This is a genomic window from Pontibacter ramchanderi, from assembly GCF_002846395.1.
GTDB classification, from domain to species: Bacteria; Bacteroidota; Bacteroidia; order Cytophagales; family Hymenobacteraceae; genus Pontibacter; species Pontibacter ramchanderi.
Window position 1 is genome coordinate 1095759 of sequence record NZ_PJMU01000001.1, and the last position, 57671, is coordinate 1153429.

General features: G+C 54.6%; 50 protein-coding genes (2 of these 50 cut by a window edge). 20 read left to right on the forward strand and 30 right to left on the reverse strand.

The genetic code is table 11. The annotated features are described in order from the left end of the window. The 4 genes from BD749_RS04670 to BD749_RS04685 all read right to left on the reverse strand — a co-directional run. A protein-coding gene (locus BD749_RS04670) for a hypothetical protein (RefSeq protein ID WP_101443189.1) crosses the window boundary here: on the reverse strand, positions 1-397 show its 5' portion. Its footprint begins 221 nt before the window's first position; 397 of the gene's 618 nt are visible here — the first part of the coding sequence; the start codon lies at positions 395-397; its stop codon lies beyond the left edge, outside the window. Positions 398-502: 105 nt separating this feature from the next. Then, positions 503-703, reverse strand: a complete 201-nt coding sequence (locus BD749_RS04675) for a hypothetical protein (protein WP_101443190.1) — start codon at positions 701-703, stop codon at positions 503-505. 12 nt (positions 704-715) lie between these two features. Further along, the gene (locus tag BD749_RS04680; RefSeq protein ID WP_101443617.1) at positions 716-2170 is read right to left on the reverse strand and encodes a S41 family peptidase; all 1455 of its coding nucleotides are present in this window, start codon (positions 2168-2170) and stop codon (positions 716-718) included. Between the two features lie 32 nt (positions 2171-2202). Then, positions 2203-2571 carry a hypothetical protein gene (locus BD749_RS04685; protein ID WP_101443191.1) on the reverse strand — a complete coding sequence of 123 codons (369 nt, stop codon included), beginning with the start codon at positions 2569-2571 and terminating at the stop codon, positions 2203-2205. Positions 2572-2870: 299 nt separating this feature from the next. Here BD749_RS04685 and BD749_RS04690 point away from each other — a divergent pair, with 299 nt between their 5' ends. Next, positions 2871-3068: a hypothetical protein gene (locus BD749_RS04690; RefSeq protein WP_101443192.1), complete on the forward strand. Its 198-nt coding sequence runs from the start codon at positions 2871-2873 to the stop codon at positions 3066-3068. 46 nt (positions 3069-3114) lie between these two features. On the opposite strand, the gene BD749_RS04695 is transcribed toward BD749_RS04690, so the two are convergent. The 3 genes from BD749_RS04695 to BD749_RS04705 form a co-directional block, all read right to left on the reverse strand. After that, positions 3115-3591, reverse strand: coding sequence for a DinB family protein (locus BD749_RS04695; RefSeq protein WP_101443193.1), 477 nt, complete (start codon positions 3589-3591; stop codon positions 3115-3117). A gap of 130 nt (positions 3592-3721) precedes the next feature. After that, positions 3722-4429 carry a hypothetical protein gene (locus tag BD749_RS04700; protein ID WP_101443194.1) on the reverse strand — a complete coding sequence of 236 codons (708 nt, stop codon included), beginning with the start codon at positions 4427-4429 and terminating at the stop codon, positions 3722-3724. A gap of 74 nt (positions 4430-4503) precedes the next feature. Continuing rightward, the gene (locus BD749_RS04705) at positions 4504-4995 is read right to left on the reverse strand and encodes a hypothetical protein (RefSeq protein WP_101443195.1); all 492 of its coding nucleotides are present in this window, start codon (positions 4993-4995) and stop codon (positions 4504-4506) included. Positions 4996-5183: 188 nt separating this feature from the next. Between BD749_RS04705 and BD749_RS04710 the strand changes: the two genes are divergently transcribed. After that, positions 5184-7745 (forward strand): PAS domain-containing sensor histidine kinase, encoded by a 2562-nt coding sequence (locus BD749_RS04710; RefSeq protein ID WP_101443196.1) that lies wholly within the window; start codon positions 5184-5186, stop codon positions 7743-7745. A gap of 81 nt (positions 7746-7826) precedes the next feature. Here BD749_RS04710 and BD749_RS04715 read toward each other — a convergent pair whose 3' ends face one another. The 4 genes from BD749_RS04715 to BD749_RS04730 form a co-directional block, all read right to left on the reverse strand. Then, the gene (locus BD749_RS04715; RefSeq protein WP_101443618.1) at positions 7827-9278 is read right to left on the reverse strand and encodes an efflux transporter outer membrane subunit; all 1452 of its coding nucleotides are present in this window, start codon (positions 9276-9278) and stop codon (positions 7827-7829) included. A gap of 35 nt (positions 9279-9313) precedes the next feature. Beyond that, the gene (locus tag BD749_RS04720) at positions 9314-12463 is read right to left on the reverse strand and encodes an efflux RND transporter permease subunit (protein WP_101443197.1); all 3150 of its coding nucleotides are present in this window, start codon (positions 12461-12463) and stop codon (positions 9314-9316) included. Between the two features lie 196 nt (positions 12464-12659). After that, the gene (locus BD749_RS04725) at positions 12660-13805 is read right to left on the reverse strand and encodes an efflux RND transporter periplasmic adaptor subunit (RefSeq protein ID WP_101443198.1); all 1146 of its coding nucleotides are present in this window, start codon (positions 13803-13805) and stop codon (positions 12660-12662) included. A gap of 135 nt (positions 13806-13940) precedes the next feature. Next, positions 13941-14357, reverse strand: a complete 417-nt coding sequence (locus tag BD749_RS04730; RefSeq protein WP_180336312.1) for a hypothetical protein — start codon at positions 14355-14357, stop codon at positions 13941-13943. A 252-nt stretch (positions 14358-14609) separates the two neighbouring features. Between BD749_RS04730 and BD749_RS04735 the strand changes: the two genes are divergently transcribed. Continuing rightward, a complete protein-coding gene (locus BD749_RS04735; protein WP_101443200.1) occupies positions 14610-15428 on the forward strand; it encodes a hypothetical protein in 819 nt (272 codons plus the stop codon). Between the two features lie 71 nt (positions 15429-15499). On the opposite strand, the gene BD749_RS04740 is transcribed toward BD749_RS04735, so the two are convergent. Further along, complete coding sequence (locus tag BD749_RS04740) at positions 15500-15988, reverse strand: hypothetical protein (protein WP_101443201.1); 489 nt, start codon at positions 15986-15988, stop codon at positions 15500-15502. A 14-nt stretch (positions 15989-16002) separates the two neighbouring features. Beyond that, positions 16003-17154 carry a zinc-dependent alcohol dehydrogenase gene (locus BD749_RS04745; protein ID WP_101443202.1) on the reverse strand — a complete coding sequence of 384 codons (1152 nt, stop codon included), beginning with the start codon at positions 17152-17154 and terminating at the stop codon, positions 16003-16005. A 314-nt stretch (positions 17155-17468) separates the two neighbouring features. On the opposite strand from BD749_RS04745, the gene uvrA reads away from it, so the two are divergent. Then, positions 17469-20006 carry an excinuclease ABC subunit UvrA gene (uvrA, locus tag BD749_RS04750; RefSeq protein ID WP_101443203.1) on the forward strand — a complete coding sequence of 846 codons (2538 nt, stop codon included), beginning with the start codon at positions 17469-17471 and terminating at the stop codon, positions 20004-20006. Between the two features lie 81 nt (positions 20007-20087). Here uvrA and BD749_RS04755 read toward each other — a convergent pair whose 3' ends face one another. Further along, positions 20088-20846, reverse strand: a complete 759-nt coding sequence (locus BD749_RS04755; RefSeq protein ID WP_101443204.1) for a hypothetical protein — start codon at positions 20844-20846, stop codon at positions 20088-20090. A gap of 214 nt (positions 20847-21060) precedes the next feature. Here BD749_RS04755 and BD749_RS04760 point away from each other — a divergent pair, with 214 nt between their 5' ends. Further along, positions 21061-21588 carry a hypothetical protein gene (locus BD749_RS04760; RefSeq protein WP_101443205.1) on the forward strand — a complete coding sequence of 176 codons (528 nt, stop codon included), beginning with the start codon at positions 21061-21063 and terminating at the stop codon, positions 21586-21588. A 95-nt stretch (positions 21589-21683) separates the two neighbouring features. On the opposite strand, the gene BD749_RS04765 is transcribed toward BD749_RS04760, so the two are convergent. From BD749_RS04765 to BD749_RS04790, 6 genes are all read right to left on the reverse strand, one after another. Next, positions 21684-23000 carry a RagB/SusD family nutrient uptake outer membrane protein gene (locus tag BD749_RS04765; protein ID WP_101443206.1) on the reverse strand — a complete coding sequence of 439 codons (1317 nt, stop codon included), beginning with the start codon at positions 22998-23000 and terminating at the stop codon, positions 21684-21686. A 28-nt stretch (positions 23001-23028) separates the two neighbouring features. Further along, the gene (locus tag BD749_RS04770; RefSeq protein ID WP_101443207.1) at positions 23029-26040 is read right to left on the reverse strand and encodes a SusC/RagA family TonB-linked outer membrane protein; all 3012 of its coding nucleotides are present in this window, start codon (positions 26038-26040) and stop codon (positions 23029-23031) included. Between the two features lie 53 nt (positions 26041-26093). After that, positions 26094-27293: an anhydro-N-acetylmuramic acid kinase gene (locus BD749_RS04775; RefSeq protein ID WP_101443208.1), complete on the reverse strand. Its 1200-nt coding sequence runs from the start codon at positions 27291-27293 to the stop codon at positions 26094-26096. A gap of 147 nt (positions 27294-27440) precedes the next feature. After that, complete coding sequence (locus BD749_RS04780) at positions 27441-28121, reverse strand: ABC transporter ATP-binding protein (protein WP_101443619.1); 681 nt, start codon at positions 28119-28121, stop codon at positions 27441-27443. A gap of 29 nt (positions 28122-28150) precedes the next feature. Then, a complete protein-coding gene (locus tag BD749_RS04785; protein WP_101443209.1) occupies positions 28151-29410 on the reverse strand; it encodes an ABC transporter permease in 1260 nt (419 codons plus the stop codon). A gap of 2 nt (positions 29411-29412) precedes the next feature. Next, on the reverse strand, positions 29413-30495 hold the full coding sequence (locus BD749_RS04790; protein WP_245868727.1) for an efflux RND transporter periplasmic adaptor subunit: 1083 nt from the start codon (positions 30493-30495) through the stop codon (positions 29413-29415). Between the two features lie 298 nt (positions 30496-30793). On the opposite strand from BD749_RS04790, the gene BD749_RS04795 reads away from it, so the two are divergent. From BD749_RS04795 to BD749_RS04810, 4 genes are all read left to right on the forward strand, one after another. After that, a complete protein-coding gene (locus BD749_RS04795) occupies positions 30794-31567 on the forward strand; it encodes an SDR family NAD(P)-dependent oxidoreductase (RefSeq protein ID WP_245868729.1) in 774 nt (257 codons plus the stop codon). 116 nt (positions 31568-31683) lie between these two features. Further along, a complete protein-coding gene (locus BD749_RS04800) occupies positions 31684-34461 on the forward strand; it encodes a cation-transporting P-type ATPase (protein ID WP_101443210.1) in 2778 nt (925 codons plus the stop codon). Positions 34462-34526: 65 nt separating this feature from the next. Continuing rightward, the gene (locus tag BD749_RS04805) at positions 34527-35288 is read left to right on the forward strand and encodes an alpha/beta hydrolase (RefSeq protein WP_101443211.1); all 762 of its coding nucleotides are present in this window, start codon (positions 34527-34529) and stop codon (positions 35286-35288) included. A 99-nt stretch (positions 35289-35387) separates the two neighbouring features. Beyond that, positions 35388-35843 (forward strand): tellurite resistance TerB family protein, encoded by a 456-nt coding sequence (locus BD749_RS04810; RefSeq protein ID WP_101443212.1) that lies wholly within the window; start codon positions 35388-35390, stop codon positions 35841-35843. A gap of 71 nt (positions 35844-35914) precedes the next feature. Here BD749_RS04810 and BD749_RS04815 read toward each other — a convergent pair whose 3' ends face one another. Beyond that, a complete protein-coding gene (locus BD749_RS04815) occupies positions 35915-36337 on the reverse strand; it encodes a DoxX family protein (RefSeq protein ID WP_101443213.1) in 423 nt (140 codons plus the stop codon). 155 nt (positions 36338-36492) lie between these two features. Next, complete coding sequence (locus BD749_RS04820; protein ID WP_101443214.1) at positions 36493-39675, reverse strand: AsmA family protein; 3183 nt, start codon at positions 39673-39675, stop codon at positions 36493-36495. A 289-nt stretch (positions 39676-39964) separates the two neighbouring features. On the opposite strand from BD749_RS04820, the gene BD749_RS04825 reads away from it, so the two are divergent. Then, positions 39965-40297 (forward strand): hypothetical protein, encoded by a 333-nt coding sequence (locus BD749_RS04825; RefSeq protein WP_101443215.1) that lies wholly within the window; start codon positions 39965-39967, stop codon positions 40295-40297. Positions 40298-40377: 80 nt separating this feature from the next. Here BD749_RS04825 and dacB read toward each other — a convergent pair whose 3' ends face one another. From dacB to tcmP, 4 genes are all read right to left on the reverse strand, one after another. Further along, on the reverse strand, positions 40378-41772 hold the full coding sequence (gene dacB, locus BD749_RS04830) for a D-alanyl-D-alanine carboxypeptidase/D-alanyl-D-alanine endopeptidase (protein ID WP_101443216.1): 1395 nt from the start codon (positions 41770-41772) through the stop codon (positions 40378-40380). A gap of 102 nt (positions 41773-41874) precedes the next feature. Then, positions 41875-42588, reverse strand: coding sequence for a hypothetical protein (locus BD749_RS04835; protein WP_101443217.1), 714 nt, complete (start codon positions 42586-42588; stop codon positions 41875-41877). Positions 42589-42754: 166 nt separating this feature from the next. Beyond that, entirely contained in the window at positions 42755-43318 is a 564-nt protein-coding gene (locus tag BD749_RS04840) for a DUF1543 domain-containing protein (RefSeq protein WP_101443218.1), read from the reverse strand. Between the two features lie 606 nt (positions 43319-43924). Then, entirely contained in the window at positions 43925-45049 is a 1125-nt protein-coding gene (gene tcmP / locus BD749_RS04845; protein ID WP_101443219.1) for a three-Cys-motif partner protein TcmP, read from the reverse strand. A 127-nt stretch (positions 45050-45176) separates the two neighbouring features. Between tcmP and BD749_RS04850 the strand changes: the two genes are divergently transcribed. After that, positions 45177-45611 carry a hypothetical protein gene (locus BD749_RS04850; RefSeq protein ID WP_101443220.1) on the forward strand — a complete coding sequence of 145 codons (435 nt, stop codon included), beginning with the start codon at positions 45177-45179 and terminating at the stop codon, positions 45609-45611. A 208-nt stretch (positions 45612-45819) separates the two neighbouring features. Here BD749_RS04850 and BD749_RS04855 read toward each other — a convergent pair whose 3' ends face one another. Next, complete coding sequence (locus tag BD749_RS04855; RefSeq protein ID WP_101443221.1) at positions 45820-46026, reverse strand: hypothetical protein; 207 nt, start codon at positions 46024-46026, stop codon at positions 45820-45822. 166 nt (positions 46027-46192) lie between these two features. Further along, on the reverse strand, positions 46193-48643 hold the full coding sequence (locus tag BD749_RS04860) for a TonB-dependent receptor (protein ID WP_101443222.1): 2451 nt from the start codon (positions 48641-48643) through the stop codon (positions 46193-46195). Positions 48644-48825: 182 nt separating this feature from the next. Here BD749_RS04860 and BD749_RS04865 point away from each other — a divergent pair, with 182 nt between their 5' ends. The 4 genes from BD749_RS04865 (at position 48826) to BD749_RS04875 (ending at position 51455) form a co-directional block, all read left to right on the forward strand. Further along, positions 48826-49461, forward strand: coding sequence for a phosphatase PAP2 family protein (locus BD749_RS04865; protein WP_180336313.1), 636 nt, complete (start codon positions 48826-48828; stop codon positions 49459-49461). Between the two features lie 485 nt (positions 49462-49946). Continuing rightward, positions 49947-50330, forward strand: a complete 384-nt coding sequence (locus BD749_RS04870) for a hypothetical protein (RefSeq protein WP_101443224.1) — start codon at positions 49947-49949, stop codon at positions 50328-50330. 80 nt (positions 50331-50410) lie between these two features. Next, the gene (locus BD749_RS19225) at positions 50411-50611 is read left to right on the forward strand and encodes a hypothetical protein (protein WP_143741231.1); all 201 of its coding nucleotides are present in this window, start codon (positions 50411-50413) and stop codon (positions 50609-50611) included. Beyond that, entirely contained in the window at positions 50568-51455 is an 888-nt protein-coding gene (locus BD749_RS04875) for a dienelactone hydrolase family protein (protein WP_101443225.1), read from the forward strand. The genes BD749_RS19225 and BD749_RS04875 overlap by 44 nt, the downstream gene beginning before the upstream one ends. Positions 51456-51535: 80 nt before the next feature. Here the strand turns inward: BD749_RS04875 and BD749_RS04880 are convergent, their stop codons facing one another. After that, positions 51536-51949, reverse strand: a complete 414-nt coding sequence (locus BD749_RS04880; protein WP_101443226.1) for a VOC family protein — start codon at positions 51947-51949, stop codon at positions 51536-51538. Next, positions 51950-52879, reverse strand: coding sequence for a 2-hydroxyacid dehydrogenase (locus BD749_RS04885; RefSeq protein ID WP_101443227.1), 930 nt, complete (start codon positions 52877-52879; stop codon positions 51950-51952). 186 nt (positions 52880-53065) lie between these two features. Between BD749_RS04885 and BD749_RS04890 the strand changes: the two genes are divergently transcribed. From BD749_RS04890 to BD749_RS04910, 5 genes are all read left to right on the forward strand, one after another. Further along, positions 53066-54622 (forward strand): protein adenylyltransferase SelO, encoded by a 1557-nt coding sequence (locus BD749_RS04890; protein ID WP_101443228.1) that lies wholly within the window; start codon positions 53066-53068, stop codon positions 54620-54622. 205 nt (positions 54623-54827) lie between these two features. Beyond that, positions 54828-55892: a hypothetical protein gene (locus BD749_RS04895; RefSeq protein WP_101443229.1), complete on the forward strand. Its 1065-nt coding sequence runs from the start codon at positions 54828-54830 to the stop codon at positions 55890-55892. A gap of 75 nt (positions 55893-55967) precedes the next feature. After that, complete coding sequence (locus BD749_RS04900) at positions 55968-56894, forward strand: hypothetical protein (RefSeq protein ID WP_101443230.1); 927 nt, start codon at positions 55968-55970, stop codon at positions 56892-56894. Positions 56895-56919: 25 nt separating this feature from the next. Further along, on the forward strand, positions 56920-57594 hold the full coding sequence (locus BD749_RS04905) for a response regulator transcription factor (RefSeq protein ID WP_101443231.1): 675 nt from the start codon (positions 56920-56922) through the stop codon (positions 57592-57594). A 1-nt stretch (position 57595) separates the two neighbouring features. After that, positions 57596-57671: the 5' portion of a sensor histidine kinase gene (locus tag BD749_RS04910; RefSeq protein ID WP_101443232.1), read on the forward strand. The gene runs 1256 nt beyond the window's last position; 76 of the gene's 1332 nt are visible here — the first part of the coding sequence; the start codon lies at positions 57596-57598; its stop codon lies off the right edge, out of view.

Genomic DNA, 57671 nt, shown 5'->3' on the forward strand with positions numbered 1-57671 from the left:
TCAGGTAGGCGTCGCGCTCGGCGTTGGCCCGCATCAGTATTTGCTGATGGATGATGCTGATGCTGCCCCGCACGGTAACAGTCGCCTGCTGGTGATCGAGCGCATAGTCCCGGATCGTGGCAGCCTGGTTGGTCTGCAGCCCCAGCATGGGCAGAATGTAGGAAAGCGTATGCCGGTCTTGTTTAGAAGTGGCAACCGTCTGGATGTTGAAGGCCTTGTCGTTACAGCCGTCGCGCAGCTGCGGTTTTGCCAGCGCTTCCAGATCCTCCAGTAAAAACTCAGATGATGAGAACGTGAGGTCAACCGACGGATCAGTACCGCTTTTGTCTTCGCAGGCAGACAAGCTCAGGAAGAAAACGAAGGCCAGCAGCCCCCGGATAAGTAAACTTACTCTCATAGCTTTTATATTAATAATCAATACCTTATGTATACGCAACAGGCATTAAGAAGAAGATCGCTTCGCTCGGGAAGCGGGTAGGTTCACCATATTTCGCAGCCCTGCTCAGAACCCCTCCCTGAACTCCCGCAGGTGCGCATAGCAAACCGGACTGCTGTAATCACCCGCTTCGCTTTCTCCTGATTGGCTGCGCAGCCCATTTGCAAGGCCTGCGTGGTAGCGCCGCACTAGTTGCCCGGGCTGCTGCAGGCGCAGGCAGGGGCTTGTCAGGCGCCGGTTCGGTTGTTTGTCTTGCCTTTGTATCATCAGCAGATGGGGTTATTTGTGAGCAGAGGACTCACGGTGGGGTTTGATGAGCTTTTCCAGGGTATAGCGCAGGATTTCGTCGTCTTCGTCGAGCAGGTGGTCGCGTACAAGGTGGTCCGGTATAAGTCCTGCTAGTTTCTCGTCGCCGTTCGGGCGCACAATGTAGCCCTTGGGCACCTTGAGCTCTACGCTCGTGCGGGGCAACAAAAAACTGAACTGCGCGGCATAGAGGGTAGGCGTGTCGCCGGTCTCTTCTCCCACGATCTCCCCAAAACCATAGTCCTGGATCAGGGCGCCGCTCACAGCCGCCATGGAGTAAGACTGCCGGTTGACGAGCACGTATACCTTGCCCTTGAAGCGCCGCTCATCCGGCACGGGCGGCTGCAGGGTCTGGGCATAAGCGAAGGTTTCACCATCGGGGTGCTCCAGAATCTGGCGGGTATAGTCGTCGGGTATCGCGTTGGGGTATTGCTTGCGTGTCTGAGCCTTGAGCACCTCACTGGTCCTGACGGTGAAATCCGAAAACCAGCGGAAAGGCCTGTCGGCAAAATAGGCGATGAGGTAGTCGCTGAAGGTGTTGTGCCCGCCGGCATTATTGCGCAGGTCCAGAATCAGGTAGCGGGCCTGGCGGATGTTGAAGTCGGCGAAGGCACTGTCCACGAAAGTTTTGAATCTCGCCTCTCCGTCTGGCTCCGCTGAGCTGAAAGGACCGGGATGCAGGTAAGCTACGTCATCGCTATACCTGAACGTGCGCTCGTTGTTGAGGATCTCCCCGCCCCGACTGGCCTCGTAGCCCATCACCGTGATCGGCTGCAGCGTATAGGTTCCGTGCTTCCCATTGGCATGCCTTACTTTCACCTGAAAGGACTCCTGCTGCCCGAAAACGGCCCAATAGTAACGGGGAAAAGACCAGAATTCGAGCTTAGCATCTTTAAAATACGGGCGTTCTGCCGACAGGTAAGGGTAGATGCCGGCCAATACTTTGCGGATGGGTTTGCCATTGATTTGCAGCAATTGGTCGCCTGCCCGGATGCCGGAATCGGGAACATAGCTTTTTCGTACGAAGGTCCTCCCCTCTTCAAAAGCCAGCTCGAGCGGAAAGACCGTTCCGTCCTGGGTGGCATAGGCGATATAGGAGGCGGCCGGAAAATCGACCTCGCAGTGCCCCACGTTCCCGATCGCCAGGAGCCGTTGCATCAGCAGGGTTGTTTCGAGCATGCTCAGCGAATCCTTCCGGATCGACTGCACCAGGTCGGTGTAGGCCGCATCGTAGTCGCGCTTGCTCACATAGGCGTAGAGGTTGTAGTGTGCTTTCTGGAGGGTCTCGTAGGCATAGGCCATGTCGGCCTTTACATCGGCTGCGGCAAATTTGATGGGTTTGTGCTGCGCAGGAGCACTGAAGGACACCGTCACCAACAGACATAACAGCAGCAGCTGCACGGGTATTCGGCACACATGTTTTTTCATGCTTTGTTTTCCTTTGGTGTTCGGCCTCCACATTAAGACAGCGCCAATCGGTACACTAAGATAAGCACACTGACGAGAACGATGGTGCTGTAGATCACTTTATTATACCTGGCCAGCCAGTTAGGCAGAAAAATATCGAAGTTATCACGGGTCGAATCTGAGTAACGCCGGGCCACAACCGTAATCGGGCACATCTTGTTGAACACAAGCAGCACAAGCCCTTCCAGCACAATCAGGCCCAGGCAGATCCATACCCACTTGTCTATCCGCCCGACGATGACGGCGTAGAGCAGGTAAAAGATCACGACATTGAAAAATACCCACACCAGCGTATGCACCGTTTTGATGAACAGCAGCTTGCGCTTTCTCGTCTCCAACTCCTCTTGCCGAATGTGCTCCATTCTCAAGTCCCTCCTCTTCTTTTACGTATATCACACACCCTCAGCGGGATGTTGCACAGCTATTGCCATCCCTTCCTTTCGGATTTGCGTATAGTTTTCTAACTTTCATTCCAGGCGTCAACGTCTTCGCACATGAGCACTTCCTTACTGCAACTCTACCTGTAATCCGGCGCTTCGGTAGCGCCATAGCCGGGCAGCCATTGTGCGTCGGCTGTTCTCTTATGCCCTATACCTTCGCTCCCATTCCACATCAGGTATAGGCAGCTTTACATTTCTTTTTACCGAGATAATTTAACAACATGAAGGAAGTACAAAACCCGACACATACAGTGGAGGAACTGGTTGCATTGGCTGGTCAGCATGGACTATGGCCCCGCATGCTGGAGCACGTGCAGCAACAGCAAGGTGCCTATGGCGTGAACATCGGCCTGTTTGTGCTGGAGTCGGGCACGGATGATTACCTGCCAATGGCCAGAGAAGCGCTCGGTTTGAGCTGAGCAGACAAGGATAGTCTGCCACAGGAAACGGCCGCTCTACCTGACCCTAGAAGGAGGCGCCCAGCAAACGCCGGAGCACCACAACCTGCTCCAGGTGGTAGGCATTGTGCTCGGCCACCAGCATGGCTTCGCGCAGCAGTGTCTGCCCATCGCCGTGCGGAATGGGTGTGAACAGGTCCTGCTTTGGATCCTGCACCAACTGTACCATCTCTTCCAGGTCTCGCCTGATCTGTTGTAGGGTATGGTCCAGTGCTTTCTGATCAGCGGGCGCTTCCTCGGGGGGCCAGTAGTCGTCGGGCCATGCGGGTTCCTGGTAGTCGGGGTTGCGGCAAAAGTCCAGGATGTCATACTGCGTGAAGCGCAGGTGCTCGAGCAGTTGCCAAATGGTATAGGGCAGCTGCTCGAGCACCTGCCCGGCCTCGTCCGCCTGCAAACCTTGCAGCAGTTCCGAAGCCGGCCGGTAGGCCTGCCCCATCCGCATCAGTTTTACCAGGTGTTCGCGCAATTCTTTGTCTGCTTTCATATCCTCGCTTTTATACCTGCATACTCCCTGCACTGCGAAAAGGTGAACCTCCATCATAAAAATTATAAAGTAAAGCAGCCGCTGCCCTTGGGCAGCGGCTGCTTTACCTGCTTTCTATGAGTTGCTCACATTAGTAGCGGTCGTCGCGGTTGCGGTTGTAGCCGCCGCGCTGTGACCCATAGCCGCCGTAGTTGCCCGACGAGATGCCGTAGCTGCGGTCGCGGTCAAAGTCGGTGCCGTAGTCATCCTCAAAGCTGCTGGTAATGCCCGCATTCGGGATACCTCTGCTGGAGTGGATGTCCTCGGTTGGGCGCATGCGGCCATAGTCTGAAATGCCGTAGCCTTCGCGCATGCGGTCCTGGTTCATGCGGTTGCTGCGCCCCTGGTCCATCCGGCTGCTGCGGTCCTGGCTGCTGAAGCGGTCGCGGCTGCGCATGTCGCGGTCGTAGTCATCTGAGCGCTGGCTATACCTGTCGGAGGTGCTGTAGCGGTCGGAGTCAGACCAGTTGGAGCGGCGGCTGTCGCCCCAGTTGCTGCTGCTGTCGCGGTCGCTCTGGCGCATGTTGTAGCTGTTGTCGCCATAGCCGCTTCCTCTTCTTGCGCGCATGCGCTCGTAGTCGTCGTCCCGGTTGCCCTCGTGGTAGCTGTGGCGTATGTTGCTGCGGTCGTAGCGGTCGTGCTTTGCTTCGGGGTGATGGCTGCGGTACCCCTGCTCAAACTCGTTGGTTAGGTTGCGGGCACTGTGGTAGTGCTCATCGTTACGGCTGTAGCCGGCGCCTCCGCTGTAGTCGCGGTCGTAGTTATCATGATCGTAGCGATCTCTGTCTCGTCTGTTCATAGTTTCTAATCAGGTTTAAAATGATACTTCCTTTTTAAACGAGCGCAACGGCTAACGGTTTTGCCGGCAAGGGCTCAGGTCTCTTTGATGCGTGAGGCCAGCACCCGGAACAGAATGTAGAGGAAGGCGAAAACAGCCATGGCGATCAGGGTCCAGAATTTCTGCTCGTTCTTGTCCTGCCAGTAGTCACGCTCGCCGGTTACCGAGTCGAGTCGCTTGCGGATGGCCTGGTTGGCCAGCTGTTCGACCTGCAACTCGCGGCTGAGCGAGTCCAGGGCGAGTGTGTCGCGCAGGTATACCGTGCGAATCTGCACGCTGGGCTGGGCAGGCGCGTAAGGTAGAGGCCGACTTGCCGGATGACGGGTGGAATAGATATCTTTTTCGACGCTGGTTTCAGGCTGCAGTGCCGACCTGGCGGGCGGGAGCGCAGGACTGGCATAAACGGCGGGAGCGTACAGTTTCGGCAGTTTGCTGCCGGCGCCAGGTATAGCCTCCTCATCAGTGCCTGCCCGACGCTGGGTGGCGCAGGCGCTGAGTAGCAGCAACAAAACGAGGGTCCATCTCATGCAAAAGGGGGCGTCTGGTTAGATAAGCTATACCTGTCGCCTATACGCAGGCGGCCGCCCGGTGGGTGCGAAAAGCGGTGGCGTCTGTTGTTATTTTTCAAAAGGCGCACATTAATCAAAATAAGACATCTTTTTGATTTTTCTTTATTTATAAAGAACTTTAAAAAAATCCGCCCCAACCCTCTCCCATGTCGACATCCCCATCTCTTTCTGCCGAAGTACTACGTGCATTCGAGGCTATACCTGACCTATACCTGATCCTGTCCACTGACTTCCATATTCTGGGCGCCAGCAGGGCTTATCTCCAGATGACCCAGTTGAAGCAGGACGAGATCAAAGGACGCTACTTGTTTGATGTGTTCCCCGACAACCCGGAGTTTGAGGCCGCGGATGGTTCCCATAACCTGCGCAATTCGCTGGAGTACGTTGTCCGGAATAAACAGCCCCACCAGATGGCGTTGCAGCGTTACGACATGCAGCTGCCCCCACTTACTGGCAAGTTCCTGGAAAAATACTGGCTGCCTTCCAACACGCCGGTACTCGACGAACAAGGCAACATCAGCTACATCCTGCATAAAGTAATGGATGTGACAGAGCAGGTACTGGCCCAGGAGCAGTTACAGCAAAGTGCGCAGGAGGTGAAGGACCTCCTGGTCGAGCAAAATATCACGAAAGCAGACCTGATCGCTGCGCGGGCCGAGGCAGAGCTGGAGCGCCGCAAGCTGCACAACACCTTCATGCAGGCACCTGCCATGATCTGCATACTCGAAGGCCCGGAGCATATCTTCCGGTTTGCCAACCCCACTTACCAGCAGCTGGTTGGCAACCGGCCTATACTGGACAAGCCTATTCTGGAGGCCATGCCGGAGCTGGAGGGGCAGGCTGTGATCGGATTGCTGAATAAGGTTTACCACACCGGCGAAAGCGCCTTCGCACACGAAATGCTGGTACGCCTGGACCATACAAACTCGGGCAAACTGGGCAATAACTACTATAATTTCACCTACCAGGCTATCCGTAACATCCAGGGCCGGATCGAAGGCATCATGGTGTTCGCCTTTGAAGTAACCGCCCAAGTAGAGGCCCGCCGCGAGATGGAGGCGACCAACGTGGAGTTGTACCATGCACAGGAGGCGCTTTTGCACCTGAACGAGGAACTGGAAAGGCGCATTGCCGCCCGCACCGAGGAATTGCAATTGTCCAAAGCCGCCATTGAAGCGCAGCGCAACCAGTTGCAAACCATCTTCATGAATTCACCCACTCCGTTTCTGGTGGTGGATGGACCCGAGTTCACGTTTCAAATGATCAACCCGGCCTTCAAGAAGGTATTCCCGGGCAAGAACATGCTCGGCAAAACCCTGCTCGAAGTGTTCCCGGAGCTACAGTCCACCCCCATTCCGGCTATTCTGCAGGCCGTATACCGCACGGGCGAAAACTTCGAAGCCGTGGAATTCCCTCTCATGCTTTCGCGCTCCGAGGGGGCCGAGCCAGAGCAGATCTACTTATCTTTTACTTACCAGGCCCGGCGCGATGATCAGGGCGTGATAGACGGTGTGCTGGTGTTTGCCCACGATGTAACGGAGCAGGTGAAGGCCCGGCAAGCGGTGGAGCAAAGCGCCGAACGGCTGCGCCTGATCACGGATGCACTGCCTGTACTGATCGGCTACCTGGACAAAGAGGAGAAATACCGTTTCACGAACAAGGCCTACGAAGCGTGGTTCCCGGGAAAGGCAAGCGACTTGCTGGGGAGAGCTGTGCGGGATATCGTGGGAGAAAAGGCCTACAGTGGTGTGAAGCAGTACATCGACCGGGCTCTGGCCGGCGAGCGCCTCGACTTTGAGAGCCGCATGCCCTACCGCGAGGACTTCGTGAAATACATCCAAACCAGCTACGTGCCCGACATCCGGGATGGCGAGGTGGCCGGGTTCTATACCTTGGTGCAAGACGTCACGGAACAAACCATCGCCCGCCTGAAGCTGGAAGAGAGCGGACACGAAGCCCGTGCCCTCAGTACCAAACTGGCCGAGACCAACCAGCAGCTCTCCGGAACGAACGCGCAGCTGACCCGCACCAACATCGACCTGGACAACTTCATCTATGCCGCCTCACACGACCTCAAGGCTCCGATCTACAACATCGAGCGACTGCTGGTTATCCTGATCGAATCCATCCCGAACGACGCTCAGGCCTCCCATGATCTCAAGCAGGTCATCGAGATGATCCACAGTTCCATCAGCCGGTTCAAGCGCACTATCGATCACCTGACGGATGTGACCAAACTGCAGAAGGAAAACAACCAGGAGGCCTCAGAGGTGAATCTTTCCGAACTGATCCATGACATCAGGCTTGACCTGAGCGACCAGATCGAGCGTATGGATGCCCACATTGAAGTGGATGTCGAAAAATGTGAATCGATCCGCTTCTCTGAAAAGAACATGCGCTCAGTGCTTTACAACCTGCTCTCAAACGCCCTTAAATACAGAGATCCGGAACGCAGGCCAGCCATCCGGATCAGTTGTGAGCCATCCGGTAACTATACCTTGCTGAAAGTGCAGGACAATGGGCTGGGCATGAAACCAAGTGGGGTGGCTAAAATATTCTCGATGTTCACCCGATTGCACGATCATGTGGAGGGCTCTGGCATTGGCCTGTACATGGTCAAAAAGATTGTGGAGAATGCTGAGGGGCGCATTGAAGTGGACAGTGAGATTGGTCAGGGCACAACCTTTAGCGTGTACTTCAAACGATAGTCTTTCAGGTTTGCAGGTATAGCAAACAGAAAGGCCGCAGCAAGTTGTCCCGCTACGGCCTTTCTGTTTGCTATACCTGGCTTACTCCTGCCAGCCGCCGCCCAGGGCGCGGTAGAGCCCCACCGTGGACTGTAGAATATTTTTGCGGGTGTTGGTCAGGTGCAGCTCTGCCTCGAGCACGCTGCGCTGGGCCGTGATGATCTCGAGGTAGCTGGCGTAACCAGCGGCGTAGAGGTCATTGGCTGTTCCTACAGCTTCCTGCAGCACCTCCACTTCCTCCTGTTTCAGCTCAGCCGCCTGCCTGAAGTTCTCGATGCCGCGCAGATTGGTCATCACCTCCTGCACCCCCGTCAGCACAGCGCTTTGGTAAGCCGCGAAAGCCTGTAGTCTGCTCGCGTCGGCACGGCGGAAGTCCGCCCGGATGTTGCTGCGGTTGAGCAGCGGTGCCGACAAGCCGCCCAGCACGCCGTAGGCCAGCGAGGCAGGTTTGAAGAGCAGCGAGGCGTCAAAGGCGTTGTAGCCCACGTAAGGATTGAGCGTGAGGGCAGGCAGGAAAGCGGCACGGGCCGCGGCCACATCGGCCTTCGTGGCCTGCAGCTCCAGTTCCGCCTGCTGAATGTCTGGCCTGCGGCGCAGCAGGTCGCTTGGCACACCGGTCTGCACCTGCTCCGGCAGCTCCTGCTCTACCAGCGCCGCACCCCGAGCGATCGGCTGCGGGTGGCGACCCAACAGACGGTTCAGCTGGTTCTCCGTCTCGGTGATTTCCTGCCTCTTCTCCGCTTTCAGGGCCTTTGTGTTCAGCAGCTGAGCGGCAAACTGCTTCACGGCCAACTCCGTCGCCCTGCCCCCTTCTTTCTGGATGCGCACCAGCTCCAGGGCTCTTTGCTGCAGCGCGATGTTGCGATCCAGAATGGTCAGTTCATTGTCGAGTGAGAGCAACTGGTAGTAGAGGCTGGCGACATCGGCCACCAGCGAGGTTGTCACCAGCTGCTTCCCTTTTTCAGAGGCCAGCAAGCGCGTAATGGCCGCTTTTCTGGACTGTCGCAGCTTGCCCCAAAGGTCCAGCTCCCAGGAACTGCGCAGGCCCACGAAATACTCCGGCACGTGCGGCTGGTTTACCTTTTGGTCTTCCGAAATATTCGGCGACAGGTTGGTGTCGAAGTTACCCACGCCGGTCATGGTATACTTGCCGAAGCGGTCAACCCCGGCGGCTCCGACTGCCGATACCTGCGGCAGCAGGGCGCCCCGTGTCTGCAGCACCCCGGCTCTTGCGAGCTCGATCCGCTGCGCCGCTGCCAGCATGTCCGGGTTGTTGTGCAGCGCCGTGTCGATCAGGCTGACCAGGTGCTCGTCTTTAAAGAAATCACGCCAGCGCATGTCGCCTAAACTGGCGGAGTCGGCGGTGTGGCCGAAGGAGGCAGGCAAAGGCGCTGCAGTTGGTAGCGGCGTAGGCTCAATCGCCTTACAGGCACCCAGCAGTAACAGCAGTGCCAGGCAGGGTATGGTTTTTAAAAATCTTCTATGTAAATGCATGGTTGCAGAATCAATTTGATAAAACATCCGAAGGCTTAGGCCATGGCCACGTCTTCTTCCTTCTTTTTCTTTTTGCCCTTCCCGATAGAGGCGAACAGTACATACAGCCCCGGAATGATGAGCACGCCGAAGATCGTACCGATGAGCATGCCACCTGCCGCCGCCGTACCGATGGAGCGGTTACCCATGGCACCTGCCCCGGTAGCGATTGTCAGTGGAATCAAACCGGCCACGAAAGCAAACGAAGTCATCAGGATCGGACGGAAACGCGACACGGCACCATCCACGGCGGCCTGCAGCACCGTGCGTCCCTCCTTTTGCCGCTGGATGGCGAATTCCACAATAAGGATGGCGTTTTTACCCAGCAAACCGATAAGCATCACGAGCGCTACCTGCGCGTAGATGTTGTTCTGGAGGCCCAGCAGTTGCAGCGACAGGAAAGCTCCGAATATACCGGTCGGCAGCGACAGGATTACCGGCAGCGGCAGCAGGAAGCTCTCGTACTGACCTGCCAGCAGCAGGTATACAAAAAGCAGGCAGACGATGAAGATAAACACGGTCTGGTTGCCCGAAAGGATCTCCTCACGCGTCATACCAGACCACTCGTAGGTATAGCCCCTCGGCAGGTTCTCCTCTGCCACACGCTCAATGGCCTTGATGGCGTCGCCGCTGCTATACCCTGGCGCGGCGCTTCCGTTGATCATGGCCGAGGTATACATGTTGTAACGGGTAAGCTGCTCCGGTCCGTACACGCGCTCCAGCGACACGAAAGCTGAGAACGGCACCATCTCGCCCCACTCGTTTTTCACGTACATTTTCAGCACATCCTCGGGCTTGCTGCGGTAGTCCGGCGAGGCCTGCACCATCACTTTGTACATCTGCCCGAAGCGGATGAAGTTGGAAGCATAGTAACTGCCCATCAGCGTCTGCAGGGTGCCCATGGCATTGTCCACGGTCACGCCGTTCTTGGCCGCCAGGTCCTGGTCCACGTGGATGAGGTACTGCGGGAAGCTGGCGTCGAAGTTGGTAAAGGCAGCGCTTACCTCCGGCGCCTGCTGCATGGCCTGCACAAACTGGTTCGTTACTTCGGCAGTTTCTGTGAGCGTAGCGGTTTTATCGCGGGCCAGCAGGCGCAGCTCAAAGCCGCTCGAGTTACCGAAGCCCGGCACGGTCGGCGGCGGGAAGTACTCGATGCTGGCGTCTTTCAGGTAGGCTGTTTTCTCGGTGAGTTGGGCGATGATGTCGTCCACCGACTCGGTGCGGTCGTCCCAGGACTTGAGGTTGATCATGCCCATGCCGTAAGAGGCACCGGCTGCATCCGTCAGCAAGCTGAAGCCCGCCAGGGTCGACACGTTCTCCACCGCCTCAATTTCCTCAGCGGCTTTCTGCACCTGGCCCAGCACATACTCGGTACGCTCCACGGTAGCGCCTGCCGGCGTGGTTACGTTCACGTAAATCATGCCCTGATCCTCGGTTGGGATAAAGCCCGTTGGCAGGATGCGCGTGATGCCCCAGGTGCCGAGCACGAACAGCAGCAGGATGCCCAGCGTAACGGAACGGCGGCCGGCCACGCGCAGGATCAGGCTCTTATAGCCATTCTCCACCTTGCCGTAGCCTGTGTTAAACTTGTTGAAGAAGCGCTGCAGCAGGCTTTTCTTCTCGTGCTGGTCGTGCGTTGGCTTCAGCATGATGGCACAAAGGGCCGGTGTGAGCGTGAGGGCGTTGATACCGGAGATCACGATCGAGATAGCCAGCGTGAGCGAGAACTGGCGGTAGAAAATACCCACGGGACCCGTCATCATCGCCACCGGCACAAACACCGCCGACATCACCAGCGTGATCGCCACGATCGCTCCGCTGATCTCGCCCATCGCTTCAAGCGTAGCTTCACGGGCATTCATCTTTTTCTCGTGCATCTTGCTGTGCACGGCCTCGACGACCACAATCGCGTTGTCGACGACAATACCAATGGCCAGCACCAGCGCAAACAGCGTGAGCAGGTTGATCGAGAAATCGAACATGTCCATGAAGAAGAAGGTACCTACCAGCGATACCGGCACCGCCAGGATAGGTATAAGTGTAGAGCGCCAGTCCTGCAGGAAGATGAACACCACGATCGACACGAGAAGGAAGGCCTCGAGCAGGGTAATCAGTACCGCCGACATGGAAGCGTCGAGGAAGCGGGACACGTCGTAAGCCAGGGTGTACTTCATGCTCGGCGGGAAGGAAGTCTCCTCCAGCTCGGCCATTTTCAGCTTTACGTTCTCGATCACTTCTTTGGCATTGGAGCCCGGGCGCTGCTTGATCATGATGGAAGCGGACGGACGGCCGTCGGTCTTCGATACCATGCCGTAGTCCACGGCGCCGAACTCTATCTCGGCCACGTCTTTGAGGCGCAGCACCGAGCCTGACCCGTCTTCCTTAGCACGGATGGCGATGTTCTCGTATTGTTCCGGCTCAAAAAGTTTACCGGTATAGCGGAGCACGTACTGCAACATATGCGCATTTCCGCCTGAGCTTTCACCTGTTTTACCCGGTGCCGCCTCCACGTTCTGGGCGCGGATGGCGTTGATCACCTCGTCGGGCGATACGTTGTAAGCCATCAGGCGGTCGGGCTTGAGCCACACCCGCATGGAGTAATCGCGGTTACCCATGATCTCGCAGAAGCCCACCCCGTCGATACGCTTGAGCTCCTGCAGGATGTTGATGTCGGCGAAGTTGTACACGAATTCCTCGTCGGCATTCGGGTCGTCGCTCATCAGGTTGAGGTATAGCAGCATACTGTTTACCTCTTTCTCGGTGGTCACACCAGCCTTGATCACCTCTTCCGGCAATTCGTCGAGCACGGTGGTCACGCGGTTCTGCACGTTCACAGCGGCCAGGTCGGGGTCAGTGCCCACTTCAAAGAAGATCTGGATCAGCGTCACGCCGTTGTTACTCGACACGGAAGTCATGTAGGTCATACCCGGCACTCCGTTGATGGCGCGCTCGAGCGGCGTGGCCACGGCTTTGGTACTCACTTCGGCATTGGCACCGGTATACTTGGCAGTAACCGTAACGGAGGGCGGCACAATATCGGGGAATTGTGTAATGGGCAGGTTCAGGATCGACAGAACCCCCAACAGGACTATAATCAGGGAAATGACCAGTGAGAGCACCGGCCTTTGTATAAATATCTTTAACATGATGATTTTCTATATACTTAGAGACTAAGTTATGAGACTGTCGCCAACACACACGCGGGCAGCCTGCCAGGTATAGCCAACAGGTAAAGCGCAGGGTGCCGCAGGCACGACTGGGCGTAGGTTCTCAGGCCAGAGCGACACGCGCCCGGCCAAAGCTTCCTGCACAGAATGCACGTCTGGAATAATCAGGGGAAACCTATCTTGGCGTAGCGGCCAGCAGGCTGTCCATCGGGATCAGTTCCGGCTTGATCATGGTGCCTTCGCGCAGCGTCTGAGCGCCTTCGTACACCACCTGCTCGCCCGGCTCCAGGCCAGACTCCACGATGTAGAAGTGGGTGAAGCGTGCTTTCGGCTCAAAACTTCTGGTCTGCACCTTGTTGTCCTTCCCGACCACGTAGACGAAGTTCTTGTCCTGAATCTCGAAGGCGGCTTTCTGCGGCACCAGCAGGGCACTATCCACCTCGTTGAAGAGGCGTACTTTGCCGGTCGCGTGGTGCTTCAGGATCTTGGACGGGTTAGGGAACGTGGCCCGGAAGGCGATAGAACCAGTGTTAGGAGCAAACACGCCTTCCATGGTCTCGATCTTACCCTCGTGTGGGTAGGTGCTGCCATCGGCCAGTATCAGTTGCACGGCATTGTCATTGGCATCGTCGCCTTTCTCACGGGCTCTGATGTAGCTCAGGTATTCTTTTTCCGATACCTCAAAGTAGGCGTAAACCGACTGCAGGTCGGAAAGCGAAGTAAGCAGGTCGCCTTCCGACACGATGCTGCCCACCTTAAGCGGGATGCGGTCTACTATACCTGAGAATGGTGCCCGGATACTGGTATAGGCAAGCAGGTTCTTGGCATGATCATGGGTGGAGCGGGCTTCTTCTACCCTGGCGTTGGCGGCCTTGTGTTTGGCTTTGGCCAGCGCTAGTTCAGAAGCCGAGATGACGTTTTTCTCTACGAGCAGGCGCACGCGGCCCACCTCTACTTCAGCAGCCATCGCTTCGGCCACGGCATTGTTAAGGTTCGCTTTTGCTTTGGCCAGTTCAGCTTCGCGCTCTTTGGAGTTAAGTTTGAAAAGCACCTGCCCTTCTTTCACTTCCTGCCCCTCGTCGACATAGATTTTGTCGATAAAGCCGTTGATACGGGCCCTCACCTCGATGTGGCGCACAGCCTGAATATCAGACACATAATCGAGGTGCAGCGTGGTGTCTTTGGTGATCAATTCTGTGACAGGCAGGGCTGTCTCGGTTTTGGAGTTGTCTATTTCGCCGCCCTGCGCCGTGCAGCCGGCTACAAGGGCACTAATGGTAAGCGTTATTAGTATATAGGATTTCTTCGTTAGCAATTCCATCACAAAGTTGCAATTGTAAGGTTTAAGACACAATAGATTATTGAGGCTGCCCATACCGGAAAGAAAAAATCTCCGGTCAGAAGCCTGATCGATAGGGTGGATGCGGAACATCCGGGGCCTTATGCTGCGAAGAAATTAAAAGGGTTTGAACCGGAAAAGATACCCATGGTACTCCGAAAGCAGAAAATTGAGCGGCTGGTAATCGCCACAGGTATAGGTAATGGAGTAGCCGGCTTGCAGCAGCAAACTTTCTGGCTTCTGCGGTAACGGTTTAAGTATGGATTTGTAAAGGGCAATTGCTCCCTTGTGGCTGGGCTTGGAAGTGTCGGTTCTCGGGAAGTCCTCAATCAGGTCGAGGTACTCCTGCAGCATCAGGTCAATCGGTGAGTCGTCCTCGGCTATACCTTCGCCACTACTGGGCCCCTCGAGCAACTCCTCGAGCTGGATCATGGATTTACCAGCTACGTGGAAGGTGCTGAAATAGAGCGCCACATGTAGAATGAAGCACGAAAGCACAAACCAGTTAAACCACCTCTTCATAATGGATGCCATGTTGCCTTAAACTGAACAACGCGCGAAATTACTTAAATCTAAATAACTGTACCAACATCAATTCCATAATTCAAGGTTTAAGTCAAGAGATCCCTCTTTTTTACATAGTCCAACTGATGGGGCCTTCCTATTGGCTCACTCAGCCAATTAAGTCGTACCTTTAGCTGTTTGTACAGCCTGAACATGAACACGTGCCCTACTGAAAAGTCTAGCTCCTGTATGTTGAGGTTTGCTCTGCTCTAACCCCTTGCCATGAATCAAATTTTACACCGAGAGAAGGCTGCTGCACTGCTGCATTTCCTGGAGGCATCACCTGTCCGGACTACGTACGATCTGGACAAGCACCGCCTCACGCTGCTGGGCGAGGCTGCGGAGGAAATGGTCCACTTCAGGTTGCCAATTACAGTACCCTACTCCCAAACAGGTATAGCCGAAAGCAAGCCGGTGCAGTATGTGATGCTGCTGATACAGGCGGGACACTGTGCCCTGGGTTATTTTGAGGACGGCCGCTGCCTCAACCACAAGGTGTTCCGTGCCTACATGGTGCGCCAAAAGCAGGGCAAAAGCCAGATCAAGTACCTCAAGACCAAAGGCAAGTCGCGGGCAGGCTCCCGTGTACGGTTAGGCGAGACGGCCGAGTTTTTCGACAACATCAACAGCCGCCTGCAGGATTATTTTCAGGAGCACCGCATCGACCGCGTCGCCATCAGCTGTTCTAAAACCTTGCAGCCCTACCTCTACACCGCCGCTGTCCCTACGCCCTTCGACAAACGCGACCCCAGGCTGTTCAAAATCCCGAAGCACATCCACACCCCCATTTACGAAGTGCTGCTCGATGCCAACCGCTTCCTGCAACGCGGCGAACTGATCGCCCTGACCGAAGCGGGTTTTGCGGCTATACCTGCGTTGCAGGATTTTCTGCAACACCATGCAGGGGACAGTGCTGAAGAAGTATCGGAACAGGACGAGTTGGCCGACGAGGTATACCTGACCGACGATTGGGAGGAGGACACGCTGGATACCGGAGATGACCTGGACGAGGAAGACGACGACATAGTGGACTGGGACTGAGTCACTGAAAAAGAGAAAGGCAGCCACCCCATGGTAGCTGCCTTTCTTTTGGCTATGGTCTAATCCTTCAGCTAATCCTTTTTACGCGTGAGCAGCACCACGGCAGCCGTCGTCACCAGCGCCAGGATGCCTACTTTCTGGATCAGGCCGCTGCGGTTATGCTCCCAGTCTGCTTTCCAGCCCTTTTCGGCAAAGATGTTCGGCACCGTGCCCTTGGCAAAGTCGTCGATCACGCCTTCCACCACGTTCACGCGGTCGGCCATCAGCAAAGGCAGCCAGTGCAGGTAGCTGTTCTCGCTGTGCTTAAAGGCAAAGCGGCGGATCATGCCACTGAGCCCGCTCGGAGGCGCGGATGTGCCAAACACAGCTGATACATTGGGCCGCTCGTTTGAGTGCAGCACCTCGATGTCGATGTCTTGCTGCGGCGGACGTTCCCAACTGTAGCCTTCCTGCTCCGCGTCGGTGCGGTGCTTCATGGGGTAGGTGGGGTCATTTTTCGGATCGGCATCGATGCCCCAGCCCTTTATATGCGAATAGTCTTTTGGTGTCTTGTTTTCCATGGTCTTTCTCCTTTCTATCTGGCTGATGGCGGAATAAGGACAGGCTTGATGCAATTGTCCAGTTTCTCTGAAAAAATATGGTAAGCGTCGGCCACATCCTCCAGCGGCACACGGTGCGTGATCAGGGCCTTCGGATTCAGGATGCCGTTCTGCACATGGTCGATCAAACGTGGCAGCAGGCGCTTCACCGAGGCCTGGTTGGCCCGAATGGTGAGGCCTTTGTTTACCACATTGCCAAGCGGGAAAAGGTTATCGGTTGGGCCGTAAATGCCGACAATCGACACGATGCCGCCTTTCTTCACGGAGTTGACCGCCCAGTGCGCCGCCGTGGCAGAACCAGCCTGCAGCAGCAGCTTGCGTCCTGTGATGGTCTGCATCAGGTTGCCGGTTGCCTCTGCCCCTACCGCATCGATCACTACGTCGGCCCCCATCCAATCGGTGGTCTTTTTCACGAACACCACGGGATCGTCCATTTCTTCGTAGTTGTAGGCCTCGCAGTTGGCGTAGTTGCGCACAAACTCCAGGCGGTACTCTACCTTGTCGATCACGATCACGCGTCCCGCCCCAAAAAGCCAGGAGCAACGTGCAGCCATGATGCCAATGGGACCTGCTCCGAAAATCACCACGGTATCGCCTTTTTGAATACCACCCATTTCGGCAGCCTGGTAGCCTGTCGGTACCACGTCGGTCAGCAGCACGGCATCGTCAGGGTCCATACCCTCTGGTATCACGGTCGGCCCCACATCGGCATAGGGTACGCGCACATACTCAGCCTGCCCGCCATCGTAGCCTCCGGCCGTGTGCGAGTAGCCGAAGATACCGCCCACGGCCGTAGCCTGTGAGTTGGACTCGTGGCAATTGCCAAACAGGCCCTGCTTACAGAAATGGCACTTGCCGCAGGCGATATTGAAAGGTACGATCACCATATCGCCTACTTTCAGTTTCTGCACATCAGCACCGATCTCGGTTACTTCACCGATGAATTCGTGGCCAAAGGTCATGCCCACGCGGGTGTCGGGCACGTTGCCGTTGTAGAGGTGGAGATCAGAGCCGCAGATGCAGGAGCGTGTAACACGCACGATGGCATCCTGAGGATGCAGTATTTTGGGCTCTGGTTTTTCGTCAATACGGACCCGCTGCGGTCCGCGATAGTTCATTGCCAGCATAAGTTTGTTTTTCAGTTTGTTTTAGATAGCGCTTCATCATCCGCCTCTTCGCGGCATCCAATGCAAGTCTAGATACATACTCTTCTATACCTTTATAGTTGCGATTATTGTATTTTTTAAAGATATACCTATATACCTATGCCTGCATACCTACCCGTCTGATTGCCACTTTCAGCAAATAGGCTGAATTAGCACCACTTGCCTTCGTTTGCCAAAGCTATCGAGTACCGTAAAGTGAAAATCTGCGTACATGGAACCACTTTGAGCAACACAAAACAGCTAGACCAGCGCAACAGGGAGAGCAGCACAGCACGATGAAAACAAACAAAGACGACCAGACCACCACAAACCAATTTACAGGATTTGTGAACGTACGCGGCGCACGCGAGCACAACCTCAAAAACATCAACCTAACCATCCCGCGGGATGCGCTGGTGGTGTTCACGGGCGTGTCGGGTTCAGGCAAGTCGAGCCTGGCCTTTGGGACGTTATATGCCGAAGCGCAGCGGCGCTACCTGGAGTCGGTGTCGCCTTATGCCCGCCGCCTGTTTCACCAGATGGCCGTGCCCGAGGTAGACGCCATTGAAGGACTGCCACCCGCCGTGGCCCTGCAGCAGCAGCGCGGCACCCCTACCACCCGCTCGTCGGTGGGCAGCGTCACCACGCTCTCGAACCTGCTGCGCATGCTCTATTCCCGTGCTGGCGACTATCCGGCGGGCCAGTCCATCATTTACGCCGAAGCTTTTTCGCCTAACACCGCCGAGGGGGCCTGCCCTACCTGTCACGGACTTGGGAAGATCTATGAGGTAACCGAAAAGTCGATGGTGCCGGACGACTCGCTCACTATACGGGAGCGGGCCATCGCCGCTTGGCCTACCGCCTGGGGCGGCCAGAACCAGCGCGACATCCTCGTGTCGATGGGCTATGATGTGGACATACCCTGGCGCGACTTGCCACAAAAAGACCGCGATTGGATTCTATTCACAGAGGAGCAACCCGTGGTGCCCGTATACCCAGGCTATACCCCCGAGGAGACCCGCCGCGCCGTGAAGCGTAAAGAAGAGCCCAACTACATGGGTACCTTTAGCAGCGCCCGCCGCCATGTATTCCATACCTTTGCCAATACCAACAGTCCGCTCATGAAGCGGCGCGTGATGCAGTACATGCTCAGCACCGATTGCCCCACCTGCCAGGGCAAGCGCCTGCGGCCCGAATCGCTGTCCGTGAAGTTTGCGGGCTACGACATTACCGAACTGTCACGGCTGCCGCTGAAAAGGGTGCAGGCCGTGTTGAAGCCCTTTGCGCAGGGCACCGAGCCCGGCCATGCCCGCACCGAGGCCGAGCACCCCGAGCAGGCCATCGTGGCCAGGCGCATCGGCGAGGACTTGTGCGCCCGCATCGAGGTGCTGCTCGACCTGGGCTTGGGCTATTTGTCCTTGGAGCGAAGCACGCCTACCCTCTCGCCAGGCGAGCTGCAGCGCCTGCGTCTGGCCACCCAGCTTTACTCGCACCTTTTCGGCGTGGTGTACGTGCTCGACGAGCCATCTGCCGGTCTGCACCCTGCCGACAAAGTAGCCCTGCTCCGTGCCCTCGACGGACTGAAAAAAGCAGGCAATTCGCTCTTTATCGTGGAGCACGACCTGGCCGTGATCCGTCACGCCGACTGGGTGGTGGACGTAGGACCTGCCGCCGGCGAAAAAGGAGGCGAAATCCTGTACAGCGGCCCTATGGAAGGGTTGCGCCAGGTAGCGGCTTCCCGTACAGGCGCTTACCTGTTTGGGGAGCAGTGGGGTGTCAACAACGATCCCCGCGAGCCCACGGCCTGGCTCAGGCTGCGGGATGTATCGCGCAACAACCTACAGAGCTTTGCGGCCGATTTTCCGCTAGGCGTGTTCACCTCCGTGACGGGTGTATCGGGTTCGGGCAAGTCGAGTCTGGTGAGCCAGGTGCTGGTGGAGTTGGTAGCCATGCACCTGGGGCACGAACTGCCCGTGGAGGAAGAGGAAGGCGATGCGCTGGAGCGGGACACACCGCAAACCACAGGTGGGTACATCGCAGAGGGCATGCAGCACATCAAGCGCCTGGTGCGCGTCGACCAAAAGCCCATTGGCAGAACCCCTCGCTCCAATATGGCCACGTACACAGGTTTGTTTGATCATGTGCGCAAGCTTTTCGCAGCCACCCCGCTGGCCCGAAAGCGGCGCTACGATGCGGGGCGCTTCTCGTTTAATGTGGCGAAAGGACGCTGCGAAAACTGCCAGGGCGAGGGCTTTGTGATGGTGGAGCTGCTATTTTTGCCGAGCGTGTACGCTCCCTGCCCTGTATGCCACGGTGCCCGTTACAATGCCAAAACGCTGGAGGTAAGCTACCGCGATAAGAACATAGCCGAAGTACTCGACATGACCGTGGATACTGCCTGGGAGTTTTTTGACGAGGAGCCTGCCGTGCACCGTGCTCTCACCATGCTGCGCGAAGTGGGACTGGGTTACCTTAGGCTGGGCCAACCTGCCACCGAACTATCGGGCGGTGAGGCACAGCGCATTAAACTGGCCACCGAACTGCAGCGCTCGCAGCGCGGCAATACCCTTTACGTACTTGACGAACCTACCACAGGTCTGCACCCCGCCGACGTAGACAAACTCATGACCCAACTCCACCATTTGGTCGACGCGGGCAACACCGTGATCGTGGTAGAGCACGACATGCGCGTGGTAGCAGCCAGCGACTGGGTGATCGACATTGGCCCGGGTGCTGGTGAAGAGGGCGGACAGATTGTTGCGGAAGGACCTCCATCTCTTATCACCCAATCAAAGGCAAGCAAGACGGCGCCTTTTCTGAGAGCGCTACTCTAAGTTTATTCGTTAGTGGGGCTGGGTGTGAGTTGGCAGGTATAGCGTAGTTGAACAGGTATAGCAGTGCCCCAGGTATTGCCGCTACAACGAAAACAGAACATTGGCCTGCAGGATCGACTCGTTCAGCCCGGGTATACCGACCACATTGTGCCAGTAGCGCCACTCCGAACCCACGTATACCTTGCCGGGTTTATCCCAGAAGTTACCCAGGTCCACGTGCAATTGCGGCTGGGTGAGGTATTGGGTGGTGCCGGGCCCGCGATCGCCGATGAAATCCATGAAGCCACGGAAGCGGAAGCGGAGCCGCTCCGAAACAGGTAGAGGCACATCCCAACTCGGGGTGATCTGGTAAGTACCACTGTATCCGCCGCCCTGCTGTTTGTAATAGTAAGTCTCGAGTTGCAGCAAGCCTTGCCCGGGCAGGCGGAACTTAAACGCTGGTCCGGCAGTGTACACAAAAAAATCCTCTTCCCCGCCAAACAGCACGTTGATACCACCCCCAACGAGCACATCACTGATCGGCCCCAGGCTTACTTCGCTCCCGGTTGCACGGCTCAGGCTAAGCTTCGGGTACCACTCCAGGTATAGGTTCGGGGCAGCCAGACTGGCATCGTTGTAAAGGTCTGCAAAACCAAACTGCTCAAAAGCGCCCAGGTCACCAAAATGCTCTACCGTGATGGTGGCCAGCTGTCCGGATTGGTTAAGGGCACGCCCATACAGCAACTGCACATTGGAGCCTCCCTTGTAATTAACCTGTGCCACTGCCTGGCCCGCAAACAGCATTGTGACACAAAAAAAGCACACAATGCTGCAGAACCTGATGCTGTAAAATTTTGCCATACCTTTACCGGGTGTTTTGAATTGTGGGATTCTACGAAAGCACAAAGATAGTATTTAAAGGATGAACACCGGTAAATGAAATAATTGGACATATAAATCATACCGCCTTATTCAAACAACACCATAAGTACTTCATAAATTGATATTTACATGCTTGCATTCATACGAATAAAATGTGTAAATTTGTAGAGAATCATCTTTTTACTTTTGTGCGATGGAATACAGATTCGTACATCATTGGAATTACGCACTCCGCGAGGACGAGCATCGCATACTGGAATCTGCCATCTCGCTTACCTCACAGCCGCGCAGCAAGGCTTTTTTGCAGCAGGCGGCTGAATTTATTGCGACGCACGGACATATTCAGTACCTGGTGATTGGCAAGCTGAGTGACGATGGCCGGCATGTTATAACGAATGTATTTCTGAAAAACGGCAAAGCTTTACCCAGCATCACTTACCCCCTGGAGTTTACCCCCTGCGATTCTGTTCTTACCCAGCGCTTCTGTTACTATCCTAATAATGTGCAGGACCACTTCCCCCTTGACCTCGAGCTGCAGGAGTTGAACATTGAGAGCTATTTAGGCAGTATTTTCGTGGACGAAGAGGGCGACCCGGTTGGGTTGATCGCTTTGATGAGCGACAAGCCACTTGAAAACGCCGCCTTTGTAGAACATCTGGTGCTGGTGCTGAGTCCTGCCATTGAAGAAGAACTGATCCAGGAACGTAACCTCCCTGCATAAGCAATCCGCATCATAGAAAAACCTCTACCGGCTGAGCACCTTTGTGCTGCAGCGATAGAGGTTTTTTTCTTTAGGAACAGGTATGGCAACCGCCCTTAGATAGCCGGATCGTTCGGTGTGTTTGGGTTATTGCGCCGCTCCTGATCCGGGTATGGGTAGAAATTGCGGTTACGCTCACCCAGGTTATCAGGTGGGCCCGGACGACCGAAACGGCGACTATCTTCCCACTTCTGCCCGCTCAGGTATAGCTCAGCGGAGCGCTGCTTGTATACCTCCAGTAACAAAGCCTCCCTTGTCACAGGTCCGCTATAAGCAGGCAAACCGGCATGTACGCCAAATGGGTCGCCCGAAGTTTGTGTCCGTACCTGGTTTATCAGCGCCAGCGCCTCCTCCAAAGAGCCATTGCTTCGGAGCAGCGCTTCCGCTTTGATCAGTTTCATCTCGTCTGGCAGGTATACCGGTATGCTCGAGGTCTGGGTATTGAAAAAGCCTGCCAATGTCTTTACCCGGTCCCCTAACACATCGGCACTCGGGTCAGTCATGTAAAAACCGTATCGCCCATCACCCGCTTCAAACAAGGCATCGGGCAAGCCAAATTTATCGCGCGGCCTGAAATAGGCCAGGATGAATATCGTGTTATAGATCGGATTCGGGCTCAACGTGCTGTAAACAAACTCGGAACGTTTGGTTAGATCCACTTTGTCGGCATTGGTGATGGCCGCCTCGTAATTGCCGGCATACAGGTTATACCGGGCATTGTAAGCATACAGCGTATTACGCAGGTCGAAAGCAGTGCCGGTTACCTGTGATGTAAACTCCGGCGACACCGGTGTGGCCTCGATCAGGGCGATGCCCTCGTTCAGGTGCGCAATGGCGGCAGCTAGCACCTCTGTTCTGGAGCTGAAAGTTACCCGCTCGTTGGCTCCCGTTCTAAGGTTTGCCTGCTCAAAGGCGTTGATCAGGTTAACCAGTGCCATGGCATTGAACAAATGGGCATGCGCCATCACCCCGCTTAGCGTGCCCCCGGTCAGGGTTGGGATTTTGGGGGCATTCTCCAGTATCTGCTCGCTCATGGCCATGACCCGCTGCATGCGCGACCACAAACCGAGCACGTTTCCGTTAAAGGTAGGGAGTGCTGTACCGCCGGCTTCCAGCTCGAGCACGTTCGTGAAAGTAGCCACGCCTTTCATCTCACGCCCTGTTACGCCAGGGTATAGCAGCGCAGCCTCTAGACCGGAGGTGGAGTAAAACTGGCGCATTCCCACACTCAAGGCAATAATGCCCTCGCGTGAGTTCAGTACCTCCGCATCGCTGGCGGCGTTAGGGTTAGGTATATCCAGCTCGCACCCACTGGCCAGCAGCAGGCAGCCCGAGAGCAAACCTACTTTTAAATAAGAACTTATATTTTTCATAATGTTTGATCGTTAGGTTGGAGAAGGATTAAAAGGTAAAGTTGAGACCCAGCGCATATGTTCTCGGGATCGGTACCTCCACAAAATCGAAGCCCCGCACGGCATTGGTCTGGCCGGCAGCGTTCACTTCAGGGTCATAGCCACTGTAGTCGTCGATCGAGAACAGGTTACGACCGGCCAGACTCAGGCGCACGTTGTTGCCTCCCAAAAAGGCCGGTTTGAAGTCGTAGGCCACCGACACCTCCCGCAACTTTATAAAAGAACCATCCTCTATGTAATTCTCGAATATACCGAACAGTGCTGCTGAGGTTCCTTTCGGCACTTCCCCCCTCAATTCTGGCTCGTAGCCGGCCAGGCCGCCGTACAAGTCTCGTTCGCCTACGCGACGGGTGAAGTTGAACACATCAAATCCATAAACAGCATCGAACTGCGTACGGAACGACAGCCTGTTTCCCACAGAAACGTCGTTTACCCATGAGCCGGTCCAGTCGGGGTTCGGATCGCCAATTACTTTTGGCACGGTGGCGCCACTGGGTTGCCCGTTTTCAGGGTTACGCCCTGCACGTTCCGGTTGTGGCAGCCCGGCAGGAGTAAGCAAGAGCGAGCCATCGGAGTTTCGGGCGAAGTAAGTGCTGTAGAAAGCACCCAGCGGATAGCCGTCTACGGCAGCCACCTGACCAAAACCACCCGGGAATGGCAGTACGCCACCCGGTATGTTATTCACTTCGTTTTTGTTGCGGGAATAGATGAGTGTGGAAGTCCAGCTCACTTTCTCTGTTTGCACAGGGGCACCGGTTAACATCAGCTCAAAACCCTTGTTGGTCATGGTACCAATGTTAGCGTACTGGTTCAGGAAACCAGAAGAAGGCGTCAGCCCGATAAACAGCAGCAGGTCTTCCACATCTTTCTTGTAAACAGAAAACTCGAGGCCTAACCTTCCATCCAGAAAGCTCATGTCGGCGCCAAACTCTGTCTCTACCTGCCGCTCCGGCTTGATGCCTGGGTTACCTAGCAATGTGGATGGAATCACGCCGGGCAGGCCAGGCAAGGAAACCGGATTGTAATTGGTATACCTATCGTAGGCGCCGATGGCGGTGAGGTTGCCGGCCTGCCCGTAGGAGGCGCGTAGCTTAAAGATAGGAATAACATCGCGGAAGCCTTGCCAGAAACTCTCATTGGAGATCAGGTAACTGGCGCTTAGTTTTGGATAAAATTGCCACCTGTTGTCCTCGCCGAACACAGACGACACGTCGTAGCGACCGGCACCCGTCAAAAAGAAGCGGTCGCCGATGCCAAAGGTCTGCTGTGCAAAAAAGCCCATGATGTTGATATCGGCGCGTCCGTCACTCGACACCACTGTGGCACCACTGGAGCTAACCTGAGCAATTGGTCCCAGCTGCGTGCCGGTTATACCTGTCGAATAGTATTTCTCGGTCTGGATCGTGCCGCCTATACCTGTCGTTGACTCCAGCCAGTCGGTCAGAAAGGTGCGGTAAGAGGCATTCAGGTCATTGTTGAGCAGATAAGAGGTACGGTCGGCGCGGCGGGAATAGCCCGCGTCGTACGATGGCGTTGTGTTTCGGACCGGGATGAAGCCCGTCGCGATCTGCGTAGAATTATCGAAACCAAGCACATAGCTGATGTTCAAGCCGTTGAGGGGCGTCAGGTTTACCTGAAAGTCTCCGATAAAGCGGCTGGTGCGCTGCCCGAAATCAAAGCGGTTGATGGCCTCGAGTGGATTGGTACGGCGCAGGATGGCCGTTGGTGCAGTGGAAGGGTATACACCGTTGACCGGCTCCGGATTGATGAAGTTATTGCTGAAGATAAAGCCGGTCAGGGCACCGTACGCTTCGCTCAAGCCGCCGTTCGGAATCTCTTCGCTGGTGCTGAGCACGTAGTTGGCTCCCAGCGAAACCGATATCCAGTTTTTCAGTGTCTGGTCTATGCGCAGGCGGGCGCCTCCCCGCTTAAAGGTCGTGTTGTCGATAATGCCCTGGTTACTGAGGAAGTTGCCGCTCATGTAGTACTGCGTATTCGCGCTGCCTCCCGAAACGGAAACGTTGTTCTCTGTACCAATAGCTGTCCGGAAAATCTTATCCTGGTAATCGTAGCGCGTAACCGGCTCTTGCGTGAGGTCTGAGGCAATGTTGTTAACAAAGCGGAAAGGGTATTGGTTGTAGTCGAGTGTTTTGCGCACCTCACTTACTCTGAATTGTGTAGATACGGCCACTTTAGGAGCACCCTCCACCCCACGCTTGGTAAAGATCTGCACCACCCCGTTGCTGGCCCGGGACCCGTAAATGGCAGCCGCGGCAGCTCCTTTGATGATCTCGATGCGCTCGATGTCGTTTGGGTTAATGTCCACGAGTCTGTTCTGCGCATAGCCTCCCAGGTCGATCAGTTCCGGGGAACCGTTGTTGATGATCACCCCATCCACAATGTAGAGCGGGTCCCCCGAACCTACCACCGTACTGGTTCCGCGCAATCTCACCGAGATACCACCGGCCGGGTTTCCGGAGTTCTGGCTGATCTGAGCACCGGCAACTTTACCGGCCAGCGCCTGGTCCACGGACGTAGCCACGCTGTTTTCAAGAGAGGCAGCAGAGACGGTAGAGATGGCATTGCCGAGCTGTTTTTTGCTCGTTGCCACTGAGGTACCTGTTACGATCACTTCATCCAGGCCCACGATATCCTCCTGAATCTGCGCATTGACCTGCACACTCTGCTGATCGCCAAGGGTGACAGGCAGGCTCTGCGGTTTGAAACCTATGAATGAAAAGGTGAGTTGGTAATTGCCTGGCGGCAACGATGCAGAAAGGTTATACTGCCCGTTTGCATCGGTGGCCGTTGCAATGTTGTGGTTCTGGAACTTCACCACCACACCCGGCAGCGGCGACTTGGTACGGGCATCGGTTACGGTGCCCGTAATGGCGTAGCGTGCCCCCTGTGCGATGGCCAGCTGACAAGCAGCCGCCAACAGTAGGAAACATAGCAGGATGGCCTTACCGGAGGCCCTCCCAAATAAGTAAACTTTTCTCATAGTGCCTCTTTTTTATACTGTTGATTATGTGATGAATATATGGTGTTCAGTAGTTATTCCGGTAAGCTGATCTTGCCCATCAGGACGGAGGGTACCCGCCGTTTGCCGGGCCCGAAGTGAATGGGTTCTCCTACCAGGCACTCGTTGGCCAGGGTGGCAAACAACACGGCCTCCTTGGCATCCGGTGACACGCCCAACTCGGCTGTGTTCCGCACGGTTGCGCCCGGCAAAAGCTCTTTTATGTTTTGAATCAAAAGCGGATTGTGCATTCCCCCTCCGCTCAGAAAAATCTCGAAATCAGCCTGTTCTACCGAGCGTGTCAGGGCCTGGGAAATGGCAACGGCCGAAAACCGGTTCAGACTCGCCATCACATCCTCCGGAGACAAGTGCTCGGTATCAGACTTGCGCTGCGCTTCGGCCAGGTATGAGAGGTTAAAGAGTTCAGGCCCGGTTGTTTTAGGGAAGCCCTGCTCAAAGAACGGATGGTAGAGCAGCGCCGCTACCAGGGCCTGGCTATACCTGCCTTTCAGCGCAATGGCGGAGTCTGCATCGTAATAGGTGCCGGGGAAATGCTGCTGCACATAAGCATCCATCAACGTATTGCCAGGCCCTACATCGGTAGAAAAAATACGACTCGTGTCCAGGTCGCCGGGCAAAAACGTGAAATTGGCAATGCCACCGATGTTGAGCATGATCCGGTTCTGGTCTTGTTTCGAGAAGAGCAGGTAGTCGCCGTACACGGCCAGTGGGGCGCCCTCGCCTCCTGCTGCCACATGCTTCTGCCGGAAGTCGCTGAGTGTGATGATGCCGGTTCCCATGGCGATGTGGTCGCCGTCGCCGATCTGCAGCGTGGCATCTGGCATGTCTGCTATGCCATGCAGCGACGCCGGTGCGTGGTAAATGGTCTGGCCATGGCTGGCGATCACATCAACTTCCGAAGGCTTAATGCCCCACCCCTGCAGGCTTTTGTTGATCAGGTCGGCGTGGAAGCGACCAATGTAGGCGTTGAGTACGCAAACGCGCTCCAGGTCAACTTCTCTCTTAGAAAAAATGGCCTTTACTTCTTGCTTAAAAGTATCGTCATACGGCATCGTTACAAATTCACGGAGTTTCATGCGGGTTTGTGTTCCATGTCCTTCAAACTCGCACAGGGCAATATCCAGCCCATCGAGTGAGGTGCCTGACATCAGACCGATGATGGTTCTTTTCTCTTTCTTTGCGGCCTCGAAAAGCCGCCTTAGCATTTTATTCATAATAAATTTAATTTAAGAGTGCAAAATGCTAAAGAACCAATGGTTCTTCATACGAAATACACAAAGCTTAGATAATAGGGATTCCGGCTAATTTCAGCATAATCGCGCAGAAACTTGCAAAAAGGAGGGTAAGGGCAAGGCTGTTATCTACTGCCTGATGATCCGTCCATCTTCCATCTCAATGATACGGTGTGAATTTTCGGCAAACTCTGTGTCGTGGGTTACAATCAGCAGGGTCTGGTTATGCACTTCGGTGAGCTCCTTGAAAATATTGAACACGATGTCGCTGTTGCGCTTGTCGAGGTTGCCGGTGGGCTCATCGCCCATGATGATGTGCGGATCGTTGATAAGGGCCCGGGCAATAGCGACCCGCTGCTTCTCCCCGCCCGATACGCGGTAAGCCGACTGCATGGCCAGGTGGTCTATCCCCAGCATCTTGAGCCGCTCCATGGCGCGGTGCTCTATTTCCTGCTCGCTATACCTGCCCAGCTTCAGGCCGGGCAGCATGACGTTGCGCAGCACCGTGAACTCGTTGAGCAGGTAATGGAACTGGAACACGAAGCCGATCTTCTCGTTGCGGATGCGGGCTAGCTCTGCATCCGGGCGACCGGACATCAATTCCCGGTCAATGTACAGTTCGCCGGTATAGTCGGTGTCCATGGTGGAGAGGATGTAGAGTAGCGTGGACTTGCCGCAGCCCGACTTACCGATCACGGACACAAATTCGCCCTTGTTCACCTTAAACGTAATGTCGCGTAGCACCTGCACCGTCACGGGGTCATGAAACTCCTTGTCGATGCCTCTCGCCTCGAGTATTACGTCCTGCATATTCTCTGTTTTACCTGCCATACCTATACCTATTTGCCTCTGATGATCTCGACCGGATCTACCCTGCTGGCCTTGCGGGCCGGAAAGAAACCGGCAAAGTACGTGGTGATCAGCGAAAAGGCGCCACCAATGAAATAATACATCGGATCGTAATTCACCGGATATGTGGTGATGGTAGGCAAGGCGGCCGTGTTAAACGGAATGCTGTCGATGACAAGGGAGAACAGGAAGCCGAACAGCAGCCCCAGCACACCCCCGAAAAAGCCGATGCTCATCGCAATGACCAGGAACACCAGGTTCACATCACGACCCGAAAAACCAGTTGCTTTTAAAATGGCAATCGAGTCCATCTTTTCATAGATCATCATGTTGAGGATGTTGAAGATACCGAAGCCCGCCACGATCAGCAGCGTGATGCCTACAGCGTAGGAAATGAGGGAGCGCACGTTGCTTCCGGTCTCAAACTGGGCATTGGCGGTCTGAATGTCCTCGGCATCTACCTGAAAAAGCTGCGCATACTCGCGGGCAACGGCCGGGGCCTGCTCCAGGTCATAAAGCTTCACCTGGATATCGGTCATGTAGTTGGCCGGTTTGCCGAGCAGTTTCTGGGTGGTTGCAATAGAGGCGTAGCTCTGCACCTTGTCAATCTCCTGTATGCCTGACTGGAAGTAGCCGACCACCTTCAGCGAGAAGCGCTCACCCTGCGCCGTCGTCACCTGCACCACATCGCCAATGTCGGCCACCAGTATGTCAGCCAGGCCCTTGCCCAGAATGATGCTGTTGGCCACGTTTTTGGCGTCGATGGGATTGCCCGCCGTCACGTAGTCCTGGAAATTGAACAGGCGGCTTTCCTCCTCTACGTCCACCCCGTTGATCATGCCGGTAATGTCGATGGTGCCTTCGTTGAAAAAAACCTGCGCCAGGAGCTTGGGGGTGGCACCCAAAACCCGCTCATCGGCCTTCACTGCCTGCAGAATAGGGCCGCTGTTGTAAATCTCCTGCCGGGTGATGCCGGCTTTCACCGAGCTGATGAAGTTATAGGAGTTTTTGTACTGCTCCGCCACATTCACCGGCTGGTTTTCGCTGGGCTTGATCTCGTTGTAGAGCCGCACGTGCGGGGTCCGGTTTAGGATGAGGCCATCGAGCAGGTCGTTGAGGCCGTTCATGAACCCGAGCAGCGTGATGAACATGGCGATGCTGAAGGTGACTCCTACGGCAGCCACCAGCGTCTGCCGCCAGCGCGCCAGCAGCATGGATTTCGCAATGCTGAATATGAGTTTAAAATTCATCGCTAGGGTTTCACGATCACATCATCTTTTGACAGGCCATCCACGATCTCCACTTTCTGGTAATCTTTCAGCCCGGTCTTTACCGGCACGCGCTCTTTCTTCTCATTCAGCACAAACCCACCGTCTACCAGGTATTCACGGGGTATGGTCAGGGCATCTTTTTTAGCACGGATGATGATATTGGCTTCGGTGGTCAGGTTGGGGTATATTGCCTCTGGTTTGGTCACAAACTCCGCGTCCACGGTAAAGGAGCGTGTGCGCTCGTTCATGGCCGGGTTGATCTTGGTGATGCGCCCCTCAAACACCTGCCCTTTGTAACTGTCGAGGTTGAGGAGCACCTGCTGGCCGGGCTTCACGCGGGCGATGTCGTATTCGTCCACCTGCAGCTCCAGCACAAATTTATCGGCGTCGCCCAGTACCGCAATCGGCACCTGCGGACTCACCAGCTCACCTTTCTCGCGCAGCACACTGTATACCTTGCCGTTGGTCTCGCTCTTCACGGTATAGTCGTCGCGCATGGTTTCGCTTATATGCAGGTTTTTCTGAGACTGGCGGGCGGCAAAATCGAGTTGCTTTTTGAGGTCGTTGTAGCGCAGCCGGGCAGAGCGGTAGGAAGTCTGTGAGTTTTTGAAGGCCAGTTCGCGCTGCTCCAGTTCCACCCGCGTACCGATCTGGTTGGCCCACAGGTTGCGCTGCCGCACCAGCAGCAGCGAGTCGTTTTGCATGCGGCTGCGGGCCAGGTCAATCGATTCGCGCAGTTCGGCCAACTTCTCGGCATTGGCACCAACGCGGGCATATTCAGCGGCCAGGCGGGCGTTCTCTGTGTTCAGCCGGGCCGCCTCATTATTGATCCGGACCAGCGTTTCGCCCCGCTGCACGGTGTCGCCCTCGGTCACCAGTATTTCCTCGATGATGCCGCTTACGACCGGGTATACCTGGTACTGATTGCGGCTCTTCACCACGCCCGAGGCATACACGGCTTCCGAGATGTTCTCCACGGTTGGCTGTGTGGTTTCCTGGCCGTCTCCACAGGAGGTGAAAAAGACCAGCAGCAAAAGCAGTTGTAAATAGTGTTTTATTGACATGATACCTCAAACGTAAAAGACACTATGCAGCAGCAGCACTTTCACTCGATCCATTCTTACGTATGCCTGCCCGATTTTGTAAACACCAGCTATACCTGCCGTAAGCCGGGGCGGAAAGGTGCTGCGCTTCAAATGTACTACATTCAAAACATGATTTCATTATTTAAAGTAAGCTATGATGTACGAAGCACCCTTACTGACAAGTGCTTCTTTTGGAAATGACGCAGGTCATCAGAAGAGTGTGTCGCTCTTTCGAAATTTGTTGGAATGTAAATCTTCAACTTAGACAAATAAAATTATGAACGCAATGACAAATGATCAGACAAAACTGTTCGATGGTAAGGTGGCACTGGTAACAGGTGGCTCATCGGGCATCGGCAGGTCGGCAGCGCTGCTGTACGCCCGCGAAGGGGCTAAAGTAGTGGTGTCCGACATTCACGAGGAGTCCGGCATGCAGGTCGTGCGGGAAATTGAGCAACTGGGCAGCCAGGCTATTTTTGTAGCGGCCGATGTCTCCAAGCCGGCAGACTGTGAGCGCATGGTGCAGCAGGCCGTCGAGAAATTCGGCCGGCTGGATGTTGCCTTCAACAACGCAGGTATAGGCGGAGAATCCAATACGATCGGCGACATGAGCATCGAGGGCTGGGATAAGGTGATCAGCATTAACCTGAACAGCGTGTTCTACTGCATGCACTTCCAGATACGGCAGATGCTGCAGCAGGGCGGCGGTGCCATTGTCAACAACTCCTCCATCCTCGGGCAGGTGGGCTTTGCCAACTCAGCCGCTTATGTGGCCGCCAAGCACGGTGTGGTGGGCCTGACCAAAAATGGTGGACTTGAATACGCTTCCAAAGGTATACGCATCAACGCGATTGGGCCGGCCTTCATCAAAACCCCTTTGCTGTCCGGCATGGGCGAGGAAACGCTGCAGTTCCTGACATCCAAGCACCCGATCGGCCGCCTTGGGGCACCGGAAGAAATAGCAGAGTTGGTCATCTGGCTCAGTTCCAACAAGGCTTCTTTCGTATCGGGCGCCTACTACGCTGCCGATGGGGCCTACCTGTCACAGTAAACGCTCGTACTACTTACAGAATACCTCCTGCTACATAATTCAGATACTCACCTTGTATTGGAATTATAACGTCCTGTGCCGGCTTTCGCCGGCACAGGTATAGACCTCAAGCGAACATGAGTGTAACAGAAGAGAAAAGACCTGCCATAACTACCCTATCATCAAACAATGCCCGGGACTGGCATAGCTTGGCTCCCCGGGAGGCGCTTGACCTGTTGCAGGTCGATCCGAAACAAGGCCTGACACAAGAGGAAGTCACCCGGCGCCAGGAGCAGTACGGCCGCAACATCATGACACAGAAAAAGCAGCAGAGTGCACTCGTGCTTTTTCTGCTGCAGTTTCACCAACCGCTTATCTACATCCTGCTCCTGGCCACAATCGTTACGCTGCTGCTGGGCGAATACATCGACTCCAGCGTTATTTTCGGCGTTGTGCTGATCAACTCCGTCATCGGCTTCATACAGGAGTCGAAGGCGCTGGCAGCGATCGATGCCCTCTCCAAAAGCATGTCGGCCAAAGCCACTGTGCTGCGCGACGGAAGCAAAAAACAGATTGATGCCTCGGAGTTGGTGCCCGGCGATATCGTGCTGCTGCAATCAGGCGACAAGTTTCCGGCAGATGTGAGGTTGGTGCAGGCCCGCGACCTGAAAGTGGATGAATCGGCCCTGACGGGCGAGTCGGTGGCGGTAGAGAAGCATACCGAAGCCGTGGCAGCCGACGATGTGCTGGGCGACCGCTTTTCGATGGGCTTTGCCTCCACGGTCGTGACCTATGGGCAGGCAACCGGACTGGTCGTGGAAACCGGCGACAAAACCGAGGTAGGCAAGATACAGGAATCCATTTCGAGCGCCCAAAACCTGGACACGCCGCTCACTATCAAGATAAAAGAGTTCAGCCGTTTGTTGCTGTGGGTTATTCTGGGGCTTTCGGCAGCTGTCTTTTTGGTGGAGTACCTGCGCGGAGCCGATCCTGCCGATACCTTTATGCTGGCCGTGGCCCTGGCAGTGGGCGCTATACCGGAGGGTTTGCCGGTGGCCGTTACCATTATGCTGGCGCTGGGTGTGTCTAAAATGGCCAAGCGCCGCGCGATCATCCGCAAGCTGGTAGCCGTGGAAACACTGGGCAGCACCAATGTGATCTGCTCCGACAAAACCGGTACGCTCACACAAAACCAAATGACGGTGCAGCAGATCATGGCTGGCGGCGAGAAGTATACCGTAACCGGGCTGGGCTACCGCCCCGATGGCGAGATACAACAGGATGAAAAAACCGCTGAACTGAGCAGTAACCAGGCGCTGGAACAATGCCTGAAGGCCGGCTTGCTTTGCAACGACAGCACAGTGAAAGAAACAGACGGCCAGTGGCTGATAGAAGGTGACCCAACGGAGGGAGCACTGGAAGTAGCCGCCCGAAAGGCAGGTTTTGAGAGACGGGAGCTCGAAGACCAGCAACCCCGCCAGGACGCCATCCCCTTCGAGTCGGAGTACCAGTACATGGCTACCCTGCACGGCGGCGAAAACCCCGTTATATACCTCAAAGGCTCGGTAGAGGCCATGCTCGAGCGCTGTAGCCAGGCCCTGTTGCCGAGCGGCGAACAAGGCGATCTGGACAAGCAATCCATAGAAACGCAGGTGGAGCAAATGGCCAGCGAAGGCCTGCGCGTCCTGGCTTTCGCCATGCTGCAGGCAGGCAACGGGCAGTCGCGTGTAGACCACGAACACACCAGTTCGGACCTGGTGTTTCTGGGTTTGCAGGGCATGATAGACCCGCCGCGCAAAGAGGCCATGGAAGCCGTTGCTCTGTGCCAGCGCGCAGGTATAGATGTGAAAATGATCACCGGAGACCATGCCGTGACTGCCGCCGCCATCGCGAGCCAGATAGGCTTGAAGGGAAATCAGAAAAATGGGCAATTGGTCGCCGTAACGGGTAAGCAACTACAGCAGATCGGAGACCAGGAGCTGCCTGACATTGTGGAGAAAACCGCTGTTTTTGCCCGTGTGGCACCTGAGCAGAAACTAAGGCTGGTAAAAGCCCTGCAGTCGCGTGACCGGGTAGTGGCCATGACGGGAGACGGCGTAAACGACGGCCCGGCGCTGAAACAGGCCAACATCGGCATTGCCATGGGCATTACCGGCACCGACGTGGCCAAAGACGCCTCCGACATGGTGCTCACCGACGATAATTTCTCTTCTATAGAGGGCGCCGTGGAAGAAGGTCGCGGTGTGTTCGACAACCTGACGAAATTCATCGTCTGGACACTGCCTACTAATTTGGGTGAGTCGCTGATCCTGCTGCTGGCTGTGGTGCTCAACTCGCAGCTGCCGATGCAGCCCGTGCAACTGCTTTGGGTTAACATGACCACCTCGGTGCTACTGGGGCTTATGTTGGTATTCGAACCCAAAGAGCCCGGCATCATGGACCGGCCTCCTCGCCCTACCGACCAGCCGCTGCTCACCACAAAGCTCATCATGCGCACCCTGCTTGTCGGCTTCCTGATGCTTATTTCCTCCTACGGGCTGTTCTTATATGAACTAGACCAGGGGGCGACACTGGCCGAAGCTCAGACGGTGGTTACGACGGTGTTTGTGGTGGTAGAGTCCTTCTATCTGCTCAACTGCCGCTCGCTGGTGCGGCCGATCGGTCAGATTGGCTGGTTCACCAACCCGTGGGTGTATTACGGCATCGGTGCCATGTTCCTGGTCCAGGCGCTTTTCATATACACGCCGTTCATGAACATGCTCTTCGGTTCCAGTCCGCTGGATGGGATGCAACTGCTGCGCATTATCGGTGCGGGCGCCCTTGTGTTCACCATTGTGTCCATTGAAAAACAGATACGCTTCCGGCTGGCTGCCCAGAAACGAAAGGCCGCCCCAAAGCGTGAACAACTGGCATAAGCTATACCTGGGTGAAGGGGGTGCTCGGAGTGATCGTTTTAGTTTGTAGCGTCTACCTTGGGTTGATGGGATTACTTTCATTTCAGCAGGAGAACCTGATTTTCTTTCCGGAAAAACTGCCGGCAGACTATACCTTCCGTTTCGACCGGGAGGCTGAGGAAATAACCATACCTGCGCCGGATGGTGTGCTGCTGCATGGCTTGCTTTTTCGGGCCGACCAATCGAAAGGGCTGGTGTTTTACCTGCACGGCAACGCAGGCTCGGTGGCCAGCTGGGGTTGGGTGCACCAGGCCTATACCGCACTGGGCTACGATGTGTTTGTGCTCGACTACCGCGGTTACGGCAAAAGCCAGGGAGAGATCAGCAGCGAGAAGCAGTTTTACGCCGATGCCGAGGCAGCCTATCTGGAACTGGCGAGCAGGTATAGCGGTCAGCAGCTCGTGGTGGCGGGTTACTCTATTGGCACGGCCGCAGCAGCGCGGCTTGCAGCCCTGCACACCCCCGGCCTGCTTTTATTGCAGGCTCCTTATTACAGCCTCTCGGACCTGATGCAAAGCCTGTATCCTTTTGTGCCGGGCTTTTTGCTTCGCTACAAGTTCGAGACGTATACCTATGTGGCGCAGACCAAATCGCCCATCGTAATTTTTCACGGGGAGCAGGACGAGATCATTTACCCGGGCTCATCCGGCAAGCTGAAGCTGCACCTGAAGCCAGGCGATCGGGTAATACTGCTCAAAGGACAGGGACACAACGGGATGAACGAAAACCCCGCCTACCGGCGCGAGCTGGCACGGGTGCTCAACAACTTTCCTTCTGCGGCGCAATGAGCGTATACCTGGACAGGGGATCGTAATGCAATGCTATACCTAAGTCAGGCGTTACAGCAGTAAGAACAAAAGAAAACAAGAACATAAAGTAAACACAGCATGGAAGGCGTATTTAACACAACAGGTCGCACCAACATACCGGATTCTTATACCTATACCCCGCAAAACGAGCAGGAAGCCTGGATTGCCATTATGCACGCCTGTGTGGCCGTGGATGATAATGTGGCAGACGCTGAACTGGATGAAATGGCACAGACCCTGGCTGACCGGGCGCTGTTCGAGGGGCACGACATCATGGCCTACAGCCGAAACGTGTTTTACGCGCACGTGCAGCTCGGCAGCAAGATCCTGATCGACAACTCCGTAGACCTCGTTTCGGAGGAAAACCGCCCCGCCCTGTTTGCCCATACCATCCAACTGGTGCTATCGGACTGTGTGGTAACGGAGAAAGAGGAAGAACTGATCAAATACCTTTACTCTGCCCTGGACCTGAACGAAAAAGAAGCGCAGGAGATTGTCCGGGATGTAATGCTCCGCAACAAGCACAAAGTATAGCAGCACAGCACGCTATACCTTGTAGCCAAAGCCCTTGGCTATACCTGCGGCAGGGCCAAAAAGCCTATCCGTCAGGTATAGCTGGCGGTTCGCTTATCGGCCCGGCCTCCCCTACCCATGGCTGCATCAATGCTCCAGATTCCCGCTCCGCGTGAGGCCATGTACAGGAACAGAAAGCAGTACAGCAATGCCAGCTCGCCTTTGTTGATCAAGGGGTTCCAGTGCTCGGGGAAGTGCGCCATAAAGAAAGCCACCGCCATCTCACCACTGGCAATAAAGGCTGCCCAACCCGTAAGGAGACCAAATGCGATCATCAGGCCGGCGACCAGTTCTATTATGCCGGCCAACCCCATCAGCGAGGCAAGTTCTACGGTGCTGCCATCGCCGGGCCAGCCAAAAAGTTTTTGAGTGCCATGCATGGCAAACATCAGGCCGGCGACTATGCGCAGAATGGCATAGAGGTGCGGGCTGTAAGGTCCTAAAAATCTTTCCATCGTGTATACCTTTAGTTCCGAATAAATTTACATAAACTACTGTCAGGCAAATATTTAAACAAGACTATAAACGATAAACCTGCTATTAGGTTAAAGAAAAATATTGGAACATTACTATTCTGAAGAGCGGCAATCAACTGCCCGATAAGCCTGCATTACTTCAACTCCGAAAAGGCCGTGTCGATCTGGTACTGCTCCAGCACATCGAGGAACTCGTTGCGGAGCACAAGCGAAATGTCTTCCCGCTCCCGCCGGTTGCTCAGTTTCACTTTGTATTTTTCCTGATCACGCACCAGCATCAGGTGCTGCTTGCTCTGGCTCTCCTTCAACGACAGCGTGTCTTCCTGTATCTGCTCGATGCGTTTCTGGTTGTTTCCGAAGAGGATGTTGAAAATGTTAATGTCCATGCTCAGGTGCGCATCGCCGCGCATGGTATAAGAGCCCCTGAGGTCGAAGGACGAGAGGTTGTTGTTCATGCTGAAACCAGGCGCGACAAACTTGTTCCTATAGAGCACAAAGTCGGCGTTCACATCCTCAAAGAAAAGATGCTCGGTGCGCTCTTTCCGGATGAAGCCCAGCGCCTCCTGAATGGGTTTGATATCGATGAGCTCCATGCCGCGGAACGAGGCATTGCTGTAGGCCACCGTACGATCGAAACTCGGGGTAAAGGTGTCGTCCAGCTTGGTGTAAACGGTCAGGTTACAGTCTGCTTTCCCTTTTATGTTCTGGCTTCCCAGCATGTCCAGTTCCATCTGCTCGGCAACGGCAAACAACTGCTCAAGGTCCACGTCCTGTACCTGCGCCTTCAACCGGACCGGAATCGTATCGGAAGGCTCGTTCAGGTACATCATGCCATGCGAAAAGATCTTGCCGCCAATGGCTTCCAGGTATAGCTTATCAAGTTGCGCCTGCTCGCGGTTCATGCGCGCTTTTATGGCCAGATTACTGCCCCTTAGGTACTCGTATTTCAGCTCCTGTGCCTCCACGTGCAGGCCCAGGTCGTATACCTTCTCCCGCAGCTTTGCGCTCATCGCGTTGTCCGGGTCCTTTTCCGGCAGTTCCTGTGGCTGGTCGGCGGGCAGTAGTGTTTTCAATGCGGCGAAATTCTGCATAAAGGCCTGCAGGTCCAGAAAATCGTACTGCAGCGCTACGTCCAGGTAGGGTCGGGTGAGTTTGGAGCTGAGCAGGTAAAAGCCGCCATGTGCGGTGGCCGTGCCGCCCTTGGTGGTCTTAAACCGCATCGACTGCATGGTGACGTGGCTCTTGTTTTTTTGCAGGCGTACCGACAAGCCTTGGAGGTCTTCTTTGCCGGGCAGGTCGATGTGTTTCACACGCAGCAGCAACTCCACTTGCTGCAGCGGCATCAGGAAATCCATGTTCCCATCCTTGTTGCGCTTCGCTTTTTTGCCTCCACCCGCCGAGCCGGCAATTGCGTTTACCTGCTCCAGGCTGGTCAGGTCCAGCGTATCCATTTGCGCGGCGAGCTGTATGTTGGCCGTGTGCAGTTTTCGGTTGTCGTTCGGGGCTGTCACGTCTCCGGTCACCATAATACCCTGCGAGGTCAGGCCAACGTCGGAAAGTGTGAGGCGCCGGCCGTCGCTCCGCAGCCTGGCGCGCATGTTCTGTATGCGGGCTTCCGCCAGGTTCAGCTGCTGGCACTCCAGCCGCATGTTCATCCTCAGAAATCCGGGCAGTATCGTGTTTGTCATTACAGCCGGGCTTGCCGAGGCCACTTGCCCACGGCCTGTTTTGGTTGCGGGCTGTAATTTCAGCCAGTCGGTATCCACCTGTTTCAGTTTCACGGCCCCTCTTACGGTCACGGTCTTTTGCTGCCCCAGCAGGTAGTTCACCGCATCGCGCACAGATCCTTCTACCGAGAAAGGCTTGCCGCCTATGTTGCCGCCTATACCTTGCAGCCGCAGTTCGTTGCCCGCCAGCCTCGCCTCGCCGTTCAGCTCGGTGAGGGGTACGGTGAGCTTTGCCGGCTGAAAACCGACATCCTGCAGACGAATAGCCCCCTGCCACTGCAGGTCTTGCTCCCGCATGCGGTCCTCGCCGGCATACACGTTTCCCATAATCGTGACGTCCCCGGTCAGCACGCCACGCGGCAGGGTAAGGTAATCCGGCGGCATCACCTCTGCCAGGCTGTCCAGGGTATAGCTTCCGCTGATGCGTGCATCCACAAAGGGTTTGGTAAAGTCCGATATCCTGGCCTTGAGTTGCAGGCTGTCGTTGCCGGTGCGCACCGCCAGGCGATGCAGCGTAAACGAGCTCGACTCAGGGGAATGTTTGGGGCCATTGTCCAGCAGGCCGGCGATCTGGATTTGCGACAGCGTGATGCGGCTGGTAGGCCAGTGTAGCTTGCCGTCCTGCAAGGCAAAGTGGAGTTTGTTTCTGGGCCGCTTGGTAGGACCGGAGTGGCCGGCTATGTGGTAGTGCAGTTGCACGCGGCCCTCGCTCTGTACCTGCCGGAGCAGCGGAATTGACCGGACCGAGTTCATTTGGTTGAGCAGAAAGAAAAAAGGCTGTTCTCCCTTAAAATGCAAATCCAGAAGTGCGCCCGGCTCATCCGACATCTTCTGGTGTGTGCCCGAGATCAATACCTCATTCTTATTCAGGATAGCTTTGCTGCCTTCGATTTTGCCCAGCTTTTTCGTGAGGTCGTAGGTATAGCGTGCGTCGGCCGTAAATGCATTCTCCTCGAAAAGGCGTAGATCGCGGCTGCTGATGTAGTTTATCTTGCCTTCCAGTTTGCCTTTTATGTGCAGGATCTTGCCATTGAGTGCCGCTGCCAGGTCCGAATCGAGTAGTTGGATGGAAAGTGCGCTTGCTTTGTAATGGTTCTCGCTCATAAACCGGGCATTCCTGATCCTGACATGTGGGATGTTCAGGGCGAAGTCGCTTGCCTCCTCGCTTTGCTTGTTGCCCTTCCCAAAGTTCAGGCTGCGCTTGTGCCCCGTGGAATCCACTTGCTGGTGCAGGCTAAGGCCATCGAGGTATACCTTACTGATGCGAAGCCGGCCATAGGGCCATTGCAGAACGGGCACCAGCACTTCCGCATGCTTCACAGCCAGCACCTCCAGGGGTTGGGCGCTGCTGGTGTCTTTTAGCGAGATGTTGTCGAGTGTAAGGGTCAGGTATGGAAAATTCCTGAAGTTGGAGATATTGGACTGAAAAGGCGCCAGCACCAGCCTGGGGTCTTGGGTAAGGGTGGTTCTGATGAGTACGGGTAGCTTGTCCTGGTAGAGCGGGGCCAGCATAAACTGAGCCGCCAGCACCAGAAGCAGTACCAGTGAGATCACCAGCAGAAAGATCTTAAGGAAGAGGCGCGTTTTCATAAAATTGTATGGCCAGACCGGAAGACTGATGTCCGGTTTGCTTCTCCTTAAACTCACTTTGCACAAGAAAGTTCGCCCCGTTCATCCAAGCCCGAACCCCCTGTGTTATATAGGCTTATGCTATATCAGCAGCTACAAAGTCTGAGACAGGGGCAAACGACCTAAGGCAGTAGAAAAGTGCACGCTCCGGAATGCCTACTAACCTAAACCCTCCCCTTGTCCGTACAAATGATTAGCCCTTGCGCATTGCCGGGGTGCTTAATTATGTTCTACCAAACGAAAACAAACCATGAGCAGCAACAATAGAAATATCTCCGAAGATCCGAATTCAAGAAAAGGCGAAGGTGTGAGCGGACTGGGACAGGGCAAGCAGACAGGACCTGTAGCTGGTGGCGCCGACAACACCCGCGGCGAGAACAAGCCGAGCCGTGAGGGCAGCAGCGGCGGTGCCAAACAAGGCAAAGACAACCCACGGGAGCAGAAAAGTCCGCAGGGTTCCAATGCCAACCCGACCACGACCAGCCGCGGCGCTGACAGCAGCGACAAAGAGTTTCGCAACAACCAGCCGAACCCAAGCACGATCACGGACCCGAATATGAAAAACAAGGAGCGCAACAACTAAGGCTATACCTGTGCCTTAAATGAATAAAGCCCTGGCAATTGCCGGGGCTTTTGTTTTGTTCCTGATGAATCGGCTATACCTTACTTCAGTTCATCCAGCACCACGTACATTTTCTTCACCAGCGACGAGGCTGAACCGTTGTAGTTGTTCACCAGGAACGAGAAAAGGTACTCCCGGCCGTCTTTGGCTTTGTGGTAACCGGTATAGCCTTTTACGCCGCGTATGGTGCCGCTTTTCATTTTCATGTTGTTGAAGGTGGGCAACGAGGCCAGGAAACCCGGATACCAACTCTGGTGCCGGGCATGCAGCAGCATCTGCACCTGTGCATGCGTCGTCACGCGGTTGAGCGGCGACAAACCCGAACCATCTACCATGGCCAGTTCAGATTCGGCAATCCCTCTGTCTTTCCAGTACTGGCGTATTTTGCTCAGTCCCTGGCGGGTGTCGCTGGTGTTGCCCTCGCGGTATGCAATTGTTTTAACCAAGGCCTCGCCGTAGAGGTTGATGCTTTTGCGGTTGAACCAGTACACCAGGCTGTCGAGGGGCGGTGACAAAACGGTATGGAACAAGGTATAGCCTTGCTGCGGTATGGCGCTGTGCTGCAACACGGCCTGCTGCGGCATGCTGATGCCCAGGGTGCGGAGTGTATCGGCCAGCATGCTCACAAACTGATTGGTACCGGAAGGCAGCGCCCCCGAAATCTTGAAACTATTCTCGTTGACAGGTATAGTACCCCGGATGGCGGCAGTGCTGGTGCCCACCGGAAAGTAAATATAGGCGTTATCGCCGGTGCCCGCCGCTGCGGAGGTGAGCTCGGAGCGCAGGCCGTAGCCGTTGAGGCTGGGCACCGTTTTCACGATCGAAACCGGCTCGCCGATCTGCTTGCCCGACTGCAGGATCACATCGTACTGATTCTCGCGCCAGTTGAGCTTGGCTGCCCCGGCCCCATAGTAGTTGGCAATGTCCTGCCACATCCACCCGTCGGGCACAGTTTCTTCGTTCCAGCCTTCATTCTGCACCACCACTTCATGCACCGTTTTAATGCCAGCACGCTGCATCGCCTGCACAATCCCTTTGAGCACAGCATCTTCGCTGGTCTCCGGCCAGCGCCAGCTTCCAAATGTAGGGTCACCGCTTGGCGTGATGAGTAGTGAAGTCTGCTTCCCGTTTTTCCGGAGGGCAAACTTTGTTTCGTAGCGATAGGACTTGCCCATTAGTTCGTAGGCGCTGATGCTGGTGATGAGCTTCATGGTGGAGGCCGGCGCCAACCCGATATTGCTGTTCCGGTCGTAAACTACCTGCCCGGTTTGTGCATCGACCACATACAGCGAGGCAATGCCATTCTGCATTTGCGCATCGGCTTCGAATTTCTGAAAAGCGGTGGTTAGTTTAGTTGTTGCAGTCTGCGCCCAGGCTTGTTGGAGCGCCAGGAAACAGGTTATAAAAAGGGTGAGGTGAGTGATACGGGTTTTCATACCCAAAAATTAAGCATTTCTGCCGGTTATCCCCAAACCTAAAAGCAAAACGGCCGCTTATTGATAGGAATAAGCGGCCGTTTTGTTTTCTATTGGCTTTCTCTACCAGTCCTGGTGATCGCGGTATCTGTTGCGTTCGTTATAGCGGTGCTCGTCCTCGGAACGGCGCTGCTGATTGTTCCCCCAGTTGTTGTAGGCGCTGCGCTCCCGGTCTTCGTCGCGGTTGTTATATTGGGTAGTACCGTAGCCTGTGTCGCGAAACTCGTCGAAGCTGCGGTTGTAACCTCGCTCGCCCCTCTCTTCGTTTCGGTAGCCAGACCTTGACTGATTGCTGTCCATGTAGCCGGTACCACGGTAGCGGTTCTCGTAGTCATCGTTCATGCGGCCGCGGTAGTCGTTGTTGCCAGCACCGCTGTAGTTCTGACGGCTGTGCTCGTTGTGATCGTAATAGTTGCGATCGCCGCCCATGTGGCCCGGTCGCTCACGACCCGACATACCGTAGTTCGATGGTCCGTAGGCTGAGCCGCCGCCGTAGGTGCTGCCCCCTTCGCCGTAGCGTGTACCGCCACTGAAGTCGCCATAGGCACGGGCGTCGGAAGTTCTGCGGTTGCGTTCGTACCCATATCGGTCGTCGTTATACCCGCTGCCTTGGTTCCGCTGACTGCGGGAGTGGTAGCGGCCATCAGAGCTGTTCATGTCATCGGGGTTGTAGCGCGACAGGCTGTGGGTGTTGCCGGTGCGGGCGTTGCCGTGCTCGTCGAAGTCGGCGTAGTGGTTTTTGCGGGAACGATCGTTCTGCGCGTTGTTTCTGTTCATAGCTTTGTTATTTAGGTTAAAACACTCCCTCTCATAACGCAGCAAAGCGACGCATGTTCTTTTCCGCTCTTCTAAAACACCTCCACCGGACCTAAACCAAAGGCCACTGTTGTGGTCAATTCCAGCATCTATAGGTATAGATCAGGCTACAGAAGCACTTTCATTCCTACAGTTTATGCAGCTGAAAGTACCCCAGGTGCAACTCGTCTTCCGGACCAGCTATACCTGCCGTGATCGAGAGGCTGTACTGCTGCTTGTCCTCGGCTGAGAGAATGTCCTTCACTTCGAACACCTCGTCTACGTCCACGCCAAACTTATCGTCGATGTGTGAATTGGCGCCCTTGAAGCCGGTGTGCTTGTAAAAGGCTGTTTCTTTCGCCTGCTTCACAGCACCTGCCTGATCCGGTGCAACAGCCAGCATCTTGTAGTGAAACTCATCGAACTCCCCCTGCTTGTAGCCGCCCAGGTTCAGGAAGAACAGCTTGTCGGCACCGGCAACAGCAGGTATAGCCGCCTTGGGCACCACCTTTATTTGGAAACCATTTACCCGCGTCACTTCCCGCCAGGCATCAATGTGAATATTGCCTTTCGCCTCCGGCCAGAACGCCTTGATAGCCGGCACCAGGTCTTTCACCTGCTCCCCGATGGCAAAGAACATGTCGTGCTGCTCCGTGTTGCGCCCCGCCGGCCGGCAGCCCAACATCAGCATAAAGAGTTTTGGGTTTTGCATTGGTGTTTTGTTTTTTTCTATTAGATAGTAGGTATAGGGCTGTTGTTTAATTTTTCATGTTAATGATAGTTCTTACCCAGGAAGGGGATTGGGAACAATTATCATCCCCTTGCTTCCTTCGAAGGGGAACTTTCTAACCTCGTTACTTCACTGGTATAGCCTAGTAGCTTTCGGTGTTTGGTCCCTACTAATTCAACACACCCCTGCCCCTCTCAAGAGGGGAATTTGATGCATTACCATGATCAGGTATAAGCGCTGTAGGATTTGACGCATACCACACGCACCACTGGCAGGTAAAGCAAGACTAACTTGCACACAAACTATGAAACAACTAGCAGTGCAAGGTGCACAGCCGACGATTTTTTGTCTGAGCGGTCAGCGAGTGGGGGTAGGGGCCCTCGATTCAAAATCGTCTTGATTTTTTTGCCTACTTTTTTCATCAAGGAAAAAAGTAGGTGCCCGCCGCACAGGCGAAGCTATAAAACTAAACAGATTAAGGAACAGAAAACAGAAGCAACGCTAGGTATAGTTCACGGCGTAGCTACACCCTGAACAGAGGCCCCACCTTAGCCCTCACGAGCGAGGTCGCTCGCGCAATCCCCCCCTTTACCTATACCCGATAATCGAAGTAAACGACACCTTCCGCATTGGCTGCCGCGATACCGGATTAATCGCTTCGACCACCCCTTCCGCTTTCAACGCCTCCAACGCTTCTTTGTAATTCCCCCGGATATAATTCGTGCCGATGTTGTGATGGCGGTAAATGCTGTCGATGGGCAGGTTGTGGTAGAAGGAGCGCTTGCCGGCCAGATCGGTGATCAGGTTTTTGATGGAGTAACGGTACTGCTCCTGAAACAGCGACAACTGGTGCTTGATATTGGCCCCGAAAAGCGGCACGCCGTCTTCCTGGTAGTCGCTGTACATGAGCATGAGCTCTTTCATTTTCATGTAAGGCGCATCGTTTTTCGACACAAAAAACAGGTAGTGGCTGGTCTGGTTCTTTTTGGGCAGACTGATCTTGAAGCGGAAGGTCTTGTAGTCCTTCTCTCGGAATACGTCCTCGAACTGATCCACCATAAAATCCTCGCGCTGGCCGGCATCCTGATAACGGTCGCAGAACTCGCGGATCTTCTGCAGGCGCTCTTTGCCGAACACATCGGCCATGATGCTGTCGTCGGTGGCGCCCTGTACCGCTGCCCGCAGCTTGGCTGGCGTGAAGAGCATGAACAGGTCGAGGCCCCAGCGACGCACCGACTGCAAAAGTAGCTGCTGCGAAAACTCATAACCAAAGGGGTCCAGGTATAGCAGCGTAGGCACATCGTTGCCGAGGAGTTTGGCGAGCGTTGCCAGACTGGCCTCTTCGTGCAGGAGCACGGGTTTGTGCTGCAAGTCCTGGTAATATGGCAGCTGCTGCAGGTTCTCCTTCAGGCGGGCGGTGACGGTTTTCTTTTCATCGTTGAAAAAAGTGCGCACTACCTTGTTCAGGTTATACTTGTCCGTAGCCCCGAAAATGCTGTTGAGCACGCGCACCGGTGTGGCGGGCCTGCCATCCTCCGGCTTGCCATCGCAGGCGTAGAGGTCGATGAAGGCCAGCACCGGGTTGGACTTGTAGCGCTGCCCCTGCAGCTGGGCACTGCACCAGGCCTTGAAAAACTCAACAAGCAGCTCCGACTTGATCTCGGCGCTGCTGCGCTGTTCTATAAAAAAATCGTTTGTATCGGCAGTAGACATGAACTATCGGTCTGTTGTGCCTGCCTGGCTGGTCTAAAAGGATGGATCCTATACCTGCCGGGAAAGCTAATGTTTAATGGAAAGGTAAAGTTAGGGCTTGTTTCAATTATAACCGTAATTTTGCAGCATGAAACTGACGGGCAACATTCTCAACATTAAAAACAAGCGCGACGACCGCCATGCAGGTATAGCCATTGAGGTGGACAAGGTCGAGTACGTGACCTACAAGAAGGATGGCAAGTACTTTCAGCCCTTCAACCTGGAGGTGGAACTGGAGGAGCCGATCGTCATAACAGGAGACCAACTGGCCCGCAAGCCGGACAAACACCTGCAGGAAGGCGAATACGATTTTGATGTGTATGACAAGGAGGACGGGGACTATGTGCTCAATGAGAGCAAGTTTCTGTCGGTGCTGCTGGTTTACGACGAATTTGAGCAGGAGCATGTGCTCTCGTCGGTGGAGTATACGGTCACGGTTCCGAACGATGAATTTAAAGTGCTGAAGGAAGAGCAGCACAAGCTCCGGCAGGCCCGCAAAGGCATGGGCAAAAAGAAAAAATAGCCGCCTTACCCAAAGGTATAAAAACAGAAAGACCTGCTTCAAGCATTGCTTAAGGCAGGTCTTTCCTTTTCATGTTCCGTCAAACATGGAAGCAATTCTTCCAAAAGCTTCTAAAAGCTTTAATTCAGGTTTACGCCTGTCTGAACGATAACATAATGTCTATACCCAGGTATACGCAAGTCGGCGCAGTAGGTTGATGTCCAAACACTTACTTTTTATCCATACCCAGGTAAATGCCATAGCCGATCAGGCCGGCACCCACCGCAAAGAGCACATACTGCTTCTGCTTGGTGTCGAGGCCGTTGTAGGTATCCAGCCCGAACTTACCCGGGTTCTTTATCACGTTCATGATCTCTCCCGGATTTTCCATCAGGTAGTTCAGAGGATTTGAGGATTTTGATGTATTGGTTTTCATGGTCTTTCTATTTTTTCCTTTTCCTTACGGGAACCGCGGTTTAATAGATCAGGAAAAAGCAGAAAAGCTATACCTGAATTGTCCCAAGCCAGCTAGCTTCCAGCGTCATAGCACCTCGCAACACCTCTTAACTGAGATCAGGCACGTGCTGTATACCTGCAGTTAGTTAGTTGCCGGTGCGGTTCAGCTCCTCCAGGGTGCTGCGCTTGCGCTCTTCGGGCTTTTCTCCTTTGCTGAACTTGTAGCGCAGCGTAAAGCCGACATTGCGCTGCCGGAAGTATTGGTCCCAGTCGCTCACGTTGCCTTCGCCCACGTTGGCCGCAATGATCAGGTGCTGTGTCTCGAAGATGTCGTTGGCGTTCAGGGTCAGGTCCAGTTTGTCGTCCAGGAAGCTTTTCTTCAGACCCAGGTTCACCCACCAGCGCGGGTCAATTTCGTAGAGAGCGTACACCCCCCGCCCCTGGTAGGTGCCGTTCACCTCAAGCTTAAACTGGAGGGGCAGCAGGATGTTGTGGTTCGATTGCAGCATGTAGTATACCTGGTCAGTAAGTACTGGTTGGGCATTTACGATCGTGTTGTATTCATTATAAGAAACGAGCAACGTGTTGTTGGAATCCCAGTTCTTCATGAAACGGACTGGAACGATCGCGGTGGCGCTCAGGCTATGCGATTTGTCCACGTTGCCGATGGAGTAAATGGTGGTGGAGGTCTCCGGTATAATAGCCGGTATCTCGGCGATCACGTCTTCGTTGCGCTGGTAGTTGAGCGCCAGGCTATATTGCTTTTTGTAGGTATGCGTCACGCCGATCACGTGTGTGTACTGCGGCCGCAGGTAGGGGTTGCCCTGCCAGTAGGTATAGGGGTCGCGGTACGCGAAGAAGGGGTTGAGCATCCCGTAGTTGGGGCGCTGCAGGCGGCGGCTATAACTGTAGTTGATGTCAAAGTCCTTGCTCACCGTCTGCTTCAGGAACAGGCTCGGGAAAAAATCGAGGTAGTTGCGCTTGGTCACCTGACCGGTCGTCAGCGACTCGCCCCGCGACTTTGTCCGCTCCGCACGCAGACCGGCTTGCAGACTGAACTTCTCGCTCAGTTTGCTGCTCCAGTTGGCGTAGGCGGCGTAAATATCCTCGTCGTAGATAAAGTGGTTGGTCCGGCTCAGGTCCAGCACCGGCACCTCGCTGTTGTTGAAGTAAAAGCGGGAATCGTTGTCTGACTCCACGCGGCTGGCCTTTGCCCCCAGTTCCAGCTTGCGGCCGCGCGAGAACATCTTGGTGAAGTCTGCCTTGGCGGAGTAAATGTTAAACTCGTTCGGGGTGCTGGTGTAGAGGAAATCCTGGATGATGGGCTGCTCGACGTTGAGTGAGTCGTAGTAGTTGTAAAAGTTCGCTTCCCCCTCGTTGGTGATCCGCACAAAGTCCAGGTCGGCGGTGAGTTGGGTACCCAGCGTGTCGAACTTGCCCAGGTAGTGGAGGTTGGCGTTTCTGTTTGTGAAGGTGTTGGTGTTGAAATTGTCGGCATCCACAAACAGGTTGGGTTGATTGGGGGCGTTGCCAATGAAGGTTTCCGTCAGGAAGTCGCCTTCCAGGTCGTTGGTGAGGTAATAGCCCATGAAACCGATGCTGTGCTTGTCGTTGAAACTATAGTCTGTGCCCAGGCGAACAGACGGTGGCCCCTGCACTTCAAAATTACCGTCGGCTACCTGGTCGAAATAAGTCGTGCGCTCCTCGCCCCGGAACACCCGGTTAAAGGTGGCATCGCGCCCTCCGGCACGGCGCACCCAATCCGCTGTGAGGAAAGAGTTCCAGGGACCGCGCTTGTGGTTGACCGTACCGCCGGTGCTATACCCGTATTGCTTGAAATTGTAGTTGGCACCGGCGTAGACGCTTCCGTTCATGCCCTGCTGCGTGTTCTTTTTCAGGTTGATGTTCAGGATACCCGAAGAACCTTCTGCGTCGTATTTGGCCGATGGGTTGGTGATGATCTCGATGTTGCGGATGTTCTCGGCCGACATGCCTTCGAGCAGCGAGCGCAGGTCGCGGGCGGAGAGGTAAGTCAGTTTCCCGTCCAGCATGATGGTAACTCCGGCCCGACCATTGAGTTGTATGTTGCCTTCCTGATCAATGAATACGCCTGGCGAAGTGGCCAGCACATCGTAGGCCGTACGGCCTGCCGCCAGCGCGGTGCCTTCTATGCTCACCACCATGCGGTCTGCTTCCTGCGTGATGGTGGGACGGAGTGTTTCCACCTTCACTTCCTTCAGCTGCGTAGCAGATGGCGTCAGTTTGATGTTGCCTACGCTTGCCTCCGGTTTTGCCGCACTTACCGCAACAGAGCCGATAAACCTTTTCTGATAACCCAGAAAGCTGATGGCCAACTGATAATTGCCGGGTGCTATACCTGCAAATGAAAAGCGCCCATTGGTATCAGTAAGCGCACTCTGCAAGGCCTGTGAGTTGCCTGACCGGAGCAGGGCAACTGTGGCATACTCAATGGGCTTGCCAGTGAGGGAGTCGGTCAGTGTGCCGGAGATCGTACCTGCTTCCTGCGCCCGTGCGGCACCCGAAACGGAGAGGAAAAGACATAGCATTCCCATCAAAAAAAGTACATTCTTTTTCATAGTCTGGAATATAATGATCGTATCGTTCTGCCTATCTCGGGATGGGGTGCATGCTAAAGACACAGCTTTTTGGTCGGGGTTGCATCCGGCGCCAAATTAATCTGAGCGTTTGCCTCGATTCGGGCAATGGAATTGAAAAAGCTTCGTATAGGGATCAGAAATCAAACTTTACACGCTTACCCATGTTCTTGTTCCAGCACCCCGCGCTTCTGCTCATACTTACAACTACCCTCTTCGAAACCCTCACATACCTGGACCTGTCCACGCTGCAACTGCTCAATGGCAACCGGGCAACCGACCTGGACTTCCTGCTGCTCACCCTTACCATATCGGCTTACGGACTAGGTGCCTGCGTGCCGCTATACCTATACCTGGTGGGTCATTTCAAAAAGGTGGTTTCACTTAAGCTGAAGGCCTACCAATATGTGTTTGCCATGGGCTTGAATATCCTGTTTATCGGCTTGCTGAAGTATACCGTCGATCGCCCCAGGCCCTTTGTGACGCACGACACGATTGAGCAGATCGCGGAGGCCAGCAGTCCCTCCTTCCCTTCCGGCCACACGGCGTATGCGTTCACGGCGGCCATCATGCTGGTACTGATGTTCCGCCACCCGTTGCTGCGCGGCCTCCTGCTGACCTGGGCCCTGCTCGTTGCCTACTCCAGGCTGGCACTGGGCGTGCACTACCCCAGCGATGTGCTCGGCTCCATGCTGCTCGGCTCTGCCGCCGCTTTCCTCTCCACCTACGCCTTCCGGAAGCACCGCGAGCAGTTTTTTGCTTTGCTCAAACGAAGCCGGAATCTGAGGATCATGCGGTAGGTATAGCAGGTGTGGGACTTAGCTGACTAAAAATTCAGAGTCCTTGTTGATTTGCCAGGCGAGAGTTGGCGAAGTGTGGGTCCCTTTCTGCAACATCCGTTTTTTGAAACGTTTAGTTGCGTTTATGTACGCTTATAGGCTTTTCCTATATTGGCAGGGAATCATCGGGGCTAGTTCCTGGCGCCAAGGATTACTGTATTCAAAATGGAACAACCAAAAACTCAGCTTAATAACTTGATTTACAAATCATTAAATTATGCGATTAGAAATAATAAGTAAGTAGTAATGTTTCTGGAAAGTTACTATATTAGTAAAGCGCTATGGAATACTTCCGGTTATGCAGTAATTGACGAGGTACTCCGCATATATGGCAGATAAACGCCATAGTGACGTTTATACAGTAGTTGTGTGCTACTTCTACTAAGAAGCTTCATTATACATTCTTAAAAAAGACAGGTTCTGATTCCTCTAAAAATTAACTATAAATGAGGCCAATAGAGTTTGATAGTTTTGCGGAAGATGTTGAGTATGTGTTAAATAAAGTTATTAATGAATACAACTTTCAAATAATATTTAAAGACGAAAGCAGCTTTTTTTGTAAGAACAACAATAACTCAATTCATATATTTTATGAAGGCATGTCTATTCAGTTTAACATCATAAATAGTAAAGGAGAAGAAAACCATATCTATGAACTACTAAACTTAAAAGGATATTCTTCATTGGTGCCATTAGAATCCGAAGCTAACCTAGATGAAAACTTTCTAAAAAGCCTTAAAGACAAATACGAATTTTATATTGCTGATTTAAAATGGATTAAGGCAATAGGCCAAATAATAATTGATTATAACATCCTCGTAAAAGATTGAAGAAGAGTTCAGAAATTAACAAAAAAAGCAACACACAACACGGTTCATAGTGTAGGCTGCGGCTATGCCATGCCCATACTATGCAAGAGCACGTTACTCTCTCAAAATATTTTAACCACTCTGCCACCTCCTTTCAACTCTTTTTCTTTACCTTAAAAGATGCCAAAGCACCTTGCAAAGGCATTTCAGGTATAGCAGGACTGCTTCAATTAACTAAAGAAAACAAAACCACCCCCTATGGACGAGATCAAGAAAGAAGACATCAAACAGGAAGTGTTTAACCTGTACGACGACTATGCCCACAACCGCATTAACCGGCGGGATTTCATGCAGAAGCTCTCGATCTACGCGGTGGGCGGGCTCACGGTTGGTTCGCTGGCGAGTTTCCTGATGCCGGATTACCAAAACAAAGTGCAGGTGGCTCCCAACGACCCGCGCATTATTTCGGAGTACATCACCTACCAGTCACCCAAAGGCGGAGGACCTATCAAGGCCCTGCTGTCGAGGCCAGTCAAGGGGAAGAAAAAGCTCGGAGGCATTGTGGTGGTGCACGAGAACCGGGGCCTGAATCCGCACATCGAGGATGTGGCCCGCAGAGCCGCCTTGGCTGGCTTTATCTCCCTCGCGCCAGATGCTCTTACTCCACTGGGAGGTTACCCCGGCACGGATGACGAAGGCCGTACCCTGCAGAGTCAGCGCGACCGCAACGAGATGCTCGAGGACTTTATAGCGGCGCACGATTACCTCAAAAACCACAAGAACTGCAACGGCAAAGCCGGAGTGGTAGGCTTCTGCTTTGGTGGCTGGATCTCGAACATGATGGCCGTGCGTATACCTGATCTGGCAGCGGCCGTTCCGTTTTACGGCGGGCAGGCACCGGCCGAGGAAGTGCCTCAGATCAAAGCCCAGCTCCTGCTGCACTACGCCGAGCACGACGAGCGCGTCAACGAAGGCTGGCCGGCTTACGAAGCTGCCTTGAAAGCGCACAACAAGGTATACGAAGCCCACTTCTACCCCGGCACCAACCACGGCTTCCATAACGATACCACACCTCGCTACGACAAAGCCGCCGCCGAACTGGCCTGGCAGCGTAGCATCGATTTTTTTAAGCAGCACCTGAAATAAGCACTTCTCACCCAAAACACATAGGCCAGTTGCAGCTCTCCGCAACTGGCCTTTGCTCTTAATGCAGGTATAGCAACCGCCTAGGAAGCAAATACCTCATCCTGATTCTTGAAAGCCTTGAACTCGAGCGGGTTCTTGCTGTGGTCGAGGATGAACATGGTGCGCTGCTCGCCTACCTGACCCTCGTAGCGGGTATAGGGCTCCACCACAAAAGGTATAGCGTGCTGCACCAGTCTGTCGCGCACCTGGTCGAACTGCTCGTAGCTAAGCAGGCAACCAAAATGCGGCACGGGTACGCTGATGCTGGCCACCTGCCCGCAGTAGTCGGGCTCCGGAATGTTGGCGCTGACGTGGGCCGAAAGCTGGTGACCGAAAAAGTCAAAATCGATCCAGTGCTCGGTGCTGCGGCCTTCTTTGCAGCCTAAAATGTTCACATAAAACTGGCGCGTCGATTCGATGTCCTTCACTTTGAAGGCGTAGTGAAATGGGTTCATTTAATATCCTTTGGTTTTAGAAACGACATGGAGGAGCGGCTCGCCGTGGCGCATGCGGTCGTAGTTTTCGAGGATCTGCGACACAGCCGAAGCCGGATTGGTGATGCTGGCAATATGCGGCGTAACATGGATCAGCGGATGCTCCCAGAACGGATGTTCCTCCGGCAGTGGCTCCTCCCGAAACACATCCAGACTGGCGCCGGACAAGTGCCCTCCGTCCAGCATCTCGATCAGATCGTCATCCACCAGGTGCTCGCCCCGGGCCACGTTGATGACATAAGCGCCTTTTGGAAGTCTGCTGAAGGTGTCCTTGTTCAAAATATTAGCCGTGTCCTTGGTCAGCGGCAACAGGCAGATCAGGATATTGGCTTTTTCCAGAAAGGCAGTTAACTCCTCTGCCCCGGCGTAAGCGCCTATACCTTCTATCAGTTTGGGAGAGCGGGACCAGCCGTTCACCTTAAAGCCAAGTTTGCTAAGTTGCTGTGCCGTATGCGTGCCGAGCACGCCCATGCCCATCACCCCGATCACCACATCCGAGGTGCGCCTGTAACTGTGCTGTTTCCAGGTATGGCCGCGCTGTGCGTCCTTATACCTGTGCAGGCCGCGCACATGGTTCAGCACCTGGGCAGTCACAAAAGTGGCCATGTCCTGTGTCAGGTCCTCGTCCACGATGCGGGTGATCTGAACGCCCACTGGCAGCTCCGGGTCACGCAGAATATGGTCAACGCCCGCGCCCGTGGAGGCAATGCATTTCAGGTTCGGGAATTCAGTGAAAACACCCGGCGGGTGATTCCAGGCCAGCGCAAATTCAACCTGCTCAGCTGGAGCGGTGTTTGGGTAAACGTATACTTCCAGGCCCGGTCGGTGTTCTTTCAGGGCACTTTCCCAGCGACTTGTGTTCCGGCCCTGACTGAATATGGTAATTGACATAGATGGTGTAAGTCTGTTCGGTGATGTTTGGCAAGGTATAGCTGCTTCCCGCTTACGGTTTAAACGGGATAAGTCTGCTAAATTTAACTAATCTTGCACAAATCTTGTTAAAGAGAGACCAAAAGGCTGGCATAAGGTTTAAAAGAAGCCCCAAAGCCAGCTACCTTATACTTAAAACTGAAAAAGATGGAGCAACTGAGCTCAAAGATTTATAAGAAAGAATTTGTGGAAGCCTTTGCCGGCGACGACAGCGGCACGCTCACGCCCCGCCAGACGCCTGGCATGTTTTACAGCAAAGCAAAGCCCACACCAGTGGAGAGAGTAACGCTCCTGGCCTGGTCCGATGAACTCGCAAAGGAACTGGGCATCGCCCGCCCGACAAACCAGCATGAGATCGACATTCTGGGTGGTAACCGCGTGACCGACAGCATGTACCCTTACGCCGCCTGCTATGCCGGGCACCAGTTCGGTAACTGGGCGGGTCAGCTGGGCGACGGCCGTGCCATTACGCTAGGCGAGTGGGAAGCGCCCGATGGCAAAACCTGGGAGCTGCAGCTGAAGGGAGCAGGACTTACCCCCTATTCCCGCCGCGCCGACGGTCGTGCCGTGCTGCGCTCTTCGGTGCGCGAGTACCTGATGAGCGAGGCCATGCACTACTTAGGTATACCGACCACTCGCGCCCTCAGCCTGGTAAGTACCGGCGAGCCCGTGCTGCGCGATATGTTCTACAACGGCAACGCCGCCTACGAACCGGGAGCCATCGTGATGCGAGTAGCGCCGAGCTTCCTGCGATTTGGTAACTTCGAGATGCTGAACGCCCGCAAGGAAGTCGACAACCTGCGCCAGCTCGTCGACTGGACTATCAGCCGCTACTATCCGCACATCACCGGCGAAAACAAAGTGCTCGATTGGTTCAAAGAGGTTGTAGATCGCACTGCCCGTCTGATGGTGGAATGGATGCGGGTGGGCTTTGTGCATGGTGTGATGAACACCGACAATATGTCTATCCTGGGCTTGACCATCGACTACGGTCCTTACTCCTTCGTCGACAACTACGACCCAAACTTCACTCCCAACACCACCGATCTGCCCGGCCGCCGGTATGCTTTTGGCAAACAGCCTTCCATCGGTTACTGGAACCTGGGTGCCCTGGCGGGAGCACTCCTGCCGCTGGCCGACAAAGACCAACTGGTTGCCACGCTCGAAACGTTCAAAGACGTGTACTGGACGGCATATTACGCCATGATGGGCCGCAAACTGGGCTTCGACCAAGTATCCCAACTGGACCGCGACCTGATCAGTCGGTTTGAGAAAACATTGGCCGATATCCAACCCGACATGACCATCTTCTACCAGCTGCTCATCGAGCTACCGCTATCCGTGGAAAATGAAGATGCCGTAGCCGAATACTTCAAGCAGGCCCTGTACGACGACCTGACACCGGAGCAAAAAACAGCGCTCTATACCTTGGTCAGCAGTTACCTGGAACGACTGAACACGAACAAGATCAAGCGCTCGGATTCGCAGGAAATGATGCGCAAAGCCAACCCACGCTTCGTGCTGCGCAACTACCTGCTGCACCAGGCAATCGAAGAACTGGAGAAAGGCGATGATACTTTATTTGTGAAGTTGCAGGAAGCGATCAAGGAACCGTATTCGGATAAATTTTCCGAGTTCTTCCAGACCCGTCCGGGCTGGGCGAGTGAGAAAGCGGGTTGTTCGATGCTGTCTTGTAGTTCGTAGGATAGCACCACAGAAAGTACAGATTCTTAAGGATTCGAGCCTTTACCCGACATGATGTGCCATGTCAGGTAAGGGCCGTTTCGTGCCTGGATGAAGTAGCCGGAAAAAAATTTTTACAAATTTTCGAAAAAAATCTGTTCTTCATGTTGCCTTCATCTTGACAATATAGTTTTGGTGCATTATCTGATTAAAACCATTTAGAGACATGAAGAAAATAACTATTCTTGCTGTAGCGCTGCTAAGCACAGCTACAGTGTTTGCCCAATCAAACAAAGCTTCTGTAAAAGCCTCTTCTAGCACGTCGGCTCAGGTAACTGCCAACGACAAGGGCGAAGAGATTAGCACCAATCATACATCAAGCGCAGCTGGCAAGTCTGACACAGAAGCCGGCCCAGCCAAAGGAAAAGCCAGCGGCAAGGCGAACGTGGATGGTTCTGCTCAAGTGAAATCGAAGAGAGACAAGAATAAATCAGTTGAAAACACGCCGGCTCCGGAAGCACCTGCCCAAGATGGCGGTAAAGCACCGCAGGAAAACCACGGCAAACTGGTGTCTGAAACAGCGCATACCTTAAAAGCAACAGCGGCTACCGAAGGCGAGCAGACAAAACAGCGCGGCCAGCTGGTAGCGGAAGTAGCGCAAAGCAATGCAACAGCAGTGGAGGCAAGAGGCCGCCAGGCAGCCAGAGAGGGTGCTACAGCAGTAGTTGAAGTTGAGCAGGAGGCTGAAACAAACGTAAACGCCGGGGGCAAAAGAGCTGAAAAGGCTGGTAGAGCAAATGTAGAAGCAACGCAGCGTAGCCAGGCAGCTGTGCAGGCCGATGCGTCCGAACAAGCAGAGACAGGCTTACAAGTAGTGGCTGAATCGTCACAAAAAGGCAAAGCACAAGCTGCAGTGCAGGCAGGGCAAGCGCAGGCACACGGTCAGACGGTGGTAGAAACAGCGCAAAGCACTCAGTCTACAGGCCAGGCAAAGGGGCAGGAGGTGAAAGAAGTTGCCACTGCAAAAGCAAAGGAAAAGCCAACTACCGTTAATGCAAAAGGTGAAGTTTCCGGCAAAACCAGAGTAACAGGCGGTGCCAGCCGTGCTGCCGGTGTGGCAAGAACAAGCGGTGCTGCCAGAGCAAAAGTGGGCACCGGAGCATCCACTACTGTTGGAGGAGCCGTGAAGAACTCAACCAAAGTTGTTAAACCAGGCGTATCTAACCGCCCGGTACAGGTAGGTGGCGCAGTGAATGTAGGCGTCGGCTCCAAAATTAAAGTAGGTAACTAAATCCTATCCACTTGAGTAATGCCTGGCAGTCCGTGCAGCGACACGGACTGCCTAAGGCTATTGAGGATGAATAACATGAAGACACTTTGGACACGTTTAGGGTTAACACTGCTCCTGCTCGTGCTGGCTGCCCCGTGGGTGCAGGCAGCGACCTCGGCAGCAAGTGACACAACCAAAGCAGGGTGGTGGGTAATAGGCATGGAGGCTTCTAATAACTCATCTTTCTATGGCCGCAATACGGCCACTCGCTACCCTTTCATATCTCCTTCCGTCACCTACGTTCACCGCACCGGGCTGTGGGCTTCGGTTTCTGCTTATCAGCTGTTCAACACCGAAGATTTTATCGATCAGACGGATTTAACGGTAGGTTATAGTTTTAAGATCCGCAAGCGGCTGGAAGTGGACCTGGCGTATACCCATTTCACCTTTGGGGAGCATACGCCGCTCGTAAATGCCAGTACAACAGATGCGCTGCTGGCTAAAACAGCATACGACTGGAAATATCTGTATACAGCCCTGACAGGCAGCTACATCATCGGTAGCGACAACGACGTTTTTGCGGTGCTGGAGAATTCCCGCTACATCCCGCTTAACCCTATCTGGAAAGGAGACATACCTATCGGGCTCGATCCGAAGGTGAGTATAACAGCGGGTACACAGCATTTCTCCGAAACGCACACTACCACGACGACACGTAAAAAAGCAGGTTCGGGCGGCACTTCAGGTGGCGGCCCCCTGGGCGATATCCTAGACCCACTAAAGCCTGGAGGTGGTGGCAATAGTACCAGCCCGGACGAAGAAGAAACCACTACAACCACAACCACGACGAATGTGAGCCGCTTCAGAGTACTCAATTATGAATTGAAAGTGCCGCTAGTGGTTTACTATGGTAGTTTTGAATTTGAACCCTCGTGGCGCTACGCCATCCCGGTCAACAAACTGGAAGGCGACGAGTCGCGCGCCCAGTCTTTTTATACTTTAAGCGTAAAGTACACGTTTTAGCACTTAACTTACATCTCACCGAAACATGCACGTACTGATTGTAGAAGATGAGGTTAGCCTGGCAAATGAACTGAGCCACTTTCTGACCCAGGAACATTACCTCTGCGACTGGGCCTTTACGGGACGTGAGGCCTCCGAAAAAATTGCAGTAAACCGCTACGATTTCATATTACTGGACCTGGGCCTCCCCGACTACGAAGGGCTGGACCTGCTGCGCGAAACGAGGGAACTGGAGTATCAGCCGGCCATCATCGTGCTGACGGCCCGCGGTGCGCTCGAAGACCGCATCGAAGGGCTTGGGCTGGGCGCTGATGACTACCTGCCCAAACCCTTTTCTTTATTGGAGCTTCAGGCCCGCATGCAGGCTATTGTGCGCCGCAAATTCCAGGTCAATTCCAATGTGCTGGAGTTTCGGGGTATCCTGCTCGACAGTGTCGCCCGCACAGTAACATACCAGGGCCAGAACATTTCGCTCACCAAAAAAGAGTTTGACCTGCTGCACTACATGCTGCTGCACCGCAAGCGTATCCTCACCCGACTACAGCTCACGGAGCATATCTGGGGCAACATACTGGAGGACAACTACGACTCCAATTACATTGATGTGCACATCAAGAACCTGCGCAAAAAGCTGTCAGAGTACATCCCAAATGACTGGCTGGAAACAGTGCGCGGCGTAGGCTACAGGCTGACGGCATAACATGAGACTGCAATCCAAGCTCATACTTTTCAGTGCCGCCACCAAGGTGATCATTTTGCTGGTGTTGGTGATGGTGT

Bases quoted from the DNA above. Each gene is read 5' to 3' on its own strand.
- BD749_RS04675 (WP_101443190.1), bottom strand. From the start codon at position 703: ATGATACAAAGGCAAGACAAACAACCGAACCGGCGCCTGACAAGCCCC.
- BD749_RS04680 (WP_101443617.1), bottom strand. From the start codon at position 2,170: ATGAAAAAACATGTGTGCCGAATACCCGTGCAGCTGCTGCTGTTATGT.
- BD749_RS04685 (WP_101443191.1), bottom strand. From the start codon at position 2,571: ATGGAGCACATTCGGCAAGAGGAGTTGGAGACGAGAAAGCGCAAGCTG.
- BD749_RS04690 (WP_101443192.1), top strand. From the start codon at position 2,871: ATGAAGGAAGTACAAAACCCGACACATACAGTGGAGGAACTGGTTGCA.
- BD749_RS04695 (WP_101443193.1), bottom strand. From the start codon at position 3,591: ATGAAAGCAGACAAAGAATTGCGCGAACACCTGGTAAAACTGATGCGG.
- BD749_RS04700 (WP_101443194.1), bottom strand. From the start codon at position 4,429: ATGAACAGACGAGACAGAGATCGCTACGATCATGATAACTACGACCGC.
- BD749_RS04705 (WP_101443195.1), bottom strand. From the start codon at position 4,995: ATGAGATGGACCCTCGTTTTGTTGCTGCTACTCAGCGCCTGCGCCACC.
- BD749_RS04710 (WP_101443196.1), top strand. From the start codon at position 5,184: ATGTCGACATCCCCATCTCTTTCTGCCGAAGTACTACGTGCATTCGAG.
- BD749_RS04715 (WP_101443618.1), bottom strand. From the start codon at position 9,278: ATGCATTTACATAGAAGATTTTTAAAAACCATACCCTGCCTGGCACTG.
- BD749_RS04720 (WP_101443197.1), bottom strand. From the start codon at position 12,463: ATGTTAAAGATATTTATACAAAGGCCGGTGCTCTCACTGGTCATTTCC.
- BD749_RS04725 (WP_101443198.1), bottom strand. From the start codon at position 13,805: ATGGAATTGCTAACGAAGAAATCCTATATACTAATAACGCTTACCATT.
- BD749_RS04730 (WP_180336312.1), bottom strand. From the start codon at position 14,357: ATGGCATCCATTATGAAGAGGTGGTTTAACTGGTTTGTGCTTTCGTGC.
- BD749_RS04735 (WP_101443200.1), top strand. From the start codon at position 14,610: ATGAATCAAATTTTACACCGAGAGAAGGCTGCTGCACTGCTGCATTTC.
- BD749_RS04740 (WP_101443201.1), bottom strand. From the start codon at position 15,988: ATGGAAAACAAGACACCAAAAGACTATTCGCATATAAAGGGCTGGGGC.
- BD749_RS04745 (WP_101443202.1), bottom strand. From the start codon at position 17,154: ATGCTGGCAATGAACTATCGCGGACCGCAGCGGGTCCGTATTGACGAA.
- uvrA (WP_101443203.1), top strand. From the start codon at position 17,469: ATGAAAACAAACAAAGACGACCAGACCACCACAAACCAATTTACAGGA.
- BD749_RS04755 (WP_101443204.1), bottom strand. From the start codon at position 20,846: ATGGCAAAATTTTACAGCATCAGGTTCTGCAGCATTGTGTGCTTTTTT.
- BD749_RS04760 (WP_101443205.1), top strand. From the start codon at position 21,061: ATGGAATACAGATTCGTACATCATTGGAATTACGCACTCCGCGAGGAC.
- BD749_RS04765 (WP_101443206.1), bottom strand. From the start codon at position 23,000: ATGAAAAATATAAGTTCTTATTTAAAAGTAGGTTTGCTCTCGGGCTGC.
- BD749_RS04770 (WP_101443207.1), bottom strand. From the start codon at position 26,040: ATGAGAAAAGTTTACTTATTTGGGAGGGCCTCCGGTAAGGCCATCCTG.
- BD749_RS04775 (WP_101443208.1), bottom strand. From the start codon at position 27,293: ATGAATAAAATGCTAAGGCGGCTTTTCGAGGCCGCAAAGAAAGAGAAA.
- BD749_RS04780 (WP_101443619.1), bottom strand. From the start codon at position 28,121: ATGCAGGACGTAATACTCGAGGCGAGAGGCATCGACAAGGAGTTTCAT.
- BD749_RS04785 (WP_101443209.1), bottom strand. From the start codon at position 29,410: ATGAATTTTAAACTCATATTCAGCATTGCGAAATCCATGCTGCTGGCG.
- BD749_RS04790 (WP_245868727.1), bottom strand. From the start codon at position 30,495: ATGTCAATAAAACACTATTTACAACTGCTTTTGCTGCTGGTCTTTTTC.
- BD749_RS04795 (WP_245868729.1), top strand. From the start codon at position 30,794: ATGAACGCAATGACAAATGATCAGACAAAACTGTTCGATGGTAAGGTG.
- BD749_RS04800 (WP_101443210.1), top strand. From the start codon at position 31,684: ATGAGTGTAACAGAAGAGAAAAGACCTGCCATAACTACCCTATCATCA.
- BD749_RS04805 (WP_101443211.1), top strand. From the start codon at position 34,527: ATGGGATTACTTTCATTTCAGCAGGAGAACCTGATTTTCTTTCCGGAA.
- BD749_RS04810 (WP_101443212.1), top strand. From the start codon at position 35,388: ATGGAAGGCGTATTTAACACAACAGGTCGCACCAACATACCGGATTCT.
- BD749_RS04815 (WP_101443213.1), bottom strand. From the start codon at position 36,337: ATGGAAAGATTTTTAGGACCTTACAGCCCGCACCTCTATGCCATTCTG.
- BD749_RS04820 (WP_101443214.1), bottom strand. From the start codon at position 39,675: ATGAAAACGCGCCTCTTCCTTAAGATCTTTCTGCTGGTGATCTCACTG.
- BD749_RS04825 (WP_101443215.1), top strand. From the start codon at position 39,965: ATGAGCAGCAACAATAGAAATATCTCCGAAGATCCGAATTCAAGAAAA.
- dacB (WP_101443216.1), bottom strand. From the start codon at position 41,772: ATGAAAACCCGTATCACTCACCTCACCCTTTTTATAACCTGTTTCCTG.
- BD749_RS04835 (WP_101443217.1), bottom strand. From the start codon at position 42,588: ATGAACAGAAACAACGCGCAGAACGATCGTTCCCGCAAAAACCACTAC.
- BD749_RS04840 (WP_101443218.1), bottom strand. From the start codon at position 43,318: ATGCAAAACCCAAAACTCTTTATGCTGATGTTGGGCTGCCGGCCGGCG.
- tcmP (WP_101443219.1), bottom strand. From the start codon at position 45,049: ATGTCTACTGCCGATACAAACGATTTTTTTATAGAACAGCGCAGCAGC.
- BD749_RS04850 (WP_101443220.1), top strand. From the start codon at position 45,177: ATGAAACTGACGGGCAACATTCTCAACATTAAAAACAAGCGCGACGAC.
- BD749_RS04855 (WP_101443221.1), bottom strand. From the start codon at position 46,026: ATGAAAACCAATACATCAAAATCCTCAAATCCTCTGAACTACCTGATG.
- BD749_RS04860 (WP_101443222.1), bottom strand. From the start codon at position 48,643: ATGAAAAAGAATGTACTTTTTTTGATGGGAATGCTATGTCTTTTCCTC.
- BD749_RS04865 (WP_180336313.1), top strand. From the start codon at position 48,826: ATGTTCTTGTTCCAGCACCCCGCGCTTCTGCTCATACTTACAACTACC.
- BD749_RS04870 (WP_101443224.1), top strand. From the start codon at position 49,947: ATGAGGCCAATAGAGTTTGATAGTTTTGCGGAAGATGTTGAGTATGTG.
- BD749_RS19225 (WP_143741231.1), top strand. From the start codon at position 50,411: ATGCAAGAGCACGTTACTCTCTCAAAATATTTTAACCACTCTGCCACC.
- BD749_RS04875 (WP_101443225.1), top strand. From the start codon at position 50,568: ATGGACGAGATCAAGAAAGAAGACATCAAACAGGAAGTGTTTAACCTG.
- BD749_RS04880 (WP_101443226.1), bottom strand. From the start codon at position 51,949: ATGAACCCATTTCACTACGCCTTCAAAGTGAAGGACATCGAATCGACG.
- BD749_RS04885 (WP_101443227.1), bottom strand. From the start codon at position 52,879: ATGTCAATTACCATATTCAGTCAGGGCCGGAACACAAGTCGCTGGGAA.
- BD749_RS04890 (WP_101443228.1), top strand. From the start codon at position 53,066: ATGGAGCAACTGAGCTCAAAGATTTATAAGAAAGAATTTGTGGAAGCC.
- BD749_RS04895 (WP_101443229.1), top strand. From the start codon at position 54,828: ATGAAGAAAATAACTATTCTTGCTGTAGCGCTGCTAAGCACAGCTACA.
- BD749_RS04900 (WP_101443230.1), top strand. From the start codon at position 55,968: ATGAAGACACTTTGGACACGTTTAGGGTTAACACTGCTCCTGCTCGTG.
- BD749_RS04905 (WP_101443231.1), top strand. From the start codon at position 56,920: ATGCACGTACTGATTGTAGAAGATGAGGTTAGCCTGGCAAATGAACTG.